Source organism: Psychrobacter sp. YP14 (assembly GCF_003209315.1).
GTDB lineage: Bacteria > Pseudomonadota > Gammaproteobacteria > Pseudomonadales > Moraxellaceae > Psychrobacter > Psychrobacter raelei.
The window spans coordinates 2,595,215-2,652,885 of record NZ_CP029789.1; the positions used below are offsets into that span (position 1 = coordinate 2,595,215).

Here is a 57,671-nt window from a genome sequence, read left to right on the forward strand (position 1 = left end):
GACTCATTTACGAGGTTTGAGACGGCCCGCTTATTAAGCAATGGTCACTTTAGCAAAAGCCTTTTTACCCGCTTGAATAACTACCGATTGACCAGAGGTTAGGCTAAAGCCTGCGTTTACTTCCTCACCATCTACCTTCACTGCATTGCGCTTTAGCATGTCTTTGGCAGCAGCGCTGTTTTTGGCCAAGTCTGCTTGGTTTAAGATTTGAGTGATAAATAACGCCTCTTGACCAGCCTCTAGCTCTAAAGTTACCTCTGGTAAATCAACAGGTAACTCACCATCGGCTAAGACGTTACCGGCTGATTTGTGGGCATTTGCTGCCGCTTCGGCACCGTGGAAACGCTCGATGAGCTCTTCAGCTAGGATGCGCTTAATCTCTTGCGGATTACGGCCGGCTGCCATCTCAGCCATTAAGGCGTCCACTTCGCTCATGGGCTTAAAGCTTAAAAACTCAAAGTAGCGATGGATAAGCGAGTCTGGCATAGATAAGATTTTTTGGTACATGGTACCCGGTGCGTCTTCGATACCGACGTAATTGCCAAGTGATTTTGACATTTTATTAACGCCATCTAACCCCTCTAAGATAGGCACAGTAATGCACACTTGCGCTTCATGGCCATAACGGCCTTGTAAGGTGCGCCCCATTAATAGGTTAAAGGTCTGATCAGTCCCCCCCATCTCAACGTCCGCTTCAAGCGCAATTGAGTCATATCCTTGTACTAATGGATATAAGAATTCATGGATAGCAATCGGAGTTTGTGAGGCATAGCGCTTAGCAAAGTCATCACGTTCAAGCATACGCGATACGGTTAACTGGCTTGCCAACTGAATCATATCGCCGGCGCTCATGTCATTGAACCACTGTGAGTTAAATACTACGTTGGTTTTCTCTTTATCTAAGATTTTAAAAACCTGTTCAGCATAAGTCTTAGCATTGGCCATCACCTGCTCATCGGTAAGCGGTGGACGGGTAGTATTCTTACCAGAAGGGTCACCAATTTTAGCAGTATAGTCCCCAATCAAAAAATAGATCTCATGGCCTAAATCTTGAAAATGCTTTAATTTATTGATTAGTACTGTATGCCCTAAGTGTAAATCTGGGGCGGTGGGGTCAAAGCCGGCTTTAATTTTTAAGGGACGGCCCAGCTTTAGTTTGGCCACCAAATCTTCTTCTGAAAAAATCTCATGAGTGCCGCGCTTAATGATAGCCAGCTGCTCGTCTAGACTTAAAGCATTGGATGGACTTGATGATTGTTCTGATGTCGCTTGGCTCATAATTGCCTCAATAGTTGGGTAATGAATAGGAAATGACAGTCTAATCAGGACTATGTTAATGAGTATAAAAAATGAATGCTAGGATTTTAATGAAGAATTTAGCAAAAAGCTATGTTAGTCGCCGTTTTGGGCTTAGATTTGGCAAAAGCTTGTCTGTTTTGATTTCTATTTTTGGCGCTATTAAAAAAAATTTTATTAGGGTCAAAAACCTCGGATGTAAAAAAAAACAATTTTTTTTCGATAATTTGTCTAGATGATTTTATATTTTGTCTTTTATAAGCTATGATAATTTATAGCCCAAGTTAAACGAATCTACTCAATCCATGCGCTTATTATATTAACCTTTAATGATTGTTTAGGTGGTTTTAGGCCGTCTTTACCCAACGGGTTTGGCGTTGTAGTTTTTGTGCTATTTGCAGGATTTTTACTAGACAGCTGTTAATTGACTAACCTGTATGTCCTTGCTTCTAACTGTGTTTTGCGTTTAAGGAATCATAATGAATATAGATTTTGATCATTTAGAAAAAATAATTGCGCTCGCTGAACGCTCAAATATTCAATCATTAGAAGTGGTGGATGGATCTCAGCGCATACATGTTGTTTGTCAGGCGGCAAGCTTAGCCAATACCGCTGAGTTAGCGCATAGCCCTACCACTCATCATGTCACAAATACCCAAGCACAGACTCAAAATATCCCCGCAGCCTCATCAACTGCTACGCCCTCTTGTGATCAAGACACTGCAAAATCTGCTGACTTGGCCACCAAGACAACCGTTATCGCGCCGATGATGGGCACGTTTTACCTACGCCCTGAGCCTAATGCTGAGGTGTTTGTTCACGTTGGTGATAGCATCAAAGCTGGTGATACCCTATGTGTGATTGAAGCGATGAAAATTATGCATGAAGTCAAAGCGGAGACTGACTGTGTCATCGAGAAGATATTAATCAAAGAAGGTGATGTGGTCGAATTTGATCAGCCTTTATTTGAAACTCGCACGCTGTAAAGCAAATTCGTACCCTCTGCTTTATTTATCATTTTATGACACGCATTATTACCCTGTGTAACCTTTAACCTGCCTCTGCAAGGAAGCCGATATGTTCAAAAAAATTCTGATAGCCAATAGGGGTGAGATTGCCCTACGTATTGTCCGTGCCTGTCAACAAATGGGCATTAAATCAGTGGTGGTATATTCTCAATCAGATAAAGATACGCTTGCTGTAAGATTAGCAGATGAAAGTGTTTGTATAGGTCCTGCACCTGCTCCTAAAAGTTATTTAAACCAAGAAGCCATCATTTCAGCAGCACTCATGAGCGGTGCTGAAGCCATTCACCCCGGCTATGGATTTTTAGCCGAAAACGCCGCTTTTGCTGAAGCGGTAACTGACGCAGGATTGGTTTTTATTGGCCCTACTGCACAAAACATTCGTCAAATGGGCGACAAAGTAGAAGCCAAAAAACAAATGCTACTAGCGGGTGTTCCTTGTGTCCCTGGCTCTGAGGGCGCCTTGCCAGAAACTGAAAATGAGGTATTGGCACTCGCCGAGAAGGTCGGCTATCCGGTGATTATTAAAGCGGCCAGCGGTGGTGGTGGCCGTGGTATGCGTGTGGTCGACAAACAAAGTGAGCTGCTTAAAGCCATTGCAATGACCAAGAGTGAAGCGGAAGCCAACTTTGGTGATTCTGTGGTATATCTTGAACGTTATTTACAAAAACCACGTCATATCGAGGTGCAAGTCTTGGCCGATACCCAAGGCCACGCGATTCACTTAGGTGAGCGTGATTGCTCAATGCAGCGCCGCCATCAAAAAGTGATTGAAGAAGCCCCTGCTCCAGGTATCAGTGAATCACAGCGTCAACAAATTGGTGAGGCCTGCGTTAATGCCTGCAAGAGAATGGGCTATGTTGGTGCGGGTACGTTTGAATTTTTATATGAAAATGGCGAGTTTTTTTTCATCGAGATGAATACCCGCATTCAAGTGGAACATACCATCACCGAGTTGGTGAGTGGTATTGATATTGTCCAAGCTCAAATTACCGTAGCTGCAGGTCTACCTTTATCGTATCAACAGACTGACGTTAAGCTTTCTGGCCATGCGTTTGAATGCCGAATTAATGCCGAAAATCCTTACACCTTTTTACCCACACCCGGCAAAATCAGCTATTGCCACTTCCCTGCAGGTATGGGCGTACGTGTCGACAGTCATGTTGAGTCAGGCTCAGTGATTCCCCCCTCTTATGACAGTCTGGTGGCCAAAATATGTGTTTATGCAGCAGACAGAGCCACGGCAGTGAATTATATGCAAGCAGCACTCAAGGAAGCTAGCATAGAAGGCATTGATACCAATTTAGCTTTACATAAGCGCTTGTTTGAGGATAAAGGCTTTCAAGAAGGTGAGGTTAGTATCCATTATTTAGAACAGTGGATTGAGCAAAATATTTAATTGACTCTATATTATCAACCCTTAAAGGACTTAAGGCATGCCAAACTTGATCAGTAATGCTGAACTCAACAGCCCTGACCAGCCCACTTGGCAATTATGTAGTGAGACCAATTTAACGCTACATTTTGCTAAGCCTATCACCCTACAAAAGCAGCAGCTTTGCTGGGCTTTGGCTGATCGTATTCGCAAGCTGCTGACGGTGACCGAAGTCGTCATTGGTATGAATACTTTGAGCGTTTTTACCCAGCCATTAACTTTTATTGAGCTAAATGAGCTAAAACAACACCTAACACAGCTGATAAAACAAACAGAGGGTCAAAGCATTCAAGGCAAGCATATTCAGATACCCGTGCAATATGGCGGCGAATATGGCCCTGACCTAAAGCCGATGGCTCAGGCGTTAGGCTTGTCTGTAGAAGAGGTGGTAAAGCTACACAGCGAGGCAATTTATACCGTTTACTTTATTGGATTTCAGCCAGGATTTCCTTACTTGGGCGGCTTATCAGAAAAGCTTTATTTCCCAAGGCGAGAGACACCGCGTACTCAGGTTCCAGCAGGCTCGGTCGGTATTGGCGGTGAACAAACGGGGGTATACCCATTCTCCTCCCCAGGCGGTTGGCAATTGCTGGGGCGTACTCAGATGCCGCTGTTTGATTTGACACAAAACCCGCCGACCGCACTGAGTGCAGGAGATACTCTGCAGTTCACGGTGCTTGATATTCATTACTCGTAAACAAGGGACACGGTGCTTGATATTCATTACTCGTAAACAAGGGATAGGCCACTGATTATGAAGATTTTAGCCTCAAATGCCTTAGCCAGTTTTCAAGATTTGGGGCGCTTTGGCTTTCGTAGCCTAGGCGTGGGCACAAATGGAGCCATGGATCCTTGGGCATTAAAAGCTGCCAATGCTTTATTACAAAACCCATTAGATACGGCTGCCATTGAAATTACTTTAGGCAGCTTTAGCGTGCAATTCGAGCAAAATACTTGCTTTTGCTTGACTGGGGGATTGTATGAGGCCTATCTCGATGAGCAGCGGGTGTACGCTTATTGGCGCATTACGGCTCAGGCTGGACAAACCTTAAAGCTTGTGCGCCCCCTGCAAGGCATGTATACCTATTTTGCAGTGCAAGGCGGCTTTGATATTGAGGCTGTTCTGGGCTCAAAAAGCACCAATACTAAGGCCGAATTTGGTGGCTTAAACGGGCGGTTTTTGCAGCCACAAGATAGCGTTAAAGTCGCCAAACTAGACTCAGCACATAGGCATACCAGCGAGATTGGCGTGGCCGCTCCTCGTATGCCAGCTTCCCATCTTGATAGCAGCGCGCCCCAAATCCGCGTTATTGCCAACAGTGAATACGACCACTTTACTGAGGCTGCCAAACACAACTTTGAGAATCAGCTGTGGCAAGTCGATACCAGCAGCAACCGTATGGGCTATCGCTGTATTGGTGAAAATATACTTGAGTTTGCTCAAAAGTCAGAGATGAGCTCGCATGGCGTGGCCGCAGGCATGATTCAGGTGCCCCCTCAAGGCCAACCCATTGTATTAATGGCCGATGCCCAAACGACAGGTGGCTACCCTAAGATTGCCACCATTATTGAGGCGGATATTGGACTGATGGCACAGACCCGTTTTGGCCAAAAATGCCAATTTAAAATGGTCTCTATACAAGAGGCAATACAAGCCCGTCAAGACAGACACCGTTATATTGAACGTATTAGGAAATATGCTTATGACCACTAATTTACCTGTTAATAATCTGCAAACTATTGATTTGAATGCAGATGTGGCTGAAGGCTGTGGCCAAGATATTGCTTTAATGAATATTATTAGCTCTGCTAATGTCAGCTGTGGTTTACATGCCGGCTCGTATCAGCACATGCTTGAAACCTTAAAACTGGCCAAACAGCATAATGTACGAGTCGGGGCACATCCTGGCTTTGATGACAGAGATAACTTTGGGCGCACCGCACAGCAGCTACCAGAAGAAGAGTGCCGTGCCCTGATTCATTATCAGCTGGGTGCAGCAAAAGCCATGTGCGATTTGGTTGGCGTTAAGCTAAGTTATGTCAAGCCGCATGGCGCTTTATATAATCAGGCGGCTAAGGATGAGAAGTTGGCTAAAATTATTGTCAATGCGGTCAAAAACTTTGATCCAAGCCTAGCAATTATGGGGCTATCGGGTAGTTACCTAATCAGCGTCGCTAAGGCTCAAGGCTTAACCTCAATCTCCGAAGTCTTTGCTGATCGTAACTACGAAAGCGATGGCTCTTTGGTTGCCCGAAGCAAAGACAATGCACTGATTACCGATGCGACCCAAGCAGCCCAGCACGCTCTACAAATGATTACCCAAGGCATCGTGACCAGTGTAGATGGAGTTCAAGTACCTGTGGAAGCCCAAAGTATTTGCCTCCATGGTGACAGTGAGCATGCTGTGCAGTTCGCAGCTGAGATTAAGCAAAAGCTTGAGCAACAAGGCATTCTCATTTGTATCTGATGATCTTAATTTGAGTGTGTAAACACCCCTTTAACCTTAAAATATTTTAAGACTACTCCTGACAGCTCACCGACAACAAGGATGTTTATGACAGCATTAAAAAAGAAAAACACCGCAATATTAGGAGCCGCTTTCTTAATGGCGACCTCCGCTGTAGGGCCGGGATTCTTGACCCAGACCGCTACCTTTACCGAAAGCTTAATGGCAAGTTTTGGCTTTGTGATCTTAATATCCATCATTATGGATATTGGGGTTCAGCTTAACGTTTGGCGTGTTATCGCTGTCTCCAAGATGCGCGCACAACAAGTGGCTAACTTAGTATTTCCAGGGGTTGGCTATTTACTTACTTTCTTGGTCGTGCTTGGCGGGCTGGCTTTTAACATCGGTAACATCGGTGGTGCAGGTTTGGGTATGCAGTCTGTATTCAACATCTCCCCCATCACTGGTGCCCTTATTAGTGGGGTAATTGCGGTAGCCATTTTCCTAAGCCGTGAAGCGGGACCTATGATGGACCGATTTACTCAGCTGATGGGCTTTATTCTACTGATTTTGATTATCTATGTGATGTTCAAATCAAATCCTCCCTTTGCTGAAGCGGTGACTCGGACTGTTATGCCTAGCAAAATTGATGCGATGGCCATCGTAACTTTGGTGGGTGGTACGGTCGGTGGTTATATCACTTTCTCCGGTGCTCACCGTCTGTTGGAGGCGGGTGTCAGTGGTGAAGAGAACCTGCCGTCTGTCACTCGCAGTTCAGTATCAGGTATTTTAATAGCATCGATCGTACGTGTCTTTTTATTCCTAGCAGTATTGGGTGTGGTGTCTAAGGGTGTATCGCTCGATCCATCGAACCCGGCTATGTCACCTTTTGAGCATATTTTAGGCAATGCCGGTAAGATTATCTTTGGTATTGTGATTTGGGCCGCCTCCATTACTTCTGTCATTGGTGCAGCTTACACATCCGTCTCGTTTATGAGTAATTTTCATCCCTTTATCGAGCGCAACAGCCGCTACTTTATTATTGGCTTTATCCTCATCTCTACCTTTGTGTTCGCCACCGTGGGTAAACCTGCTCAGTTATTGGTCTTGGCAGGTACACTAAATGGTCTGATATTACCTATTGCTATGATTATTATCCTGATTGCCGCTTATCGCTCCAATATTGTGGGTAGCTATAAGCATCCGATTTGGATTGCCGCTTTTGGTTGGATCATTGCGCTTATCATGAGTGTATTAAGCGTCATTACTATTGCAAACTACATCACCGGTTAAACAAGATCGCTAAATTTTACCTAATGATATAAACCTAAAATAATGGTTTCGCACCTATTATGAAGAGAAAAAGGGAGCAACATGGACATTACGACCATTGAAGCTGTGGTAAAAAAAGTTGCCAACAGCTCAGTACAGCAAGTTACCATCAGTGAGGGCACTCAGTCCATTACTGTGGTGAATCGTAGCCCATCGCAGCTAAGCAGTACTGCAAGCTATGCCACAGCTGAAAATAGTGCTACAGTTGAAAATAGTGCCACAGCTAAAAATAGTACCGCCGCCGCAGATCAACAGGAGAGTGATTCTAACAAACCTGCTGCCAAACACATCACCTCAACCTATGTGGGTTATGTTCAATTGGGAAAAGATGCGGCTGCGGCACCATTAGTACAGCCAGGGGATAGCGTCCAAGTCGGTCAAACTGTGGCTTATATCGATGTTTTATCTAAACTGATGCCTGTGCTGAGTGAAGATAATGGCATTGTTGAGGCGGTTTTGGTCAATAATGCAGATAAGGTAGATTATGGTAAGCCGCTTATTAAACTTCAATAAAAAGCTTAACTAAGCGCCTTTTGCTATAATAGGGTAGTCCTGCCTTTTGGCAGCCTACCCTTTTTTATTGCAACTACTGTAGCAGGCCTATGACACATACTGACGCACCCTCTTTAGACCATTCTTTACCCCCCTCAGACAGCTCTTTAGAACATTTAGATCATCATGAAAGCCATCTAGAAGACTTAGAGTCTGCTTTATCAGACACCCTCTTTGAGAGCTTCGATAGCGGCTACTACATTGGCATGATGTCAGGCACCAGCCTAGATGGTATGGACGCTGTGATTTGTCAGTTTGATAGCGCAGAGGCTACAGATGCTGCAGCAGACAAAATTGTGGCCACCCATTCACAGCCCTTCCCAGAACACCTGCGTGAGACCTTATTGGCACTGTGCCAACCCAATGGTACCGCCCAGCTTGCCTATCCAGTAAAAAACATTATTTTGGATCAGCAGCCACACAGCGAGCTTGAGTGGTTTGGCTGGGCGAGCCAAGAGTATGCCGAATTTGCCAGTACCGTGGTCAATGAGCTGCTACAAAAGTCAGGCATTAGTCCTGAGGCCATCTTAGCCATCGGCTGTCATGGTCAGACTGTGCGTCACCGTCCCAACTTAGGGTTTAGCTTACAGTTGGTCGATCCCAATATCATCGCTGAGCGCACCGGAATTAGTGTGGTCACCGATTTTCGCCGCCGCGATATGGCGGTGGGTGGACAAGGCGCGCCGCTGGCACCCGCTTTTCATTTAGACCAGTTTGGTGCGCCGTTAGAGCCGTCACAACACAATAGTGGCCACCGTATCGTCGTCAATCTAGGCGGCATTGCTAACATTACGGTGCTGCCAGCCGGCTCAGCTGAGCAGCAAGCAGCTTCGGTGATCGGTTATGACACCGGCCCGGCCAACATCCTGCTTGATGCTTGGTACCAATACCATGCGCCAAGTCTTGATGAGAGCCTCAAAGACAATGAGCTGTACGATACAGATGCCAAGTGGGCGCAGTCAGGACAAGTGAATGATGAGCTGTTAAATCAGTTGCTGAGTCACCCCTATTTTACCCAGCCCACGCCCAAAAGCACTGGACGTGAAGATTTCAATCTCTCCTGGTTACAGCAGCAGCTTGAACAGTTACCCGAGCAGACTCACGCCCAACTGCATCCGCAAGACGTGCAGGCTACATTAACTGAGCTAAGTGCCCGTAGCTTAAGCGATGCCATTGCCGCAGAAGCGACTCGACTTGATATGACAGGTGGTGAGCTGATTGTGTGTGGTGGCGGTGCTTACAATGCTTATTTGCTTAAGCGTCTTGCTGCGTTATTGCCAAACTGGCAAATACTGACCAGCGCAGACTTTGGGATTGCGCCTACTTGGGTAGAAGCCATGGCGTTTGCTTGGCTTGCACGTCAGACCATCATGGGTGCCACCGGTAACCTGCCTGCGGTTACCGGTGCCAGTAAGACAGTGGTCTTGGGTCAGGTGTGTTTTGCCTAACCCAATCAGATTTTAAATTAGCTCAAAGACTGAACCCATTGCACAATTTGATTGCTCGGCAGGGCGCCTGACTGCCGGGCAATTTCTTTTCCGCCTTTAAAAGCCACCATAGTCGGTAAGCTGCGGATACCATAAGGTGCTGCGGTCTGCTCAAACTGATCGGTTTGTAGCTTAGCAAAGACAATATGCGGCAATTGAGCTGCGGCCTGCTCGAACTGTGGCGCCATCATATGACAAGGCTGACACCAACTGGCCCAGAAATCGACGATGGTTAGCACCTCGTTTTTTTGGATGATCTTGGGGGCACTTTGAGCGTTCAATATCACAGGCTTGCCTATTAGCAAGGCATTTTGGCATTTGCCGCATACTGGATTTTGATTGATACGGTTAGCAGGAATGCGATTGGTGGCTGAGCAGTGAGGACAAACCAAGTGTCGTGATTGTGCTGTGGTCATGATAAATTACCTCTTATGGTTTAACGCCTGTAATAACAGCAGTTTATGTTTGATTTATTGCCTTGGATATTGGTTTTATTTAGCACTATATATTTTATTTAGAATTATATAATGGGGGTTATTTATCAAACTTGCCAGCTTAGCGCAAAAAACTGATACAAAGTCACCACCTACTCTGGGGTGAGTTATCACTTTGAAAATAACCGTTACTCATTATCTCAAGCTATCTTGCGCCATCTGTTATATTATACAATTAAGTATATTAACTTATCTCGCCATCTGTAAGAGGCCACAGTGACTGACAAGCCGACCTCACTCATCCCGCACACAAAGCAAGACTGGCTTAAAAAGCTGATTCCCGCTTGGGTTTCAGACTATAGCCCCTCTCGCCTACCCGCTGACATTATCGCCGGTATTGTGGTTGGTATCTTGGTAATTCCCCAAAGCCTCGGCTACGCTGTATTAGCGGGATTGCCCCCTGTGTACGGGCTATATGCCTCAATCGTGCCAGTCCTGGTCTACGCCTGGGTCGGCTCAAGCAGTGTACAAGCACTCGGCGCCGTTGCCATTACTGCGATCATGACCGCCAGTAGCCTGCATGGTCTGGCAGTTGAGGGCAGTTTGCAATACATCATGCTTGCCAGCTTATTGGCACTGATGATGGGCGGTATATTATGGCTCGCCGGCAAGCTGAAGCTTGGCTGGATCATGCAGTTTATTAGCCGCGGGGTATCGGCAGGCTTCGTCAGTGGGGCGGCGGTGCTTATTTTTATTAGCCAGATAAAATACTTAACCAATATTGCAGTCAGCGGCAACACCTTGCCAGGCTATGCCATCTCCATGTTTAGCCAGTTAAACAGCTTACATCTGCCCACCTTGCTAATTGGTGCTACCGCTTTTGTTCTGTTTTTATTAAATCGCTATGCCAGTGCTTATGTCTGGGAATCTTGGCTACCGCAAGCTCAGGCAAAATGGGCTGGACGATTGTTTCCGCTGCTACTGGTGGTGGTAGCCATTGTCTTAAGTTACTTGGGTCAGTGGGCAAGCCGAGGTATTCGCACTATTGGTGAAATCCCAAGCGGCCTACCTAGCTTCTCTGTGCCTGAATTTGAGTCATTTTCACAAGTTGCCACCTTATTACCCACCGCAGGCTTGATGGCGCTTATTGTGTTTATCTCCAGCAGCTCAGTCGCCAGTACCTATGCCCGATTGCGCGGCGAGAAGTTCGATGCCAATACTGAGCTTAGAGGACTGGGTCTGGCCAATATTGCCGGCGGTTTTAGCCAAAGCTTTCCGGTAGCAGGCGGGTTTTCTCGCACAGCCATCAATGTCGATTCTGGTGCTAAGACCCCTTTGGCCAGTGTGGTCAGTGTGGTGGTCATGGTCATCGCGCTATTGTCTTTGAGCCAAATGATAGCGCCGCTGCCCTATGCGCTGCTCGGTGCAATGATTATGGCCTCGATTATTAGCCTCATTGACTTTGGCACCTTTAAAAGCGCTTGGAAAACTGATCGTCTGGATGCATTAAGCTTTTCAGCCACCTTTTTTGGGGTGCTGCTATTTGGGCTTAATGTGGGCTTGGTCATCGGCATTATTGTCTCTTTTGCTGGCTTGATCTGGCAGTCAAGCCAGCCTCATATCGCCGTAGTAGGCCGCCTACTAGGCACCGAGCATTTTCGTAACGTAAATCGCCATGATGTGATTACCTACGAGAATTTACTGATTATGCGGGTTGATGAAAGCTTGTTTTTTGGTAATAGTGAGTCAGTGCATAGCCAAATCCAGCAAGCGCTCAACCAGCACCCTAAAGCTTCTGAGTTGGTACTGATTATGTCCTCAGTCAACCACATTGACTTGACGGCACAAGAGATGCTTATCACCTTAAACCGTGAGCTGGTGGCCAACAATAAGCGTTTGCACTACAGTTTTATTAAGGGGCCGGTGATGGATGTTATAGAACAAACAGCGGTGATTACTGAGTTATCCGGACGTGTATTTTTGAGTACCGTTCAGGCCATTAACCTACTAACCGATGACAATCTTCACAACGACCAGCACCCTACTGTGCAGCAACAAGAATTTCATTAGGCGAATTAAGCACTACCTGGTGTTCAAAACCACGCTAAAATTAACACAAGCCCAAGCTTTGACTGCTCAAAGTCTGTGGCCTCCATTTACTTTTATTAGACACACAAAATTATGAGCGACTCGTTAACTATCTATAAGCAAATATACCCTACTCAGTGCGCAAAGCTGTCACAGATGGGCTATCGCTCACTGATTAATATTCGTCCAGACCTTGAGACTGAGCATCAGCCCTCAAGTGAAGCGCTAAGTGTCGCCGCTCAGCAAGAAGACTTAGCTTATGTCCACATTCCCTTCGATGAAGAGCGTCTTAGCCGTGCTACCGTCGTACGCTTTGCGGAGCAATATCACGCGCTACCAAAACCTATTATGCTGTTTTGTGGCTCTGGCCACCGCGCCAAGCTGCTTTACCAAAGTGCATTGATGCAAGGTTTGCTATAAGTTATATTGACGTCACCGGTTACGCATAGCACGTATTTATGATTATTTTATAACATCAAAAAACATAATTTTATTGTTAATAAGGATTTCTTATGTCACATCAAGTCAGCTTCTCAGGTCAGATCACCCCAGAACAAGTTCAACAAATCGCCGATCAAGGCTTTAAAACCATCATTAACAACCGCCCTGATGGAGAAGCTGTAGACCAGCCCACCAGCGCTGAGATTGAAGCCGCTGCCAAAGCCGCTGGAGTTGCGTATAAAGAAATCTCATTTGCAGGTAATGAGTTAAATATGCAACATGTTGAAGATTTCGCCGATTATTTCAATCAAGCCGAGCAGCCTATTTTGATGTTCTGCCGCACTGGCAATCGCTCAAATGGCTTATATGAAGCGGCCAAGCAAATGGATAAGCTAGACGACTAATCTGTCATGATTTAATTTTCGTGGTTTAAATCCCATGGCTTAACTTTCATGATTTAACTGTCGCAGCTTAATAAGCAGTAACCATTTAACCCACTTTTAATCAATCTTCGAGGTGTCGTCATGCTATCCAGATTTACGACGTTAGCAACAACCAAAGCAGCTTTAAGCGCTATTGTGTTTAGTGTTGCTACTGTAGGACTTACCCAAACTGCGGCAGCGATTACGACTAAAAATGTCGTCTATACTGTCGATAATGAGCCTTATGAGGGTTATTATGCGAAAGCAGATAAGCCGAATGCACCCTTTATATTGCTATTGCACGACTGGGATGGCTTGACAGAATATGAGCGCATGCGTGCCGATATGCTAGCAGAAGAGGGCTATAACGTCTTTGCTGCCGATGCCTTTGGTCAAGGGATACGCCCTACCTCTGTTGACGACAAAATGCACTTAACAGGCGGGCTTGATAACGACCGCAATAAGATGCGCCGTTTAATGGCGGGTGCCTTAAATGCTGCACAGGCAGAAGGCAACGATGTCTACAATGGCGTGACTATGGGCTACTGTTTTGGTGGTACCTTGGCGTTAGAGTTAGCACGTTCTGGGTTTGAGCAAAAAGGCTTTGTTATTTTTCATGGCGGGCTAGATACACCAGCAGGTCAAAATTATGACAACACCAAAGGGAATATTTTAGTGTTTCATGGCACATCAGATGATGTCGCTCCGTTTGACAGCTTTGTTAAACTCGCTGAGCGCCTAGACGACGCCAATGTGCCTAATGAGATGACCACTTATGGCAACGTGGGGCATGCCTTTACCGAATCAAGCTCTGACAGTTATAACGCCTACGCGGATAAAAATTCATGGAACCGCTATTTGGACTTCTTAGATACTCTATACGACAAATAAGCATCGAACCTAAGCATCGAACTATCGAAGATTTCCCTGATGAATTTATTTTAAATAAAGGGCTGTATAGAATTCTATACAGCCCTTTGTGTTTAATCAGTGCTAATATCTTAAATGAAGGCGATAGATGTTAGTGGTTGGGTCATCCGATTGACTGCTTTCTGACCTATCTCTATCGCTCATATCATTATTTAGTATTATTAACTTAGTAGTACTTATAGTTATTTAGTGTTAAGGCGCCTAAACGCCCCTTAATAAACACTTACTATCTAGCCAGCCAAGTTTACTGATACCAGTCAGCTTAGCAAGCCAATAGGAGCTCCAATGGACAATAATAAAGAAGTCGTTAAGTCTGACAATGCAACCGTTACCTTTGATAGCAATCGCTGCATTCACTCACGCAACTGTGTGTTAGGTCGCCCTGATGTTTTTGTGCCCAATGTAGACGGCGAATGGATTCATCCTGAAAACGCCTCACCAGATGAGCTGTTAGAGATTGCTCACAACTGCCCCTCTGGCGCCATCCAAGTGTATCATCCTGATGGCACACCGATGGAAACCGCACCCAAGGTGAATACCATTCGAGTCACTGAAAATGGGCCGTCCTACATTCATGCCAAACACAGTGTGCAAGGTGAAGACAATGGCACACGTATGGTGTTATGCCGCTGTGGTCACTCTAAACAAAAGCCCTATTGTGATGGCAGTCATAAAGAGGTGAACTTTGAGGCTACTGGCGAACCTGCCTCAGTTGAAATCAAATTGCCAGAGGTCAAAGATGCCAGTGGCGGCGAGCTACGCATTGAGCCAATGAAAAATGGTCCAAACTTCATCTATGGTAATGTTGAAGTGGTAACAGGTACAGGTCATACCATCACTCGTGATACTGAGGTGCATCTGTGCCGCTGCGGACACTCAGCACATAAGCCGTTTTGTGACAGCACTCATGTCAAAGTTGGCTTTGAAGCGGATGGCTTTGTGCCAGAGAAAAAATAGGATTTAACTCTTTAAAATAGCACTCTACCAAAGCTTGATTTTGTAGAGCTTTATCTGCTCATAACTAACCCTCCCTTTTTAAAAGGAAGGGTTAGATTGGTTATAACGCTATTCCAAAGCTTTTCTTCACAATGATTAAAAGTAGGGATGGTGTTCTAATCATTTTTAATGAGAGAGTCATCAAATAAGTTATGATGACATTGGCAACCGAACAATAAACAGCCAATATACATAGCACGCAAGTCATTAAGAATGTTGTCTTGTGGCTTGGGCTGTCTGTCGTTTGCCAATAGTGTCTCTAATTTTTCAACCTCTGCTTTTTGATAGCTAATCTCTTCCTCAGACTCTTTTAGCTTTGCGGCTATATCCTCACTATTAGGGCTTGTTTGTAACACTTTGAGGTCATTCTGATATTCTAATAGTATCTCCTGCTCCTGATACAGTTTCTGCTCAATTTTTTGCTGCCAATTCTGCTTATCACTGTTGTAAATCGCATACCAAATCCAGCCCCAGGATACATCCACATTCTCGGTCTGAACCAGATTATTTGCCCTATCATACTCTCCTATCTGGGCGTACAAATCGGCCAAATCTAATGTGTCAGACGCTTCATTATTGTTGGCATCTTTTAGTAAATTCAATGCCTGCTGCTTGTTGCCCATTAGGATATGCAAGCGGATTTTATTTAATAACACCGAATACAAATGATCATTAAGAATCGGTTCCACATATTGGCTATTGCCGCCATTTATTAATGCCTTGATATGATTTTCACTTTTATCGAAGTAAGCAAAAGCTTGCAAATAGTCACCTAATTTTGCATATGCATAAGCGATATTGTTATAAAAAATAAATTCACTGCCATCTGACTGAGACTGATTGAGCCTATCTAACTTCTCTAAAGCAGTGTGTGAGACAGCTATAATCGCTTGATAATCCTCAGCCTGATAATGATAAACAGGCTGAACATCTTCAAAAGTGACCTCATTAGATATCAGCATCTGAGCGTAAGCCGCATAGGGATAATAAGCGTGTGGGGCCAGTTGTAGAACCTGTTGTTGCAACGGCAGACTATCATCCACACCATATTCAAAAAAAGACCAAAAGGCGAGATTGTGAGTGTTCTCGATAGAGGGATTTATCTGATAAGCTTTTTTTAAATACTCAAGGTCTTTGTCACCCTCTGGATGTTGCATATAGTAAAGCGCAAGAGATGCCATCAGTTGGTCATTATCAGGCTGCTGCTGAAGCTGAGTCAGCAAGTTATTAAGTTCATCATTCATTTTATACCGCCCATCCTCTGGCCCATTTCACGTTACCGGTTGTTTTATTTTATCGATTAAAAGCAATAAATTTAGTATTAGACCATACAGCATTCCAAGCAAATAAACCTAATAACCATTTAACAGTGACTATTGAAAACAAAAAAGCCACCCTACACCGTAGGATGGCTTTCTAAGTCGCTCAATATTGGATCATATTAGTAGATGCTAATGATTTAATATTGGCTAATAAATCATGCAGCTTACTGCATCATTAGGTATTCAAACGCTGATAGTGCCGCCTTTGAACCCTCGCCCATCGCAATGTTGATTTGCTTAAAGGGAACGGTGGTCACGTCACCAGCAGCAAAGATACCTTTGCGGTCTGTCTTACAAGCTTCATCAATCTCAATCTCACCAAAGCGGTTAACATCCACAAAGCCTTTAACAAATTCTGAATTTGGCACCAAACCGATTTGGACGAATACCGCTGATAAATCAAGCTCTTTGGTTTCGCCTGTGGCACGGTCTTCATACAATATTGAGCTTACTTTGCCGTCAGTGGCTTTAATTTCTTTGGTCGCCGCTGAGGTAATAAAGTCAATATTGTCTTTTGATTTTGCTTTGTTAATCAGTACTTGGTCGGCTTTTAAGTCATCAGCAAACTCAACCACAGTCACATGCTCAACGATACCTGCCAAGTCAAGCGCTGCTTCAACACCTGAGTTACCACCGCCCACAACAGCAATCTTTTTGCCTTTAAAGAACGGGCCGTCACAGTGCGCACAGTAGGCAACGCCGCTACCGACATATTCATCTTCACCCGGTACGTTCAGCTTACGCCACTGCGCACCAGTTGCTAAGATGATACTGCGGGTTTCAAACTGCTCACCGGTATTTAGCTCGATGGTGTAGTTCTCATCTTCGGTTTCGCCCAGCTCTTTGACACTCACATGCTCTTTGATGTTGATGTTATATTCGTTCAGGTGTTTTTCAAAGTTAGCAGACAGCTCAGTACCTGTGGTTAATGGCACAGAGATTAAGTTCTCGATGCTTTGGGTATCTTTCACCTGACCACCGATACGGTCGGCAACGATGGTCACTTTTAGACCCTTACGTGCTGTATAAATTGCTGCGGCAACACCGGCTGGGCCACCACCAATAACGGTCACATCTTGACGCTCTAACTGTTCAGCATCATCTTCACTAGGTGCGGCCAATAAATCCGGATACTGTTCTTGTAGCTTATCAATGATACGTGCCGTATCTACTTTACCATTTAAGAAGGGTTTGCCGTTTAAAAATACCGCTGGCACGCCTTGAATGTTATTGGCTTCTACTTGCTCTTGGAACAGCCCACCATCAATCATCTCATTGCTGATGCCGTCATTTAATAAGGCAAACTGGTTTAATGCTTGTACAACCTCTGGACAGTTGTGGCATGACAATGAAACGTAAGTTTGGAACTGTAAGGGCTGAGCGATACGCTTCACCATTTTTTGGATGCTGTCATCAAGCTTCAGCGTGTGACCACCGGCTTGTAAGATGGCTAAAATTAGTGAAGTAAACTCATGCCCGCCTGGGATACCGCTAAATACGATACCTGTCTCATTATGGCCACTGTCTTTTTCAGAGATAATCTTGAAGCTAATTGGGCTAGGTAAGCTGTCATCGGTCGCAGCGTCATCAAAGTTAATTTTGTCGGTGGTACCGGCAATCTGCTTTAAAAAGTCTATCAATTCGGCTTTTTTGGGATGGTCACCTTGACCGATCACGAAGCGAATGGGATGAGTCATATTTTCACTGTAACTTTTTACTGCATCTAATAAACCTTGGTCTAACATGGTAAGCTCCTTATCTAATTTTTATTTGCTGTCTTATTACCAAAAAGGGTGAAACACGACATTAATGAGCCAGCCCATTGACTGATTGTCGTGTTATCTCATACCCCTATTATCGAAGCTTGCGCCCCAAACGGCAAGCGGATAAACCTCAACACTGCAATTTATAAAACTAAACGATTAAGATTAAACGTTTTGTATTCCAAAACAATACATTGGCTTATCATGCGCCTTTGGTCAGGCCACTACCTTAATAATGGATGAGATAAGGAGTATTGTAATTTTGGCAAAATAACCGCTTTTAGGCATAGTGTTTAGCAACAATTTTGGGTACAATTTAGTTAAAGCCAACAATAAATATAAACTCTCCCACTAAATAGGGTGCTACTTTTAACATTAAGATAAGCGCTTTATTTAGTTTATAAAACCAAGAAAATAAGGACTACGCTATGTTCCATGAACACCGTGATTTAATCTCTGAACTTAAAAACACAGACTCTCATTTCCAAAAAATGTTCAAAGAACACAACGAATTAGATACTGAAATTGGTAAGCTTGAAAATGACGTAGTTAAGTCAGTTAGCCGTGAAGAAGAAATCGAGGAAATGAAGCGCCGTAAATTGGCTCTTAAAGATGAAATCGGTCGTTATTTAGACGAAAAAAGCAAAGCTGAATAAGCCACCATGCTCTTCGTAGTTTTCATCAACGAAACATCAAAGCCCTACTGATTACAGTGGGGCTTTGACTTTTTAGGGCCTAATTGTGGTGGGGGTCGGCTAACTTGTGTCAAATGACGCTCATTTCACAAAAAAACCAAGCTGGCCACATCAACATACAAGGCTAGATGGCTTAATCTTACAAGACAACTGCACTACAAATGCAATCTCTTTAGTGAGGGCAGGCAATCAAGCAGTCACAATCAATACGCTTTGTTTACGTTAGTTAACCCGTAGTATCATCGTTGCTCATACTTATTAACGCTTTTTTTATGTTAATATAGCTTCGATGGTACAAAAACCTTCATTTGACTATCTATAAGACTCAGTACAAACTAAGTACACACGCTAAAATAAGTACACATGCTAAAAAAAGCAAATAATAAGGGCCACCGGGTTAATAACCGATTCAATACCCCTACCCTGTACTGACTTATAATGAATCACTTATTATATAGTTAATCACATAGTACCTAATAAAAGCGCTATTAAACCAAACCGTGTTTATTAGCCTATATGGCTACTCAACTTAGCACGAAAAAATCGGTTGTGAGACCAAAACAGTCACCTTATTTATAAACACTGACTTGGTCAATTTAACTATCAAATCACTTGAACTATCAGACCACCCTTACATTTAAATTAAAACACAAATAACTCATACGGTATTATATGACCTGGAACGATCCTAACGCACAACAAGAAGCTCAAAACTACGAAAATCCTATCCCAAGCCGCTTGCTTATTTTGCAAACCTTGGCCGATCAAGGAGAGCTTACTCACAAACAATTGGCTCAATCTTTTGGGATTGACAATGAAGATCAATTTGACGCTTTAGGCAACCGCCTAAAGGCCATGGCCCGTGATGGCCAAGTCAACCGTGAAGGTAGACCTTATAAATACCGCGCTGTGACAAAGCAAGATGTGGTCACAGGTACCGTATCAGCGCATGCCAAAGGCTTCGGCTTTTTGGTACTTGATGACATGCCAGATTTGTTTTTGCATGAAAAACAGATGCGCTGGGTATTCAACGGCGATACCGTTAATGCTATCGGCACTACCACCGATAATCGTGGCCGCACTGAAGGACGTATTGTTGAGGTTATCGATCGCCAACAGACCCACTTTATCGGTACCTTAGAAAAAGATGATGAAGGCTATACCGTATCTTTGGCAAGCCCCAACAATCATCAACCGATTACCGTTACCGAAGACAATGTCAAGGCAGTGAATGCCAAGCCAGGTGTTGCGGTAAAAGTCGACATTATCGATTGGCCGACTCAACACGAATTTGCCACCGGTAAAATCGTTAACGTGATGGATGATGATAATGACCGTGAGGTAATTATTGAAACCACTTTGCTTAACTATGATATCCCAAGCGAATTTGGTGCAGGTGTTATCAAGCAAGCCAATAGTTATAAAGAGCCTAACAAGAAAGATTTGCAAGGCCGCATTGATATCCGCGACTTGCCAATGGTCACCATTGATGGTGAAGATTCACGCGACTTTGACGATGCGGTATATGCGGAGAAGCGTCCAGGCGGTAACTACCGTGTGGTAGTGGCCATCGCCGATGTGAGCCATTATGTCACCCCCAATTCAGCATTAGACCATGAAGCCTTCGAGCGGGGTACTTCTGTATATTTCCCACATCATGTGGTACCGATGCTACCAGAAGTATTGTCTAATGGCCTGTGTTCATTAAACCCAGGCGTTGACCGTCTATGCATGGTCGCCGATATTAAGTTATCACGCGCCGGCAATATCACCGGTTATGAGTTCTACCCTTCTGTGATGCACTCTCAAGCCCGTTTGACTTATAACCAAGTCAATGATTACTTTGACGGTAAGATGGAAAATGTCCCAGACTCTTTAACAGGCAATAAAGACGTTAAAAAATCTGTCGATACCATGCATCAGCTATACAAAGTATTGGTTAAAAAGCGCGAAGAGCGCAATGCGATGGAGTTTGAGACACCTGAGACTTATATTAAGTTTAATGAAGAAGGCGGCATTGATGCCATCGTGCCACGTACCCGTGGTGACTCGCACAAGCTGATTGAAGAGCTTATGTTATTGGCCAACACCTGTGCTGCTAACTTTGCCCTTAAAAATGAGCTGCCCGTGTTATACCGTAATCACGATAAGCCAGATTCTGAGAAATCTCGCACAGTGCATGAATACGCCAAAAACTTCGGTATCAGTTTCCCAGAGGAAAACCCCACTCAGGCGGACTACAAGCGGATTATCGAAGCCACCAAAGATCGTCCAGATGCGGTGAGTATTCACAGCATGCTGCTGCGCTCTATGATGCAGGCCAACTACTCACCCGACAACATCGGTCACTTCGGTCTTGCTTATGATGAATACTCACACTTTACCTCACCGATTCGCCGTTATCCTGACTTAATGCTGCACCGTGCTATTAAGGCCAAAGTCACTGGTAAAAAACAACCGCAAATGGACTTTACGCTAGAAGAAGCCGGTCAGCAGACTTCAGATACGGAGCGCCGTGCTGAAAAAGCCTCGCGCTTTGTTGAGAGCTGGTTAAAATGCCACTACATGAAAGATCATGTGGGTGAAGAGTTTGATGGTGTGGTCACCACAGTCACCAGCTTCGGTCTATTTATCAATTTGACTGAATTGTTTATTGATGGCTTAGTGCACATCTCAAACGTGGGTAAAGACTACTTCGTTTATGATGAAAAGCAGCAGCAACTTATCGGCCAAGACAAAGGTATGGTCTATGGTCTAGGCGACTTAGTACGTATTAAAGTGGCTGCGGTCAACATGGACTTATTGCAAATTGACTTTGAGCTTATTGCCAAGCTTAAAGCCAGCGCCATGAACCAAACCAAAAAAGACGGTAAAGCCAACGCTAAACAAAAGCCATCGGCTCAAAACAGCAGCGCTAAACATGGGGAAGACAAAAAACCGTCTCGTCGCCGTAGTAGCCGAGGCCGTGGTAAACCTAAGTCTTAGACCGGTCTATAAGCTTACAACGCTTGAGACAAAAAAGTTGAACCGTTAAGCATAAAAAGGCGCCATTCAGTGATCTGGGTGGCTTTTTTATTGGCTTATCATTTTAGCTGATAGTTAAAGCTTGAGGTTTATTGTCCCCTATAAGCTCAGCTCAGCACTGATGGGTAAATGATCCGATAGCTCAGACCAAGGCTTGCCCTTATGCACCCAAGCCCGCTTAACCTTGAGGTTACGTACATAGATACGATCAAGGCTTAGTACCGGCAGCTTAGCCGGATAAGTGGGCAACAGCTTTTTATGTTTTTGCATAAAAGCTTCTGTCATATTAAGCTCATGCGCCAATCTTTGACACGAGACTTTTTTCCAGTCGTTAAAGTCACCCGCTAAGATAAGGGGCCGGCTTTGATCAATGGTGTCATTGACGTACTCAGCAATGGCTCTATACTGCTTTTGACGATCATTCTCTAACAGATTTAAATGAGCGCACAGCACCACCACCGGCTCAGGCCAACCCAAAGGCAACACTTCACAGTGCAGCACGCCTCTTTGCTCAAGCTTATTTACAGTGATATTTACATTGTGCTTGGGGTCAAGTGGATGACGACTGAGCACTGCATTGCCATGGTGACCATTTTCATATTCGCAGTTTTTACCATAGCTATGTGCGCAGTTTAGATATTCACCAAACCACTCATGTTGCGATTGATTGGGGTATTCGTTGTATTTGACCATACGTTTAAGGTTTTGCCCCTGCACTTCTTGTAGACATAAGATATCAGGGTGTAAGTCTTTTAAAGCCATGCCTATTTGCTTGGTCACAACTTGGCGATTGAGCGGAGACATGCCTTTATGGATGTTATAGGTGGTAATGGTGATGCTATTGGAATTTATCATTATCAATATACTTAATAGTGTCAAAGTGAGTGAACTAAAATGGCTTTATTTTTATTATGAGCGCTTATGCTTAGCCTTGTCTGGATGATTATAATATGGATTGGGCTTAAGATTTGAGGTCGATTCGTTTTTTAATGCAGTATATTGTTAGCAATTATTTGGCAAGACTTAATAGCTCACTTATCTTATCGGCTTAATAAACCCGTCTTATGAACCTAATAAAAAAGACACTGATTATAAATCAGTGTCTTTTTATATCACTCACAGCAGCTTGGGTTTAGCGCTGTTTGGATGATACGATTTGAGGCTAATAGCGAGTTACCAAAGCAATCGACATCTGTTCATCCATAATGTCTTGCGGCATAAATACCACCTTACCCCCATTATGAATGACCTGTTCAATAATTTCACCCACCGCATCATCGGTTACCCCGTCAGCAGTAGGATCCTCTGCTAATTCTAACGTCTGCGCTTTTTCATCGATTGTTGCAGGCTGCATATAACCACGGCGCAAGTACAAGGTCTCACCCGCACCTTGGAAGGCTGCACGGTAAACTTCTTGTAAATCTGTGCGCAGCATCTCTACACCACGCGCTTTATCAATATCGCCTAACGCCGCTTCATGCAGTGAGCTGCGATATGCTTCAACGGCTTCTTGTACGCCATCTACTATATGCTGAGCACTGCCATTTTCTAAATCGGTTACGTTAGATACGGCGCCGATGATATTATCAGGGCGATCACAGACTTCTTTATAATAGCTGATGTTACGGTTGTCCCCTACTAAAATCAGTGGCATTCTATGCTCACCCCACAGCTCCTGAACACTCTTATCCACACGGTTAAAGTACTCTTTTAGGTAGCTGTTTTCGTTGTTCGCTGAACGATCAGAGCCACCATCGCCTGTTTTATAAAGGCTGTTGTTCTCAATAGGAAAGGGAATACTTTCCATGTGGTTTTGCGCTTTGTCATTCTGATCAAACTCTTTGATCACACGGCCGTTTGCCGCTTCAATCAGGCGGGCTTGGTCACGGCCGAGTACCACCACGTAATAATGTACAGCACTTGCCATATCACGAACCAAATCACGGGTCGCAAAACGTTCACCGATAATCACACGCTCTTTGGCATCAAAAGGCAGACGAATAACCTGGACATCTTCTGTACTGGCAAATATCGCTAAGGTATCTAGGTTATAGTTGTGGTCTAGATGATCAGTTTCGGCATGGATTTTGTCCATAATAGCCGCCGCTGTCCCTTTATCGTACTCATTAGTAATCCGCTCTTGCGCCACTTTAAGTTGATTCTTTAAAGAAATAGGGTCTTGCTCATTATCAGGATGCTGTCTGTGCGTGGTTACAAAGATACTTACCGCAGGGTTTGCTGTGCTTTCGCGTAAACTTTTCAAAGTCGCTTTCATAAAAATTTCCTTATTATTGTTGCTTTGGACTATTGTTGCTTTGGATTATTGTTGCTTTGCTTTCTTAAAATTATTGTTTATTTTGACTATATAATTCACCTTAACAACTAAACACCCTATCTGCCACATGATTTTGTAAAGCAATGTTGAGGGCACTTAATAGCTTGTGTGTGTTGTGTAATTAAGTGAGTCGCCCTTTTTGTCTATCAAGTATTCCTACAATCTCACTGCAGACAAAACTACAGACAAACCATAAAAACAACGGCGATAAACAAATTGCCCTAAACATCGCTTAATCGCACAATCAGCAGATAAGGGCGCAACTGGCCTCTTGTAATCTGTGCTGATAGGCTCAATAGTTATTACAAAGCGCGTATTTTGTCGCCTATTTTTACAGTATTAACCTAGGATTTCTTATACTTTAAGCTGTTAATTTGTTTACAGTTACTATTTAGCCGGCTGTTATTAGACTGTTATGTGGCTGGCCGGTAGTTAAGTTAACATCCCTTTTATTACTGTCCATTCGCTTGTTAGCTTTAGGAATTCATTTATGCACCCTACCTCTTATACCAAAGATATTGATCCAAATTTACATCTGGTCAACTTCTCTGAAGTTACCCCAGAGCGGCTCAAAAAGCAGGTAACTGATGCTTTAGCGAAAGGCACCGCTTTTTTGGATAAATTAGATACGCAGCACAGTGCACCGGCTGAAGCTCAGCAGGCTTTGGATGATATTATCGAGTTTGACCATATTGGCCTAGACTTAGACCGCAGTTGGGGTATTTTGTCTCATCTTAATAGCGTGATGAGTAATGAGGATATCCGTGATGTGCATCATGACTTGCTGCCTGCCCTCTCCGCCTTTGGTACCCGTGTGGGTCAAAACAAACCTCTATAGCCGCTATCAAACCATCAAAAATGACAGCGCATTCTTTGCAAGCTTAGAGCCTGCCCGCAAGCGTGCTATTGAGCTTGCTATTCAAAGCTTTGAGCTGTCTGGTATTGGCCTAGCTGCCGAAGAGCAGGCCCGTTATGCTGATATTCAAAGCCAGTTATCGACCTTATCTGCTAAGTTCTCAGACAATATTTTGGATGCCACACAGGCCTTTGCGCTACCTTTAAGCAATGAGCAGCTTGCCGGCATTACCGAAAGTGGTCTTGCCATGCTCAAAGCAGCAGCTGAGCAGTATATCGCCAAGCAAGACGCCGACCCGTCGATGCAAGATAAGCCTGAGTATGTGGCTACCCTAGATATCCCAGTGTATCTGGCTGTGATGACTCATGCTGAGGATCGTAAGCTGCACGAAATATTATACAAAGCGTATGTCACTCGTGCCTCACAGTTTGATAGCCACACAAACGCCAAACAAGAGACGCTGGATAACAGCGATATCATGGCGCAGATATTACAGTTGCGCACTCAAAAAGCACAGCTTTTGGGGTTTAACAACTATGCTGAAGTCTCCTTATCACGCAAGATGGCAGACAGTGCTGAGCAAGTAGAGCGCTTCTTACGTGACTTGGCCAGCAAAGCTATGCCTGCTGCCGAGGCTGATTTAGCACAGTTACAAGCAGAAGCTGCTAAGCTGTGCATCGAGCAGATTCAGCCTTGGGATACTGCCTACTTGGCCGAAAAAGTAAAACAGGCCAAATTCAACTTATCACAAGAAGAAATCCGTCCTTATTTCCCTCTGCCTAAAGTGATTGAAGGGCTATTTACCATTGTCAACAAGCTGTTTGGGATACGTGCCATAGAGCAGTCTGACAAAGTGGCACTGTGGCATAACGATGTGCGCTTTTATGAGCTGTTTGATAAAGATGACAGTTTAATTGGCGGTTTCTACTTCGATTTATATGCTCGCAGCGGCAAACGTGGCGGTGCTTGGATGAGCGGTTTTCAGGCCCGTTATGAGTATACTGGCAGTACACATGATGCTTATAGCCAACTGCCTGTGTGCTTTATGGTGGGTAATTTCACACCTCCAACTGCCGATAAGCCAAGTTTATTGACCCATGATGAAGTACTGACCTTGTTCCATGAGTTTGGACATGGCCTGCATCATTTATTAACCCAAGTGAGCGTTAGCGATGTGGCCGGCGTCAATGGCGTTGAATGGGATGCTGTGGAGTTGCCCAGTCAGTTCTTAGAGAACTGGGCTTGGCATTCAGAGGGTATCGCACTTATTAGTGCGCATGTTGACACTGGTGAGGCGCTACCAAAAGAGCAGCTTGAGGCACTATTGGCAGCCAAAAACTTCCAAAGCGGTATGCAGACCTTACGTCAAATTGAATTTGCTTTATTTGATTTGCTCATCCATGCCCAATCACCGGCACCCGATTATCAGAACATTTTAGCGACTTTAAATGGTGTGCGTGATGATATTGCCATCCTAGATACCCCAGATTACAACCGCTTTGCTAATGGCTTTAGTCATATCTTCGCTGGGGGCTATGCAGCAGGTTACTACTCTTATAAATGGGCAGAGCTATTGTCCGCGGATGCCTTTAGCCGCTTTGAGGAAGAGGGGATTTTTAATGCAGACACCGGTCAATCTTTCCGCGATAATATCTTAGCGGTAGGCGGCAGTTTGCCTGCCAAGACCAACTTTGAGGCCTTTAGAGGCCGTGAAGCCAGCATTGAGGCACTACTGCGTCATGGCGGCTTTATAGATGACGAGGTGGCCTAAGATGCGCTATCAATCTACTCGCCCTAAGCGTCAGTTCTTAGCCGGTGTCAGCTGTCCAAAATGTCAGACCATGGATGCTGTGGTACAGGTTCGGGTATTTGAACCTGAGCCTGATGAATACATCGAGTGTACACAGTGTGGCCATACTGAGCGGCGCCCTGATCCAGAAGCGATTATCGAAAAAAACGCCTTGGCCAATGACGCCATGAGTACCGGTACCTCAGGGACGGTTAAGTTCTTAGACTAGTCTAAGCATCTAAATTAGCTAAGCGCTTGGCCACAAAAAAGCCAGATACTAAATTTAGTATCTGGCTTTTGTCTTTTTTAAAATCATCAACTTATTTTAGGACGGGACATATCACCTAATGAGCGGTGCTGCTTATTAAAAGAACCACTGCCAAGCGGCTGATATCTCTGTATCTTGTGAGCCATCGTCTTCTCGATTGGCATAGTCGGTATGGGCACGACTGGCGCTCACATCCAGCTGCCATCGTCTATCAAACGAGGGATCTTGTGCATCATAGGCGGTCAATTTTAGACCAAGCGTGCCACTGACTGCATCACTGGTATCATCATCCAAACGATGGTCGCTGTATTTGACCACCCCATAGTCGACACCCACATAAGGCGACCACCGTATTCTCTGAGTGCCAAAGGTTTTCCAGTCTGCTTGACTCGGCTCATAGCTTAGAGTGTTACGTAGCGTGACCCCACTTTCTGCCGCATTGTAAGCATTATCAATACCGCGCACTCCAGAGTAAGTTGAACCAAGCGACTGCTGACTGACACCAAATAGCTGATCGTCACTGTACTGTGCTTGTAGCTCATGTGTCATTTGCCAATAGCCTTTACTTTGACCAGACTCAATAATGGGGTGTTGATGGGTGAAGTAACCTGACAACAGCCAGCGTAAATACTCATCCTCTAGGCCTTGCTCAGTCGCTGGATTATCATGATTACCAAATCCTTGCTCAGCACTTAAGTCGACCACCCACGCCCCCGTAGTGATTTTACTCGGATCAGTGCTTGAGCGCTTATCAAAAAGCTTGGTGTGGCTGATACCTAAGCGGCCGCTGCTTAATGTGGGGCTTTGAATATCTAACCGACTACCCAGCAGCTCACTGGTCACCTCTTGGTGAGCGACCTGACCATATAAAGTGGTAATACTGTCTTGGTCACGCTTGAACATATAATCGCCACGTATATTGGCCTGCCAGCTGTCCCCTTCTTGCTCAAGTACTGAGTTTGGCAGCTGAGTGGTTCGTTTGTACTCATCTGCTGCAAATAGTGCTGACCACTGCCAGCGGCCATTCGGAATTAGAGTATAAATACTGGCACTACGACGCTGATTGTCCTCATCATAGCCGTAGTTATCACGTAGGCTTTGCTCCATAGATATCGAGGTATAATCTGCCTGACCTAATACGTTGCGTAGGGTGCCATGGAGCTGAATTAAGTTATGACCATAGCTGTCATCTGGATCATAGCGCCACTGTATATCGGCACTAAACGGATCAACGTCGCCTTGTTGACTGACCTTAATACGCACATCTTGACCGACAGGATAAATATCGAGTAGCAATTGCCCATCAATCACACGCTCCCCATGACTGACCGCTTGATCCAGTGTCGCCATATTTGCCGCTTTGCCGATAATATCGCCAAATAAGCGTGCGGTCGGAAGCTTGGTTTGATTGTCTATCTCGGTAATTTTAGCGACCGATACTTGCCAAACAAAACGACCGGCTTTAGCAGGGGTCGGGACAATATTAATCTTAAAGTAACCAGCATCCAGATACGCTTCAGTAATCGCACGCACCAAATCGTTAGCATCAGATACTGACACACACTGCCCTGCCTGTGTGTTTGGTGACGACGCTGTAGTTTGCGAATTAGTCTGCAAGTTAGCCGTCATTTCCTTGTTATCTACAGACAGCTGTCTGGCTTGTTGACGCAGCTTAGCTTGCACGGATCGAGTTAACTGCGGCATGTCACTCAACGTGATTTGCTGAATAGGCAGGCAAGCCGCCGTGCTTGGATCAGCTTGACTGGGCTGAGTATTAGCCGATGCATCTGCACCTTGATCATTGCCGCTTTGCTGCGACTGACGCAGTGCCTCAATACGCTGCTGCTGTAATGACTCTTGCCAAGCTTGTTGTTGTTCAATGGTCTGCTTTGAAGGAGAGGCCAAAGTGTTATTAATCGCTGCGGCACTCCTCATATCTCCTGTGGCAGCCGCCGCTACGACAGGCAATACAGCACCACTGGTCATTAGAGCTAGCAGCGTACTGCGTAGATAACCGTGAGACTCATGTCTGGTTTTAAAAGAGGGTTTGTTGCTATTAATAGCGGACGTTATAAAAGGTGATAACATAATCATTCAACATCTATCATGGAGGATTAAAAAGCCCACACCTGTGACAGGTATGGGCTCGAATAACGTACAAAGCATCTATAAAAATAATAGCTGCTACAGCGAGGCGTTAAAGCTTAACATCTGCCTTGGTATTAGCGCCATCGTTATCATCCCAATTAAAATTAGCATCAACATGAACAGGTAAATCTAGCGGCTTGCCTTCAAAGGTATCTTGAACCAAGCTTGGGATGCTTTGAACAAAGCCTGGGATACTAAAGGTTTTTGCATCTACACTTGCACCAACATTATGCACAAAGTCATCATTATTGGTGGTTTTCATCTTTGCATCACCCAGCTTGCTATTAGCGGCTCTGACGGTGGCAGCTTTGACAGCAATATCATTGCTACCCACTGACGCATCAAGATTATCCGCAGTCACTGTGGCGTGGTGCGTCGTTTGCTGATGGTCAACTTCAAGTCCCGCTCTACCTGCAGCGCTAACGCCTAAGATAGTTCCGTTATTAAAGTCATCTTTTAGCAATCCTAGCACATCACCTTTAGCGGCATCTGCAATAAATTGAATAGGTGATCCATCCACTGCAAGATCAGTATCTACCTCTACTTTTCTCACCACATCTTGTGCTGAGCTGATAGTCAGATCATTACCAGATACGGTTTGTAGGCTGCCTGCATCGATATTACTCTGTAATGTCACATCCTTACCAGTATTTATAGCGATGCGGTCAGCGTTGACTTCACCAAGCTGATAATACTGGCTGTTGTCTGACTCAATGTTTAAGTGAGCACCGATATTATCGGTATTAAAGCTGCCCTCACCTGCATTGGCAGAGACATTACCACCGATACCAACATTGCCTACTTTATTACGAGACTCGGCGGCAATAACCGCAACGTTACCGTCTTTATTGTCATTGGTTAAGCTCACATTATCCGCATGGATTGTGGCGCCTTCGACAACCAGCGCATCATCTGCTTCATTTGCGGTCACGGTTAAGTCACTGGTATTAACGGTAGCGCCGTGCGCTTTATTACCAGTCTCATTAACCACACCTAAGTGACCACCAACACCGATGTCATCACTACTAAGGATAGTATCAGCAATATTTAGTGAAAACCCTGTATTACCGTCCATAGCGACACCAACCGCACGATGGTTGTCTTGAGCCGCTGCGATATTAGCACGGTTGCCTTTTATGATAACCTCATCGGCATTGATAGTTGCGCCATCAACTTGTGCTAACTGCTGAGCTGTTACGGCTACTTTTTGTGCATCTACATTTGCAGTTTTGGCTTGTGAGTCTTCTACGCTTAGGTAATTAAAGCCTGCTTGACCATTAAACGAAGGCGTACCAACGACTGCGCCCGCTGCGGCTGTGGCAGGAATAACCGTCAGACCCACTGAACCACCAAGTTTACCGCCGCCTACAGTGGTCCACTGCTTGTCATCATTTTGTCCAATACGCGCCTCTTCACCGGCGCTAAGCGTATAGTTATCTGCCGTGACATCTTGTGCCGCTGTCGCACGTGTGCCTGCATTAATCGCAACCTCTTTTGCGTTTAATTGGCCTTTAACCGCTTTTGCATCACCGGTTTGTAAGTAGTCATACTCACCGCTGCCAGTAACACCAATGGTCACATCGGCTAAGGTGCTGCTGCTGGCGCTAACGCCTACATCACCGCGGCCGCTGTGCGTGGTTGTGACCGTTGAATCATATGCAGAAGTACCATTATAGTCATCTGCTTTAATATTAATGCTGTTGGCTTTGATTTGGGTACCGGCATCAACCGCACTATTGGCCGCATCAACTGTCACGGTATTGTCAGCATTGATGGCTGTCGTATGGGCTGTTTTGACCTCAGTGGTTTGACCAATACCGTCTCCAGATAAGCTAACCGCACCGCCAATAATTGGGCTGATACCTGCGAAAGCCGTTAATGCGGCATCACCACCGGCCACAACATTACGATCAACCACACGGTCGTAAGACGCCTCATTGGTAATGTCTTGACCGCTTAAGCGTACGTCAGCCGCTGTAATCTGTGCCCCTTTATTGGCTAAGGTTTCAGTCGCCGTTAATGAGGCGCTCTCGCCTGCGTTAACACTAGAATTAACGGCCTGATACTCATTGTGCTCATCAATAATTTGATCGGTTCCAATACTTAGACCAACTTCAACACCCGTTACGCCGCCTCTAATATAAGCTTCAGGGCCGGTGCTCTTAGCCACTTTGCTATCAACTGCAGTCAGCGCTTCACTGGCACCGATTGTCACATTATCTGCACGGATAGTGGTGTTTTGTGCGGCGGTTAAATCACTGCCATTTAAGTTAATTTCTGCGGCATTAAGCTCAGCATTACCCGCTTGTAGCGTGTTACCACGGGCGCTACCTGTACCAGTCGTCGTTAGTGTGGTCACACCTTTGATAGAGCTTTTTGATTCAAATAAATCTGGCTTATCAAACGCCGCTAAACCTTGGCTTAAATCAACATTAAGGCTGGCTTCTGTACCGCTCTCAATATCATAGGTTTCAGTTTTGGTAATATCAGTCGCATTGGCAGCTTCTGTATTTAGCTCACTGTTTGCGGTCACATTTAGGCGGTCAGTTGCTGAAACATCACTGCCTGAAACCGTCACGCTGTCACCAGTTAAGCTCATATTTTTTGCTGTTAAGCTGCTAGCAACTGCAGATGTCGCAACACGATCTGTCGCTGACTTTTTATCGGTGATATTAAAGGCTGTACCGTGACGATCTTCGCTATAGTCTTGCTCTTTTGCAAAACCGTTAGCGACCTCTAGTGCCTCACCTGCATTGATATCCAGTGTATCGTCAGCAGTAACTGAACTGGCATTGACGCTGACATTTGTATCACTGGCTAAGCTTACGTTATTGGCTTTGATTTGACTGCCAGTAACCGCGGTTTGTTGTTTGTTATCAATGTGAGTTTCACCGCCACCGATACCGCCCCAATATTTGAAGTCTTCTTCATCTGTTTGGCGATTTGTGGTGGTGGTGCCTGCAATACTCAGCCCTTTATCAGCCGTTAATTGAGCGCTATCCGCCGTTAGCTGTACACCTTCTAAACCCAGCTCACCGTCACTGTTTAATGCCACGCTATCAGCATTAATAGCGGTTTGATGACCGGCTTGAGTCGCATCCGTTTGAGTGTGCGCACCTGATTTTAAGGCAGCCGTTTCACGCTTATAACGATTGATTTGGCTTTGTGAATTCTCGGTGGTTTCAGCAGATGCTTGCAAATCGCCACCAGTATTAACCGTTACAGTCTTCGCATTAATCGCTGTCCCTGCAATACTTGTATCTGCCGCAGAGCTGACATTAATTTGATCGGCAGCATCTAGGCTTGACTGATGGTACTGCTGGGTTTTGTTTAAGGTTTCATCTTCATTAAACCACAAGCCTTTGCTGTTACGGGTCGTTGTGCTGTCTGTATCGGTTGTGGTCACACCACTTAAATCAACTGTCTCACCGCTAACACTGATATTATCGCCTGTCACTTGGCTGCCTGATACGGTGATATCACCGCCTGCTAGTGCAACGTCTGTACCGGCGATGCTTGAGCCATTAAATGCCTGGGTCTCTTGATAGCCTGAATGGGTTAGTGTCACTCTATCTTCAAGCTCCTCTTTAGTGACTTCTTTGTCCGTACGGGCCGTTGTAACATCACCGCCAACAGACAAGTTATCACGACCTGTTAAATCAACTGAGCCACCTTTAATAGTGCTATCAACAACCGCTAAATTAGCAGCCGTGGCATCAAATTCTTGCCCAGCAGTAAACTGACCTTGCAAAGTTTGTGTCGCTTTCTCATCTGTATTATGCAGACGGATGCGGCCTGATTGCATACTGCCTAGGATTTGGCCGTCTAACACTACTTTGGGCTGAGAGCGCTCTAAGCCGCTTACTTCAAGCGTGTCATAATCTACTTTATTACGCCCTGAAATAACGTTAATGGCATCCGTTGCTGTGATATTGCCATTGATATCTACTTTTGGTGCCAATAAATCCAAACGCTGTGCACCATTCACATCACCGCTCACCGTTAAGGTCTTGCTTTGACGGTCACCCACATTAAAGCTCTCTAGACGCTCCTTTGCAATATTTGGCGTACCCACAACCAACGACGCACGGTTGGTATTAATAAAACCGCCGCCCTCAGAGGTAATGCCATTAGGGTTAGCAAGTACATAATCAGCAGCCATCCCAAATACTTCTTGTTGACCTAACAACAATGATGGGTTTTTGCTGACCACCTCATTTAAGATAACAGAGGCGGTCCCCGTTAAGTTGCTATTAGCATCAAGCTGACCTGCAAGCTGTGATTTACCAGCGGTCAGTGAGTTATTTAATACAGCGCCCGATTTACTCACATTAAAGTCTTTATACTGGTTATGAGAAAGACCTTTTGAGTTTGGGTTAGCAATATTGACAACATCGACATTACCTACTTGGCTCACACTGGTTTCGCCAACGGGTTTAATATTGTCTGCAAGTGCAGAAACACTCATAAAAGGTAATACCAGCGCCATGCTGACTGCGCTTGCAATCCGGCCTTGAGGGGATAATCTAAAAGCTTGTGTGTGATTCATAACCGTGCCCTTTTTAGTAATTATTGCCAAACCTATCTTCATTGTTGAAGCTCATCTACACCCTAAGATAGATTTGACAGAGATGAAGCTCTATCACATCAACTTAATAATAAAATCAAATCTATGATTCATCTAATCAGATAAATATGACATTATTATTACAATTAACGCTGTCGTTACAATTGCCACCACTTGTTACCTATAGTTAATAGTGAATCAGTTGTTAAACACACTTCATCATTTAAATTAGCAAAAAGAACAACCGTTTAGCTGCTATTTTTGTATCTAAATGTGATAATAAGACTGCATTTAAAATAATCATTAATTAATAAATTTAAATTAAGTTACATATATCAGGATGAATACTACTCATATGAACTCTTTTTGTTATCTATAAATACTCATCCTCTCTCGTCGCAGCGCTTTATTTATTAGATATAGTAATCATTAGAGCTATTTTTTAAATTAATTGTTAAATAAAAAATACTAAACAATATATTTAATATTGTTTAGTATGGCTTGCCATTGCTTGTTAACAAAAAAATTACAACGACCCTGTCCATAAAAAATAATGTTATTTATTAATAACCTGCCTAAAATATTAAAAGCTGTATGTATAAGTAGGTACCATATTTATCCTCTAAAAGCGCTATCTATATATAGTCCAGATAAAAACAACCCAGATAAAAAATAGGGCATAACCGAAATTCAGTTATGCCCTATTATTGCTTTATAGATGCCGACGTTTAGCGTTAGCCACTAATCTTCTTGTACTTCATACGCTTAGGACCAGCATCATCCCCTAGAGTCTTCTTGCGATATGCTTCGTACTCTGAGTAGTTACCGTCATACCATACAGGGCCTTCTGGCTCAAACGCCAAGATATGGGTTGCAATACGGTCAAGGAACCAGCGGTCATGCGAAACAACCAATACGGTACCTGGGAATACTTGAATCGCGTCTTCTAGGGCACGTAAGGTTTCTACGTCCAAGTCGTTCGATGGCTCATCCAGTAAGATAACGTTGGCGCCCTGCTTTAGCGTTTTTGCTAATTGCAGACGGTTACGCTCACCACCAGATAGGTTACCGACCAGCTTTTGCTGATCTTGACCTTTGAAGTTAAAGCGGCCAATGTACGCACGGCTTGGGGTTTCGTAGTCGCCAACTTTAATGATGTCTAAGCCGTCTGATACTTCTTCCCACACGGTTTTGTTATCATCAAGGTTATCACGCACCTGACCCACATAGGCGACGCTGACACTCTCACCGAGCTCAACCGAACCGGTATCTGGCTTATCAAGACCGGTCATCATGTTAAACAAAGTGGTCTTACCGGCACCGTTAGGGCCAATGATACCGACGATGGCCGCTGGTGGTACGTTAAAGCTTAGGTTTTCGTACAATAGACGATCACCGAAAGATTTTGAGATGTTATTTACCTCAATCACTTTGTTACCTAAACGAGGGCCTGGTGGAATATAAATCTCTGAGGTCTCGTTACGCTGCTGGAATTCTTTTGAGTTTAGCTCTTCAAAGCGCTGGATACGAGACTTAGATTTGGCCTGTTGACCTTTTTGGTTTTTACGCACCCACTCAAGCTCTTTTTTCAGCGCTTTAGCAAATGATTCTTCTTGTTTCTGCTGCTCTTCTAGACGTTTGTTCTTCTGCTCTAGCCACTCAGTGTAGTTACCTTCATAAGGGTAGCCATAACCACGGTCAAGCTCAAGAATCCACTCGGCCACGTTATCCAGGAAGTATCTATCGTGGGTAATGGCAACGATGGTACCACTAAAGTTCTTCAAGAACTGCTCTAGCCACGCCACAGACTCTGCGTCCAAGTGGTTAGTCGGTTCGTCAAGCAGTAACATGTCAGGGCGAGATAGCAACAGACGACACAGTGCCACACGGCGCTTTTCACCACCCGATAGTTTGCTTACATCGGCATCCCAAGGTGGCAGACGTAGTGCGTCGGCGGCTTTTTCAAGCTGAGTATTTAAGTTATGCGCATCCCAAGCCTGAATGATGTCTTCCATCTTACCTTGCTCTTCAGCCAGCTTATCGAAGTCGGCATCGGGGGCGGCATATTCTGCATAAATCTCATCCAGACGGGTCAGCGCATCTAACGCCTCACGCATACCATCTTCAACGTTACCGCGTACATCTTTGCTGTCATCTAGCTGTGGCTCTTGAGGCAGGTAACCAATCTTTGTACCGGGCTGCGCACGAGCTTCACCACTATAATCGGTGTCCACGCCAGCCATGATGCGTAGCAGTGTTGATTTACCCGCACCGTTAATGCCTAAAACGCCAATTTTTGCGCCAGGAAAGAAAGACAAGCTAATGTCTTTTAGAATTTCACGTTTTGGCGGAACAAGTTTTGATACCTTGTTCATGGTATAAATATATTGTGCCATTAAGACTCCATTATCAGGGTTAGGTCTGATTAAAAATCAAATAAAAAAGCAATTAGAAATCGAATATACGGTTAAGCAGCATTATCGCATATTGGCCTACAGTTATCATCTTATGTTGTGGTTTTCCTGCTATTGTATGGCTTTTTCATAGCTATTATCAGCGTATTGCCACAAACGGGGGCCTATTTACGTTATCACCCAAAAGCTATAACAATACACTGCATGAATTGTAGCGCTTTATGCTAAAGTAATCATTAAAAGTCAGCCCTTATCATTTGGACATTTTACTTACAGTTTGCGCTCTAAATACCCCCCAACACTTTAGTAATCTGTGAGTAATAAAACTTATAAATCGGTCTATTACTTATTTAAGGGCTTAACTGTTCTACCTTAACCATGAATTAAAAGCACTATCCACTTTACTATTTATTAGGGAGTAGTTTATGACACAATCTATCGATATCACTCATAACACCGCTGAAAACCGTTTTGAAACCACAATTGATGGTCATACAGGATTTATCAGCTATCAAGATCAAGGCGATGCCATTGTATATGACCACACTATCGTGCCATCAGAGCTTGGTGGTAAAGGCGTGGGGTCGGCGCTGGTGAAGCATGCCCTAGACTATGCCCGTACTGAGAACAAAAAAGTAGTGCCACAGTGCTCATTCGTAGCCTCCTATATTAACAAACATGAGGCGTACCAAGACCTGGTAAAATAGCCATAAAAACCCAGGTGGTTTATAAAAAAATATAAGCAATAATACACACTTAGGCATTACAATTCCCATAAAGCAAATATAATATACTAGAGGCTGTTTTGCCGTGCTCTGGTGTATTATTATAGGGGTATCTTTGACTTATTTAGGAGGGCTTTATGAGCCATCTCACTGACTCTCAAGTAGAGCTGCAATTGCAAGATTTAGAAGGCTGGGTTAAAGAAGGTAATGCTATCGTCAAGACCTTTATTTTCCATGATTTTGTCGAGGCGATGAGCTTTATGGTTCAAGCCGCTTTTCGCGCCCAAGAGCTCGAGCATCATCCTGAATGGACCAATATTTATAATGAGGTCCACGTGCGTTTGACTACCCATGACTTAAACGGTATTTCAAGCCATGATATTCGTCTGGCCAAGCGTATGGAGCAAATATTGCAGCAAAAAACCTTTTAATTTCACTGAGCAAAGCTCTTAGAGATTAAGGGTTTAACCCTCTGTTTGCATAGGTAGCGGTTGCGTAATCAACAGCTACCTATTTTTTATCACCCTCTTTTGATTGATAGGCTAATATTCTGTGGCAAATTTTAAAACCCACCTTACTGGCGGCTTTGCAGTCAGTGGGGTTTTGGGCTTGATTACTTATAAAGCAGGCTTGGTAGATGCTCAGCAGTTCTTAATGTGTGTGTTGGCAGGCACGGTGGGCGGCCTGCTGCCTGATATCGACTCTGACAACTCCACGCCAATTAAAATGGGCTTTGACTTTGTGTCACTGGCGACTGCCTTTGCGTTGGTGATTCACTGGCGCAGTGAGCTGTCGCTGGTTTCAATGATACTGTTATGGCTGGCAGGCTATGGCTTTGTGCGCTATGGGGTTTTTTCTATTTTCACCCGTTTGACGGTGCATCGCGGTATTATCCACTCGGTTCCTTATATGCTGGTATTGGCACTGGGGCTGACGTGTCTGAACTTTTATATCTTTGATATACCCGCCATTATTAGCTGGTTTTATGGATCCTTTTTATTGTTAGGCTCACTGGTACATTTGTGCTTAGATGAAGCGTATAGCGTTGACTTATTAAACCGTCGTCTGAAGCGCTCATCGGGTACAGCCATGAAGTTTTATCAAGACTCTCAGCGCTATTATTATCTGGGGCTATATACTATTTTATTGATGTTTATTTTCATCTCCCCGCCTTTTGAGCCGTTTTTTGGAAAACTTACCGATCCCATCACTTGGTGGGTATTAAAAGATGAGATATTACCTCAGGTACTTATGCGTAATATTTAGTCTGCCTTAGCCACTAAAGCTGGCTGCGGTATCTGTTGACGGATTTGCTTTGAGTAGCTGTCTGCGCTTTGATTGTTCTCAACGCTAAAGTGTGCCACCTTGGGATTGATATGCGCCGCTTTATACCATTGCTCAATACGCCAATTCTCTGTCTGCCTAGGCAATAGGTGTTGGTCATAAAGGTAATTTGGCACATAGCCGGACATCAAGATGCGATAATCCCAAGGAAAGTCCCTACCATCAATGGCACGTGCCATATCAAATATGACCGTGGTACAGTTACGAATGAGAGTGTTATACCAGATGGGCTGCTGCTGTAGCTGCTTGACCTGCTGCAAATAGGCCTTAAACAGCGCTTGCATCTGCGCTTTGCTCATCCCCTCAATAGGCAACAGATATACTTGCTCACCGCGTACATTGGTACGGGTATAAATAATATCGCGCTCTTCTGCGGCCACTACTGCCATTTCAAATTGTTTTACAAATCCGCCAAACGCTGAGAATGACTCACTTTCTTCTTTACGTATTTCAATAGAGAAGCTCAGTGGCCGCTCATCTTCAAAGCGAAAACTTAGCAAAGTGTGCGCTATTTGCTCACCCATCCAGTACGAGTTGACAATATCTACCCCGCTCAGCTTGTCTAAATCTACCGTACGCTCGCTCCAGCGCTCGGTGGCGACTACTTCCTTTGTGTCATCGCTGGCCACTTTATAATAATAAGGCGCCTCAGGCTGCGGTAGAGGCTGAGTGCCTGTGCTTCGTACCCAGTCAAAGTTACGTACATTATGCAAGGTAATCAGATTGGGGTTTTGGGGATCTTGGGTGAACTGTAGCACTTGACTCACCTCTGGCATCCAGTGTCTATCCTGCTTAGGTGGCAACCAGACAAACCACATCAAAAGCATCAGCCACAGCGTCCACAGTAGAGCCAGCTGTTTTTGCCAGTGCAGCGCTTGCTGCCAATACGACTTTAAAGTTAACCCAACGCCCACACCAAGCACCAGCAGTATAATCACTCGCAGACCCCCTAGGGGCACCAAATGTATCCACAGCACCAAGCCTGCCCATAATGCAGCCAGTAGTACCGCTAGAGTTACGCCTGCTTTTATGAGCGGTGAAATACGTGCCTGCGGGGGCTTAACCACAAGCTGTTTGGTCAGATTAGCAGTATGAGAGGGGTTGATTTTGGTCATAAGTGGGAGGCGTCCAAAGGCTAGGTTTGCCGTAAGTTTATTTTAGTGTCCGTAACTTAGCAAATAAGCTCACAGGGATAATACAAAATAGACGAGAAAATAGTAGCCTTGGGCGTTGAATATAAATGCACCTTGGGATAAAGTGAGAGCAACTAAATAACCATACGAGGTGATACTCCCCCCATGTCTGATGACAATTCTGGCACAACCAGCTGGTCCATGCGCGGCTTAAAGCGCTGGCTTCATACTGCCCCCGAAACCCGGGACGAGCTGATAAAATTGGTCCAAAACTCACGCCAGTTTTTAGAAGCCGATACCGTAGATATGCTGGAAGGGGTGCTTGACCTACCCGCCACGCAAGTTCGTGAGATTATGACCCCGCGTCCTCAAGTCGAGGGAGTTCGTGAGCATGATACTCTAGGCGATATTATGGACATGATCATGGAGACCAGTCATTCACGCTATCCGGTGTTTGACAGTCAAGATGATGATGCCGTCATTGGTATCTTATTGGCCAAAGACCTAATTCCTTTGCTGGTCAACATGATTCGTCAAGATGAAGATGCAGATACTTCTTTTCGCCTAAAGTCATTGATCCGTCAACCTTTATATATCAGCGAAACCGCACGCTCTGACACGCTGTTGCGCTCACTACAGCGTACTCAAGTGCACATGGCTGTTGTGGTCGATGAGTTTGGTAACATGGTGGGCGTGGTCACGATGGAGGACTTGCTCGAAGAAATCGTCGGTGACATTGTTGATGAGCACGATGACTTTGAAGAAGACAGTGACATCAATAACATCATTCCTCACCCCGAAAAACCCAATACTTGGATTGTTCAGGCCTCAACCCTCATTGAAGACTGCAATGAAGAGCTAAATGCTAATTTTGATGACACCGACGTTGATACCATGGGCGGGCTAGTCATGCAGGAGCTGGGCTATGTGGGCGACTTAGAAGGTGAAAGCGTGACTACTCAAGGCTGGCACATCTCCATCATTGATGTGGAAGGACGCTTTATCAAACTGCTTGAATTAACCCCCGTGGCTGAAGACTTATACAATGAGGACTAGAGCTGGCTTGCCTTTTAATGGCCAAAAGACCGGCTTAACCTGTGTAGCGGTCATGGCCTCTACGCTGCTGTTGAGCGCTTGTCATACCTCATCTGTCGCTTCTGGCAAATCTGGCCAACATGTAGCGACGTCTACTGCCTCTGCCCCAACCATCGCTTTGGTATTAGGTGGCGGCGGCGCTAAGGGATTTGCTCATGTAGGTGTGATTAAAGCTTTGGAGGCCAATAACATTCACCCAAACTTGGTGGTAGGCACCAGCGTCGGTAGCTTTGTGGGCAGTCTTTATGCCAGTGGTAAATCTGCTGCCGAACTTGAGCGCATTGCCCGCACTACTGCAGACAGCGAGCTGACCGACTTTACCTTAGCTTATCAAGGTATCATCGAGGGCAACAAGCTGCGTGATTTTGTCAATCTACAGGTCAATAATCAGCCCATTGAAGCCTTTCCCATTCGCTTTGGCGCAGTGGCGGCTGAAAAGCACAGCTTAGCTAAGACCGTATTTACCCAAGGTGAAGCTGGACTTGCTGTACAGGCCTCAAGTAGTGTCCCTAATGTATTTATTGCTCCCCGTATTCCTGATCCTAAGACGTCAGGCATCGTGGGTAAAAAATATATCGACGGCGGGGTGGTCAGTATCGTACCCGTGGATAGCGCCAAAGCACTGGGTGCAGATATTGTAATTGCGGTGGATCTACAAATAAATAAAAATAAAAACACCTCTCCATCGGGTATCAAAGATGCCAACCGCAGTCTGTGGTCATTAATTGAACAAGGCTATAATAGCTATCTTAATAGCAGTGCTAAAGACTCAGCCACTCAAGCTTACCGTCAACACTATGCGGCGATTAATGAGGCAGAAATAGGCCGTGCTGATGTGGTCATTCGCCCTGATGTAGCGACTATCAGTGCCATTACCACCTTAGATCGCGAAAAAGCCATTGCTGCTGGCGCTGCTGCCACCGAGCAAAACTTGCCAGCCATCCGCGCAGCGATTGCTAAGGCTCACGTGCAATATCGGCTCAATAATTGACACGCAATCTTTGCCATTGAATAAGCCCAAATTGAAAAACCCACTATCATATTGATAGTGGGCTTTTTTTATACAATAAACTGTGTTTATTTTACGATGGCGCGATATTTAACCACCGCAGTTTCATTAATACCCAAGCCTTCTATGGTCCAGCGTAAGTTCTTATAGTACTCAAGTGGCACATCTTGCATTTGGCCATTAATACTACCACGCAGTGGCATATGACTAAAGTTGGTGCCGTCGATACTGGCAGAGGCTGTATCGGGTGATACTTGACCGACGAGCTTCACCTCTTCTGGAATAGTCATGGTCACATCCATTTTACGCATACGGTCTTTACCGGTGTTGGTAAAATAGCTGTGGTACTCAATCACATTGCCTTTTTGTAGGCGAGTATTGGCATCAATAGGCTTCAAAGTAGGCTGACCTTGAGCATCCACACTAACTAAGGCGGCCACAGTCTTAGACACAACTTGATTCGCCTGGGTAGCTTGCATGGCGGCGGCATTGGCTTGATTGCTTGGGCTGCTCATTTCAGGCTCTGGTGTGGGTAACATAGCTTGAGCGCTTACGCTACCTGCCAATAGCATTGAGCCAATGGCCATACTGCCGGCAAGCTTTGTGACCAATTTAGAGGAAGTTGATGCATAAAATTTCATAAAATACGTATCCTTTTGAAGTGGGGTGATAAACAAGGGTTAAATAAAGTCAGCCATTAGGTAGTAAGCGCCGCAGTGTCTTTGCTGTTGTTATTATCTTTATGATTTAAAAATACTGCAAACTTACAGTATAAGGACATAAATCGATAGTATGCGACAAATTCACGTAATTATCTGTATTAAGTCAGTTGCCTCAGTCTTACACCTAAAATAAAGATAGCCCAAGTTGGCATTTTTTGCTATCGTAAAAGCGTTTATTTCATTCCCTTATGCCTTAAGCCTATTGTGATATTTTCATATGATTGATACTGCTATGCCAAAAATAACGCCAGACTATGTTCATTGGTTTCGAAACTCAGCTCCTTATATCAATACCCATAGAGGCAAAACGTTCGTCATTATGTTTGGCGGCGAAGCTGTAAACCATCCTAATTTTAGCAATCTTATTCATGACTTTGCGTTACTGCACAGTCTAGGTATTAACTTAGTCTTAGTGCATGGTGCACGGCCCCAGATTGAGAAGAACTTAGATAAATTGGGTATAGACTCTCCACTACATAAAGACATTCGAGTCACGCCGCGCGAAGCCATGCCCGCCATTTTAGAAGCTGTGGGTGCGATTCGCTTACAGATCGAAGCTCAGCTTTCGATGGGCCTTGCCAACTCCCCCATGTATGGCTCACGCATCGATGCTGTCTCAGGCAACTTCGTTACTGCCAGACCTTATGGTGTCCGTGATGGCGTTGATTATCAAATGACCGGCGAAGTGCGCTCCATTGATGTTGAAGCCATCAAAAACAATCTTATTCACAATCATATCGTCATCCTAGGCTCAATGGGCTACTCGGCCACCGGCGAAGTATTTAACTTACTTGGAGAAGATGTGGCGCTTAAAGCGGCCGTTGCACTCAATGCCGATAAGCTGATTTTCTTAGGTAATGAGACGGGAATTAATGAAGAGGGTCGTTTGCTACACGCTATGATCCCTAATGAAGTGGACCGCTTCTTACGTGATCGTGACTTGGACCGTGAGATTTATTACTTCTTATACTGCGCCGCTCAAGCTTGTCGTGCCGGTATCCACCGTACACACATCATCTCGTATGCTGAAGATGGGGCACTGCTAGAGGAGCTGTTTACTCGTGATGGCTCAGGCACACTCATTAGCCATGACCCTTATGAAGAGATTCGCCGTGCCACCATTGATGATGTGGTAGGCTTAATTGAGCTGCTCTCCCCTCTTGAGGAACAAGGCATTTTAGTCCAGCGTTCACGTGAGCGCTTAGAGCAGGAGATTGAGCTGTATAGTGTGATCGAGCGCGATGGTATGATCTTGGGCTGCGCAGCCTTGCATCCCTTAGATGACGAGTCAGCAGAAGTGGCGTCCATTGCCATTCACCCAGATTATCGTAATGGCAGTCGTGGTGCAGATTTGCTCGCCTTTTTAGAGCAGCAAGCTCGCAGTCATGGTCTGCACAACCTATTTGCGTTGACCACCCGTACCGCACACTGGTTTGTGGAGCAAGGTTTTATCGAAGTGAGCGCAGATCAATTGCCTGAGCCACGCCGCACCGCCTATCACAATGGTCGTAATTCAAAAGTATTCCAAAAAAGACTGTAGCACTATTTTGCTACGACTGTAGACCATAAAAAATACCTGCTAATTAGCAGGTATTTTTTTGATGATTTTTGAAATTGTCAAATCTGCCAATTATTAATTATTGTGCAGGCTGCTCAGGCATTTTTGGATTTACCTCAATCATCTGCACTTTAAAGATTAAAGTGCTGTTAGGATCGATGCCTGAGTTACCGGTTTCACCATAAGCCAGATCAGCTGGGATATACAATTCATACTCACCGCCTTCTTTCATCAGCTCTAGACCTTCTGTGAAGCCAGGAATCATGCCTTCAACAGGGAATACTACCGGCTCACCGCGGTCATACGAGCTGTCAAATACTGTGCCATCTAGCAATTTGCCTTCATAGTTAATTTTAACCATATCGCTGGCAGTTACTGATTTTCCAGTACCTGGCTTGATAACTTTATACTGCAATCCTGATTTGGTGGTTTGAACGCCTTCTTTTTTAGCATTTTCGGCTAAGAACTTGTCACCAGCGGCTTTATTAGTGACGGCGTCTTTTTTCATCTTTTCCATCATTTCAGTTTGTTTCTTTTCTTCGTACTTAGCCATGACCTCCTGCATTTGCTCTTTGGTCAAAGCTGCTTTTTTATCGCCATAAGCATCACGAAAGCCCATTTCGAAGGTATCGAGATTTAAGTCATTCAACGACTCTTTATAACTCTCTGCTGTGGCATAGCCAATGCTGTAGCCTACTTTTTCAAGCTCAGAGCTTTTTTCAGTTACGGTAGTGCTTGAGCTGCTTTGGTCAGCTTTGTTGCCATTATTAGCACAGCCAAAAGCTAAGGTGCTCACTAAAGCTACTGCTAAAAACTTAGGAACCATTACTTTTTTCATAAATAAACTCTATTGTTAATTAAAATTATTGTCTGCTAAATCTGGTTATTATTTATACGCTGTCAGCATCTACACAGGCCAAGGTGTCTTTAAGGGTTTAAACCAATAAGCCCCTCTAATTTTCATTGACTCACAAAGTTATGAGTCATTCGACATTTAGTGCTTCGCATAATAAAGTGCTTCGCATAATAATAGGCGTAATAATATCAAAAATGGCAATTAATCACCATATAACTAAGTTAACATGCTAAAGTATTGTATAGTAAATGTTAATAAATGCTAAATATGTCACACCTTCTCACATATATCTAAACTAATATTAAAAATAGCTATTTATTATTACTGGTTATTCCGATAAAGTGACATCGTAAGCTGTCACTTTTTTATAGTGAACGTAACTACTGACAGCTTCTTATCTAAGATATAGGTTAGTTTTTTTTAGAAATAAATTTAACTAAAGTAGTTAACCTAATTTTTGCAGCCTTAAGATTGTCAAAAATAAAATAAGTTATCTTATTGATTTTCTTATAAGTAGCAGATAAAAATACTATTAAACTAACCTTTTTAGATAGACAAACTTAAAAATACAAAAGTATATTAGGGTCATCTTTAGATCCACTTATTGAATTACATTACAGGAGAAACAGCATGGACAACATGTTTGTTTGGTTTAATAGCAATCTAGGCGGACCAATCGGCTCGATTATCGCAGCCATTTTGGTATTCGTTATTGGTTGGTTAATTGCTATGGCACTGGCTGGTGTTGTACGCAACTTACTGGCCCGTGTTAATTTAAACCAACGTATGAACACCTCAACAGGTAAAGCTTACGACCTTGAAAACATAATTTCTAAGGTCGTTTTTTGGTTTATCTTCTTAATGGCAATCTCAGGCGCATTAAGTATGTTGAGCCTAAATGCCATTTCAGCCCCATTTGCTAATATGATTGACAACGTACTGTCATTTATTCCCACCTTACTAGGCGCTGTGATTATTGGCGTGATTGGTTGGGTCGTGGCGACAGTGGCACGTACCGCTATCAACACCGCTTTATCTAAGACCACTCTTGATGAAAGACTAAGTGCACAAGCGGGCGTTCAACCTATGAGCAGCACCATTGCTGATATGGTTTACTGGGTTATCTTGCTGTTTGTACTCGTTATTGTATTAGGCCAGCTACAATTAGATGGCTTATTTGCCCCATTAACCAACATGCTAAATAAAGCAGTAAGTTACATCCCGAACCTATTTATGGCAGGTGTGGTGTTCTTTGTGGGTTATATCGTGGCAAAAATTGTCCGTGGTATCGTAACTAATATGGTTACCAGCTTAAACCTACAAGGTTTTGCTGAGAAAGCCGGTATTAGTAATAATCGTGAAAATAGCTTACCTAATATCGCCGGTTCATTGGCGTTCTTATTGGTCATTATTCCAACCACGATCATAGCTTTAGATGCCCTAAACATCGAAGTTATCTCGCGTCCAGCGACTAATATGCTGAACAAAATTATGAGCGCGCTGCCGAATGTCTTTACTGCAGCAGCCATTTTAATCATCACCTACTACATCATGAAAATGGTCGCGAATGTGGTTAAAGGCTTGCTTGAAAACACCACAGTTAATGCCCTGCCTGCCAAGGTTGGTCTAGACAGTGCTATGGGTAAAACCCAAGTTTCAGACCTTGTTGGCCATGCTATCATCTTCTTTGCTATGTTATTTGCAGGTATCTTAGCTGCAGACTTACTAGGCTTTGGGCAAATCAGTGGCATCATCACTATGTTCATTGCTTTTGGTGCTGACATTATCTTAGGCGCTGTTATTTTGTTCATCGGTTTCTGGTTAGCCAACATCATCGCTGGTGTGGTTGAGCGTTCTGATAAAGGATCACAATTTTTAGCCAATATCGTTCGTGTTCTTATCATGGGCCTTGTGCTTGCGATGGGTCTAAAAGCGATGGGGATTGCCGATTCTATTGTTAACCTTGCCTTTGGTCTTACTTTGGGTGCTGTGGCTGTTGCCTTTGCCCTATCGTTCGGTCTTGGTGGTCAAGAGGCTGCTGCTCGCTTCTTACGTAAGCTACAAGACAAGGCAGAAACTGAAGCTGAAAAAGCGAAAGTTGAAAAAGCCATTGCTGATACTGCTAAACAGACAGATAAAGAGCCTTCAATCACTACTGTTTCAGGTGATGAGCCTTCAATTCCTAATGTGGATGTGGATAACAAATAACAGCTAACGACTAGCTGTCATTGTCTCTAATCTCAAAAAAGCAGCCTTTTATAGGCTGCTTTTTCTATGCCCCGAATAAGTGTAATTTTTACACTTTGCCAGCCTTATTATTGAAGGTTGCTATAAAGGCTAAATCTTGTCAAAATCATAAACACGAAAAACTTTTAAATAAAATAAGGCCAACTCTTATGAAGCGTTTTAATGATAAAGCCGTTATCGTGACTGGAGCTGATTCAAGCCTGGGCCGAGTCACTGCTATGAAACTGGCCAGAGAAGGCGCTAATGTGATCTTAGTAGGCAGTAACAGCAAGGTATTACAATATATAGCAGCAGACTTGCCAGAAGACCATACTTGGATCAATTCAGGCAATCACTTAGCCATTACCTATCGTCTAGACCAGGCCACACCGTCAGATGAGCTGGTTACTCACGTTTTACAAAAGTATCAAAAAATCGATGTTTTAATTAATATAAATACCTCGCTGCCTTTGGAGGGCAGCTTAGTGCAAGCGTTAGCCCAATCTAAAGGCAGTGTAGTTAATGTTGGCTTACTGTCGGACAATAGCAGTGAGTGGAGTCTTCACGATTATCAGCAACAAAACCATCAGCTAGCTGAAAACACTAAGCAGCTGGCATTAACGCACAGTACGAACGGTATACGTGTCAATGCGGTAAATGTAGGGCTAACAGCTGACGATCGTAATAGTCATGACAGCCGTCAGCTGTTTTTACAGCACAGTCCTTTAGGCGACCTTGTCAGCTTAGAGGACGCCTCTGAGGCCATTACTTTTTTAGCCAGTGAAGAGGCCCGTATGATTACTGGTGTCACCTTACCAGTCGATGGGGGATTAAGCTTAACCTATTAGATTATGCGTGATAAGTGAAGATAAGCAGTTGCTAGCTGTACAGCCTTGACTTCCTCCCCTCGCTAAACCGAGGGGATCCCTACAACTAGACGGTCAAGCCCGACCGCAAGGATGTTCTTAGCAGCATTGATATCTCTATCATGCCATGTGCCACACTCAGCACACCTCCATCCTCTTATTCCAAGACCTGCTCTACCGCTCAAGCTACTATCACTTATTTTAAGACAGCACGAACAGGTTTGGGTAGTGTAACTCTCATTTACTATCTCAAGCTGACAACCTGCATACTTGCATTTATATTCCAGTTGTCTTTTGAGTTCAAACCATCCTGCATCGTATGTCGATTTAGCTAGGTTGGTCATCGAATTAGTGAATGAGCGTGATTTAATATCACCAACCAAAATTAAGGCATTATCCTTGACTAATTGGGTGGTGAATTTGTGTATGGCATCTAATCTTGAGTTTTTGATCTTGGCATGGATTGCTTTGACTCGCTGTGTGTTTTTCGCTCTTTGAGCTATTGCAAGCTTTTTAGCCCACTTTTGCGTTTGTTTGGTTGTCAGCTTGTCACCGTTTGAGGTGGTAGCAGACTGCTTTAAGCCTAAGTCAATACCAACGCTGCCTTTGCCACTTGCTTGTCTAGGAAAGTCTTTGACGGTAATACAGGCATACCAACGATGACGGCTGTCTTGCACTATCTCAAGCGTATTGATTTGATACAAAGACAAATTGTAGCTATCGAATACGTCTATGATAAGCTTTTGACCTTTACAGAGCGATAGCTGTATGGTTGATTTAAGTGTTTTCTTCCCCGTTTGTCTGGTATGTAGATACTTGATGGCAGATTTTTTAAAAGGTATCCAGCCAAGTGATTTACGTTTGGCATCGGGTCGGTTGGTTCGCCAATTTAGTTTGGCTTTTTTAAACTGTTTACGAGATTTGGCCTGAGTTTCGTTGATGGCTTGCAAAGTTTGCGAGTGTAAGCCTAAATACTCACCACTGCCTTTGGTGTATTGGCTTAAATCATAGGCCCAAAAGTACTTACCTGTGCGTCTTAAATGCTCAAAGCTTAACGCATTAACATAGTTCCACGCATAGTTAACACTCCCAGCTAGTTTGTTTAGCTGGTTTGCATGTTTGTCTTTGATGCGTAGCTTGAGGGTTTTCATAGGGTCAGTATGGCGAGGTTAATTTTAACTTGCAATACTTTAAGTACTAATCACGACAGTGTGTGTCGCCTTATATCCACCCCCTGAAGTGGGTGGTTTTACGGCGACCGGTGATAAAAAAACCGCTTTAATTGAACTGAACCCCAAATCTTGGACGGTTTAGTTCATAATAAACGGTTTTTTATCATTAAAATTTACTGCTATTTGTTAATATCCTGCAGGGGTTTTGACATCTTCTCAGGGTGTTTGGGCACTACTCCTTTGTATTGCTCTACGATTTTGAGCACATCTTTTTCATAATCACCCGTGGTATAGACCGGCGTTAAGAAGCGAACCTCTTTGCTCTTATAGTCCATAGCGACTGGCACGATAGGAACCTGAGCACCATCGGCAATATAATAAAACCCAGTTTTCCAGCTATCGGTATAGTCTCGAGTACCTTCAGGTGATAATCCTAAGTACATCGATTTACTGGATTTTAACTTATGGATACTGGCGTGTAGCACCGTACCCTTTTTGCTGCGATCAATAGGAATAATACCCGCCCATTTAAAGAAGCTCGCCAATACTGGATACTTAAATAAACTGTCTTTTCCCATGATATTAATGTCTAAGTCTAACCCCAGCACCAAAGGTATGGCGTATAGTCCATCAAAATTTGAGGTGTGCGGTAAAGCCAAAAAGACCGCCTTTGGTACATTAGGAATCTCACCGACTGCCCGCCAACCCATAAGTTTAAACAGAGCACGGGCAATAGGTGGTGCAACGCTTCCGCCACGCCTAGGTACCTTATCTCCTAGGTCTTTATGCGTCAGTCGCTTGAATTTAGCCACTGCTGTGTTTTTTGAAGTGTCAGTGTTAGACATTAAACTGCATCCCTACATTTCTAGATTTATTTATTATCGCGGTTGGTTTCGTTCACTAAGTGCTGATATGCTTACACCATAATCTCAGCAAGATCTCCCTTGCTCTCTAACCACGTTTTACGATCACCGGCTCGTTTTTTGGCCAATAGCATATCCATCACACTATTGGTTAGCTGCATGTCATCCATATCTAATTGTACCAATCTTCGCGTATCTGGGTTCATGGTAGTCTCACGCAGCTGCTCGGCGCTCATTTCGCCCAGACCTTTAAACCGGGTGATTTGTGGTTTTTTATTGCCAGGTACATTACTTAAGATATGCTCAAGCTCACTTTCATCCAGCGCATAATGCACCTCTTTACCGATATCAATTCTATATAAGGGCGGCATAGCCACAAACAAATGCCCTGCATCGACCAAAGCTGGGAAGTGCTTCACAAACAGCGCACAAATAAGTGTGGCAATGTGTAGTCCATCTGAATCAGCATCGGCCAAGATACATACCTTATCGTAACGCAGCTCTGATAAATCATCTGATGCCGGGTCCACACCAATAGCAATGGCGATATCATGGATCTCACGACTTGAAAGTACTGTATCAGGTGAGACCTCCCAAGTATTTAAGATCTTACCTCTTAATGGCAAAATCGCTTGAAAATGTCGATCACGTGCTTGCTTAGCACTCCCCCCAGCTGAGTCACCCTCAACTAAAAACAGCTCAGCACCATCTCGCACTCCACCACGGCAGTCAGCTAATTTACCAGGTAGCGCTGGGCCTTGCGTGATTTTTTTGCGCGCCACTTTTTTGGCCGATTTTAAACGTCTGCCTGCTTTAGAAATAGCGAGCTCAGCAATTTGCGCTCCTAAATCAGCATGTTGGTTTAACCATAAGCTAAAAGCATCTTTGGCCTGAGCCTGCACCGCACCTGCTGCTTCTCGACTAGATAAACGCTCTTTTGTCTGCCCTGAGAACTGTGGCTCTGAGAACTTCAGCGATAAGATGTAGTTAACCCCATCCCACACATCCTCACCGGTCAGTTTAACATTACGCGGCAGTAAGTTATGAATTTCACAAAACTCACGTAAGGCTTCTAAAATACCGGTACGCAGACCATTAACATGCGTGCCGCCTTGGGCAGTCGGAATCAAGTTAACATAACTTTCTTGAATTGGTGTGCCACCTTCGGGCAGCCATGACAAAGCAAAGGTTACCCCTGAGCGCTCCCCTTCTTTTGCTTCATAAGAAAAATAAAACGGCTCTGGTGGTAGTGTTTCTAGGCCATCAAGCTGTTCGTTTAGGTATTCAACGACCCCATCAGCAAACTGCCAGACCACTTTATCATTATTAATCTCATCGAAGAATTCAATAGTCAGACCAGCTGCTAATACCGCTTTGGCCTTTAGGTTATGCTTAAGTTGCTTTACGCTAAATTTGGGAGTGTCAAAAAAGGATTCATCCACCCAAAAACGAACTTTCGTCCCTTTTTTGCGCTTATTAGAGCTCACAGACTCAACCAACTCAGTGACCGGCGCCCCATTTTCAAAGGCAATATCATATTGGCTACCATCACGCCAAACGGTCACCTCTACACGTTTAGATAAGGCATTCACTACTGAGATGCCTACCCCATGCAATCCCCCGGAAACTTGGTAGTTGCTGGTATTAAACTTACCCCCAGCATGCAAGCGAGTTAAGATGATTTCAATACCTGTTTGCTTGAATTCAGGATGAATATCAGTGGGCATACCGCGTCCATCATCTTCCACAGATAACGAACCATCATTGTGCAGTTGTACTTTGATAATCTTAGCATGGCCCGCTAAGGCTTCATCCACTGAGTTATCGATCACCTCTTGCGCAAGGTGATTGGGCCGTGTGGTATCGGTATACATACCAGGGCGACGACGGACCGGCTCAAGCCCTTCTAAGACTTCGAGCGATTGGGCGGTATAGTTACTCACAGTGATATCCTTTGCTTGATTCAGCCTTTAATTATTACCTATATTATACCCAATATCGTGCACCTAATGGGTGATGTATAGAGATTAGCGACTGTGTTAACGACAGCAGGTGACGCAAAGAAAACAAGTCAGTAAGGTAAGTTACGCAAGAGACTGCAGATGACTCATAATCATAGGTAACTGTTGCTCAAAATCTGTCATGCGATGATCGCCTCCAGACTGTAAATCAACCGTCACTCCTTGGGCTTGATAAAAATCGGCCGCAACTTGAGGATTTAGGAGTTCATCGCCTTGCTTAATCACGACGAATAATTTCTCAGGATGAGTTATCTGCTGTAGCTTGTGCGCGTTAAACCAATCTAAATCTTTTAAAGTCATCGCCCAGCCACCAGTGGTTCGGTAAATCACCGTATCAGCACCATCATCACACGCAATACCATCTACCACGTGGTCATCAACGAAGCGCTGTAAGCTAATATGCGGCTGAGTACTGGGGTTTAACAATACCGCTGGGCAAGCTGTCTTATTACTGACTAGAGTGGCAAAATAGCCACCTAACGAGCTACCCATTACTACTACCTTATCATCCGCTTCCTTAGCTTGTTGTAGCAGCTCACATAGTCGAGCAAACACCTTATCAGGAGATTCATTCAAGTCAGGTCTAATAACCTGAATATCGGCATGATGATTGTTGCAGTATTTTTGGAGCAACATCCCCTTAACTGAATTAGACCGGCTGTCTAAACCATGTATATAAATGATCTTCATAGATGTTTATCCTTTTACTTTTTATGTTTTAATGAAGATTATCACGAAAGAAACCACTAGGGGAATCATGCTAAAATTGATAAAACACTAAAAGGTTATTCTATATTGGCTCCGCTTATAGCTCATGGTCTCTTCAACCTCAAAGTTACGTCTTAAGCTTCACAATATCATATCTTCGGCAGGGGCGAGGTGATACTCATGTTCGACCAAATAGAGCTCTTTGCTATTGAAAATCCCTGTATTGGCGTCTGTCAAAGCAATAAAAAAGGTTATTGCTTTGGGTGTCTGCGCAGCCGGACAGAGCGTCAATTGTGGCTCCAGATGACGGATGAACAAAAGCGTGAGGTGCTAAGGCTTATTATAGGGCGCAAAAAAAGAATAGAGCAAATGCGCCTACGCCAGCGTGAACAAATGGAACTAGACTTTGGTTCAGCAGAAGAGCTGCATTATTTATTTGATAATTAGCTACGGCAAACTATTACAATAAATGGCTTATAGTTTTGACTTCCTCCCCTCCCTAAAGTGAGGGGATTCCTACAGCTAGACGGTCAAGCCCGACCGCAAGGATGTTCTTAGCAGCATTGATATCTCTATCATGCCATGTGCCACACTCAGCACACCTCCATCCTCTTATTCCAAGACCTGCTCTACCGCTCAAGCTACTATCACTTATTTTAAGACAGCACGAACAGGTTTGGGTAGTGTAACTCTCATTTACTATCTCAAGCTGACAACCTGCATACTTGCATTTATATTCCAGTTGTCTTTTGAGTTCAAACCATCCTGCATCGTATGTCGATTTAGCTAGGTTGGTCATCGAATTAGTGAATGAGCGTGATTTAATATCACCAACCAAAATTAAGGCATTATCCTTGACTAATTGGGTGGTGAATTTGTGTATGGCATCTAATCTTGAGTTTTTGATCTTGGCATGGATTGCTTTGACTCGCTGTTTGTTTTTCGCTCTTTGAGCTATTGCAAGCTTTTTAGCCCACTTTTGCGTTTGTTTGGTTGTCAGCTTGTCACCGTTTGAGGTGGTAGCAGACTGCTTTAAGCCTAAGTCAATACCAACGCTGCCTTTGCCACTTGCTTGTCTAGGAAAATCTTTGACGGTAATACAGGCATACCAACGATGACGGCTGTCTTGCACTATCTCAAGCGTATTGATTTGATACAAAGACAAATTGTAGCTATCGAATACGTCTATGATAAGCTTTTGACCTTTACAGAGCGATAGCTGTATGGTTGATTTAAGTGCCTTTTTGCCCGTTTGTCTGCTACGTAGATACTTGATAGCAGACTTTTTAAAGGGTATCCAGCCTAGGCTTTTGCGTTTGGCATCAGGACGATTGGTTCGCCAATTTAGTTTGGCTTTTTTAAATTGTTTACGAGATTTGGCATGAGTTTCGTTGATGGCTTGCAAAGTTTGCGAGTGCAAGCCTAAATACTCACCACTGCCTTTGGTGTATTGGCTTAAATCATAGGCCCAAAAGTACTTACCTGTGCGTCTTAAATGCTCAAAGCTTAACGCATTAATATAGTTCCACGCATAGTTAACACTCCCAGCTAGTTTGTTTAGCTGGTTTACGTGTTTGTCTTTGATGCGTAGCTTGAGTGTTTTCATAGGGTTAGTATGGCGAGGTTAATTTTAACTTGCAATACTTTAAGTACTGGTCACGACAGTATGTGTCGCCTTATATCCACCCCCTGAAGTGGGTGGTTTTACGGCGACCGGTGATAAAACCCCCTGCAAAGGAAAAAGCCCCCATTCGGATGAATGGGGGCTTTTAGGTATAGGGAGCTGACGATGACCTACTCTCACATGGGCGAACCACACTACCATTGGCGCGACGATGTTTCACTTCTGAGTTCGAGAAGGGATCAGGTGGTTCCATCGTGCTATTGTCGTCAGCAAAGGGGGTATAGATATGAGTTGGTTAAGGGTAAGCTTAACTTTGATTTGACTATTATATCAAGAACCTGAATCAAGTCACTGTTTATAAGTGATTATTTATAAATGATTATCAGGGTGATATCGAAATAATTATAGCTTATACAAAACCACTTGGGTGTTGTATGGTCAAGCCAAACGAGCAATTAGTACAGGTTAGCTACACGCATCACTGCGCTTCCACACCCTGCCTATCAACGTCCTAGTCTTGAACGGCTCTTAAGGGAAATCTAATCTTGAGGTTGGCTTCCCGCTTAGATGCTTTCAGCGGTTATCCAATCCGAACGTAGCTACCGGGCAATGCCATTGGCATGACAACCCGAACACCAGCGGTTCGTCCACTCTGGTCCTCTCGTACTAGGAGCAGATCCTCTCAAATTTCCAACGCCCACGGTAGATAGGGACCGAACTGTCTCACGACGTTCTAAACCCAGCTCGCGTACCTCTTTAAATGGCGAACAGCCATACCCTTAGGACCTGCTTCAGCCCTAGGATGAGATGAGCCGACATCGAGGTGCCAAACACCGCCGTCGATATGAACTCTTGGGCGGTATCAGCCTGTTATCCCCAGAGTACCTTTTATCCGTTGAGCGATGGCCCTTCCATACAGAACCACCGGATCACTAAGACCTACTTTCGTACCTGCTCGACTTGTGGGTCTCGCAGTTAAGCGCGCTTTTGCCTTTATACTCTATGAACGATTTCCGACCGTTCTGAGCGCACCTTCGTACTCCTCCGTTACTCTTTAGGAGGAGACCGCCCCAGTCAAACTACCCACCATACATTGTCCTCGGTATTGTTATACCTGAGTTAGAACCCCAACATGACCAGGGTGGTATTTCAAGGATGGCTCCACAGATACTGGCGTATCTGCTTCAAAGCCTCCCACCTATCCTGCACAAGTCAGGTCAAAGTTCAATGTAAAGCTGTAGTAAAGGTTCACGGGGTCTTTCCGTCTAGCCGCGGGTACACAGCATCTTCACTGCGATTTCGATTTCACTGAGTCTCTGCTGGAGACAGCGCTGCCATCATTATGCCATTCGTGCAGGTCGGAACTTACCCGACAAGGAATTTCGCTACCTTAGGACCGTTATAGTTACGGCCGCCGTTTACTGGGGCTTCGATCAAGACCTTCGCATACGCTAAGCCCATCAATTAACCTTCCAGCACCGGGCAGGCATCACACCCTATACGTCCACTTTCGTGTTTGCAGAGTGCTGTGTTTTTAATAAACAGTTGCAGCAGCCTGGTATCTGCGACTGTCAATAGCTTACACCGCAAGGGTTTCACCATCGACAGCGTACCTTCTCCCGAAGTTACGGTACCATTTTGCCTAGTTCCTTCAGCAGAGTTCTCTCAAGCGCCTTGGTATTCTCTACCTGATCACCTGTGTCGGTTTAGGGTACGATTCGTTTATGACTATAGTTTAGAAGCTTTTCCTGGAAGCATGGTATTTGCCACTTCGCTGTACAAGTACAGCTTGCTATCAGATCTCAGTATTAACAGCCCGGATTTGCCTAAGCCGTCTACCTACATCCTTCCACCTGGACAACCATCGCCAGGCTGGCATAACCTTCTCCGTCCCTCCATCACATCATAAACAAGTATCGGAATATTAACCGATTTCCCATCGACTACGCCTTTCGGCCTCGCCTTAGGGGTCGACTCACCCAGCCCCGATTAACGTTGGACTGGAACCCTTGATCTTCCGGCGTGCGAGCTTTTCACTCGCATTATCGTTACTCACGTCAGCATTCGCTCTTGTGATACCTCCAGCATACCTTACGATACACCTTCACAGGCTTACACAACGCTCCCCTACCACTTGAAACAATTTTCAAATCCGCAGCTTCGGCTCCTAGTTTGAGCCCCGTTACATCTTCCGCGCGGGCCGACTCGACTAGTGAGCTATTACGCTTTCTTTAAAGGATGGCTGCTTCTAAGCCAACCTCCTAGCTGTCTATGCCTTCCCACTTCGTTTCCCACTTAACTAGGAATTTGGGGCCTTAGCTGGCGGTCTGGGTTGTTTCCCTCTCCACGACGGACGTTAGCACCCGCCGTGTGTCTCCCGGATATTACTCATCGGTATTCGGAGTTTGCATCGGTTTGGTAAGTCGGTATGACCCCCTAGCCGAAACAGTGCTCTACCCCCAATGGTATTCGTCCGAGGCGCTACCTAAATAGCTTTCGGGGAGAACCAGCTATCACCGAGTTTGATTAGCCTTTCACCCCTATCCACAAGTCATCCCCTGGCTTTTCAACGACAGTGGGTTCGGTCCTCCGGTGCCTGTTACGGCACTTTCAACCTGCTCATGGATAGATCACTCGGTTTCGGGTCTATACCCTGCAACTAGACGCCCTATTAAGACTCGGTTTCCCTACGGCTCCCCTAACGGTTAACCTTGCTACAGAATATAAGTCGCTGACCCATTATACAAAAGGTACGCGGTCACACCTCAAGGGTGCTCCCACTGCTTGTACGCACACGGTTTCAGGTTCTATTTCACTCCCCTCACAGGGGTTCTTTTCGCCTTTCCCTCACGGTACTGGTTCACTATCGGTCAGTCAGGAGTATTTAGCCTTGGAGGATGGTCCCCCCATCTTCATACAGGATTTCTCGTGTCCCGCACTACTTAATATGCTTCATTATATGTTTCGAATACGGGGCTATCACCCACTATGGCCAGTTTTCCCACACTGTTCTTCTACATATAAATCCGTCGGCTCCTCCCCGTTCGCTCGCCGCTACTAGGGGAATCTCTATTGATGTCTTTTCCTAAGGGTACTGAGATGTTTCACTTCCCCTCGTTCGCTTCCTAATAAATTAGGATACCTAGCTTACGCTAAGTGGGTTTCCCCATTCAGAAATCTCCGGATCACAGGATATTGCCGCCTCCCCGAAGCTTATCGCAGGCTGTCACGTCTTTCATCGCCTCTGACTGCCAAGGCATCCACCATGTGCGCTTAATTACTTGACCATACAACCCCAAAGGGTCTTTAGTCTGTAATTATAACGATATCACCTTGATAATTTACGCTTGATTCAGTTCTCTTTACTTTGTAACCAACCCCTTGGGATAACAACTGATGTCATTAAAAGGTTGGTTACTGGTTAGACAATGGCTCAGTGAATGATTCATCGTCTAACCATATTACAACTCATATCTATGTTTTTAAATAGTAATAACGTCTTCATCAGATCGTCATATTTTCTCTGTATAAAACAGAAGTAAGTAATCGTTTTATCAATTGCTTAATTCTGGCTTATATCTTTTCACTCTTAAATCTGTATCCAATATGGTGGAGCCAAGGAGAGTCGAACTCCTGACCTCCTGCGTGCAAGGCAGGCGCTCTACCAACTGAGCTATGGCCCC

42 protein-coding genes, 1 tRNA gene, 2 rRNA genes and 1 pseudogene are annotated in these 57,671 nt (G+C 44.5%); 26 read left to right on the plus strand and 20 right to left on the minus strand.

The window, feature by feature from the left end; genetic code table 11:
- Nucleotides 1-33: 33 nt before the first annotated feature.
- On the minus strand, nt 34-1,278 hold the full coding sequence (tyrS, locus tag DLE54_RS10665) for a tyrosine--tRNA ligase (RefSeq protein ID WP_011961433.1): 1,245 nt from the start codon (nt 1,276-1,278) through the stop codon (nt 34-36).
- Between the two features lie 497 nt (nt 1,279-1,775).
- Between tyrS and accB the strand changes: the two genes are divergently transcribed.
- From accB to DLE54_RS10705, 8 genes are all read left to right on the plus strand, one after another.
- Nucleotides 1,776-2,282, plus strand: a complete 507-nt coding sequence (gene accB, locus DLE54_RS10670; protein WP_110817128.1) for an acetyl-CoA carboxylase biotin carboxyl carrier protein — start codon at nt 1,776-1,778, stop codon at nt 2,280-2,282.
- A gap of 91 nt (nt 2,283-2,373) precedes the next feature.
- Entirely contained in the window at nt 2,374-3,720 is a 1,347-nt protein-coding gene (accC, locus tag DLE54_RS10675; RefSeq protein WP_110817129.1) for an acetyl-CoA carboxylase biotin carboxylase subunit, read from the plus strand.
- 37 nt (nt 3,721-3,757) lie between these two features.
- Complete coding sequence (pxpB, locus tag DLE54_RS10680) at nt 3,758-4,453, plus strand: 5-oxoprolinase subunit PxpB (RefSeq protein WP_011961436.1); 696 nt, start codon at nt 3,758-3,760, stop codon at nt 4,451-4,453.
- A gap of 57 nt (nt 4,454-4,510) precedes the next feature.
- On the plus strand, nt 4,511-5,470 hold the full coding sequence (locus tag DLE54_RS10685; protein ID WP_110817130.1) for a biotin-dependent carboxyltransferase family protein: 960 nt from the start codon (nt 4,511-4,513) through the stop codon (nt 5,468-5,470).
- Nucleotides 5,460-6,224 (plus strand): 5-oxoprolinase subunit PxpA, encoded by a 765-nt coding sequence (pxpA, locus tag DLE54_RS10690; RefSeq protein WP_197708891.1) that lies wholly within the window; start codon nt 5,460-5,462, stop codon nt 6,222-6,224. The genes DLE54_RS10685 and pxpA overlap by 11 nt, the downstream gene beginning before the upstream one ends.
- 87 nt (nt 6,225-6,311) lie before the next feature.
- Nucleotides 6,312-7,496, plus strand: coding sequence for an NRAMP family divalent metal transporter (locus tag DLE54_RS10695; protein ID WP_011961439.1), 1,185 nt, complete (start codon nt 6,312-6,314; stop codon nt 7,494-7,496).
- Nucleotides 7,497-7,577: 81 nt separating this feature from the next.
- Complete coding sequence (locus DLE54_RS10700; RefSeq protein ID WP_110817131.1) at nt 7,578-8,048, plus strand: acetyl-CoA carboxylase biotin carboxyl carrier protein; 471 nt, start codon at nt 7,578-7,580, stop codon at nt 8,046-8,048.
- Between the two features lie 89 nt (nt 8,049-8,137).
- Entirely contained in the window at nt 8,138-9,535 is a 1,398-nt protein-coding gene (locus DLE54_RS10705; protein ID WP_110817132.1) for an anhydro-N-acetylmuramic acid kinase, read from the plus strand.
- 17 nt (nt 9,536-9,552) lie between these two features.
- Here DLE54_RS10705 and trxA read toward each other — a convergent pair whose 3' ends face one another.
- Entirely contained in the window at nt 9,553-9,990 is a 438-nt protein-coding gene (gene trxA, locus DLE54_RS10710) for a thioredoxin (RefSeq protein WP_110817133.1), read from the minus strand.
- A 294-nt stretch (nt 9,991-10,284) separates the two neighbouring features.
- On the opposite strand from trxA, the gene DLE54_RS10715 reads away from it, so the two are divergent.
- The 5 genes from DLE54_RS10715 to DLE54_RS10735 all read left to right on the plus strand — a co-directional run bounded on the left by DLE54_RS10715 (nt 10,285) and on the right by DLE54_RS10735 (nt 14,846).
- On the plus strand, nt 10,285-12,078 hold the full coding sequence (locus DLE54_RS10715; protein ID WP_110817134.1) for a SulP family inorganic anion transporter: 1,794 nt from the start codon (nt 10,285-10,287) through the stop codon (nt 12,076-12,078).
- Between the two features lie 111 nt (nt 12,079-12,189).
- A complete protein-coding gene (locus DLE54_RS10720) occupies nt 12,190-12,516 on the plus strand; it encodes a beta-lactamase hydrolase domain-containing protein (protein WP_011961445.1) in 327 nt (108 codons plus the stop codon).
- Between the two features lie 92 nt (nt 12,517-12,608).
- The gene (locus DLE54_RS10725; RefSeq protein WP_011961446.1) at nt 12,609-12,941 is read left to right on the plus strand and encodes a TIGR01244 family sulfur transferase; all 333 of its coding nucleotides are present in this window, start codon (nt 12,609-12,611) and stop codon (nt 12,939-12,941) included.
- 120 nt (nt 12,942-13,061) lie between these two features.
- Nucleotides 13,062-13,850, plus strand: a complete 789-nt coding sequence (locus DLE54_RS10730; protein ID WP_110817135.1) for a dienelactone hydrolase family protein — start codon at nt 13,062-13,064, stop codon at nt 13,848-13,850.
- A 324-nt stretch (nt 13,851-14,174) separates the two neighbouring features.
- A complete protein-coding gene (locus DLE54_RS10735) occupies nt 14,175-14,846 on the plus strand; it encodes a CDGSH iron-sulfur domain-containing protein (protein ID WP_110817136.1) in 672 nt (223 codons plus the stop codon).
- Between the two features lie 155 nt (nt 14,847-15,001).
- Here the strand turns inward: DLE54_RS10735 and DLE54_RS10740 are convergent, their stop codons facing one another.
- The gene (locus DLE54_RS10740; protein ID WP_110817137.1) at nt 15,002-16,129 is read right to left on the minus strand and encodes a tetratricopeptide repeat protein; all 1,128 of its coding nucleotides are present in this window, start codon (nt 16,127-16,129) and stop codon (nt 15,002-15,004) included.
- A 242-nt stretch (nt 16,130-16,371) separates the two neighbouring features.
- Nucleotides 16,372-17,952, minus strand: coding sequence for an alkyl hydroperoxide reductase subunit F (gene ahpF, locus DLE54_RS10745; RefSeq protein ID WP_110817138.1), 1,581 nt, complete (start codon nt 17,950-17,952; stop codon nt 16,372-16,374).
- 446 nt (nt 17,953-18,398) lie between these two features.
- On the opposite strand from ahpF, the gene DLE54_RS10750 reads away from it, so the two are divergent.
- Together DLE54_RS10750 and rnr are read left to right on the plus strand one after the other, a co-directional pair.
- Complete coding sequence (locus DLE54_RS10750) at nt 18,399-18,626, plus strand: YdcH family protein (RefSeq protein ID WP_011961448.1); 228 nt, start codon at nt 18,399-18,401, stop codon at nt 18,624-18,626.
- Between the two features lie 711 nt (nt 18,627-19,337).
- Entirely contained in the window at nt 19,338-21,650 is a 2,313-nt protein-coding gene (gene rnr / locus DLE54_RS10755) for a ribonuclease R (RefSeq protein ID WP_110817139.1), read from the plus strand.
- Between the two features lie 138 nt (nt 21,651-21,788).
- On the opposite strand, the gene DLE54_RS10760 is transcribed toward rnr, so the two are convergent.
- Nucleotides 21,789-22,544: an endonuclease/exonuclease/phosphatase family protein gene (locus DLE54_RS10760; RefSeq protein ID WP_011961450.1), complete on the minus strand. Its 756-nt coding sequence runs from the start codon at nt 22,542-22,544 to the stop codon at nt 21,789-21,791.
- A 307-nt stretch (nt 22,545-22,851) separates the two neighbouring features.
- Nucleotides 22,852-23,964, minus strand: coding sequence for a hypothetical protein (locus DLE54_RS10765; protein ID WP_110817140.1), 1,113 nt, complete (start codon nt 23,962-23,964; stop codon nt 22,852-22,854).
- A 550-nt stretch (nt 23,965-24,514) separates the two neighbouring features.
- Here DLE54_RS10765 and DLE54_RS10770 point away from each other — a divergent pair.
- Both DLE54_RS10770 and DLE54_RS10775 read left to right on the plus strand, forming a co-directional pair.
- Nucleotides 24,515-26,651: pseudogene (locus tag DLE54_RS10770) on the plus strand (M3 family metallopeptidase).
- A gap of 1 nt (nt 26,652) precedes the next feature.
- A complete protein-coding gene (locus DLE54_RS10775) occupies nt 26,653-26,898 on the plus strand; it encodes a YheV family putative metal-binding protein (protein ID WP_011961453.1) in 246 nt (81 codons plus the stop codon).
- 135 nt (nt 26,899-27,033) lie between these two features.
- Here DLE54_RS10775 and DLE54_RS10780 read toward each other — a convergent pair whose 3' ends face one another.
- From DLE54_RS10780 to ettA, 3 genes are all read right to left on the minus strand, one after another.
- Nucleotides 27,034-29,031, minus strand: a complete 1,998-nt coding sequence (locus DLE54_RS10780) for a ShlB/FhaC/HecB family hemolysin secretion/activation protein (RefSeq protein ID WP_110817141.1) — start codon at nt 29,029-29,031, stop codon at nt 27,034-27,036.
- A 103-nt stretch (nt 29,032-29,134) separates the two neighbouring features.
- The gene (locus DLE54_RS10785) at nt 29,135-33,634 is read right to left on the minus strand and encodes a hemagglutinin repeat-containing protein (RefSeq protein ID WP_162617745.1); all 4,500 of its coding nucleotides are present in this window, start codon (nt 33,632-33,634) and stop codon (nt 29,135-29,137) included.
- Between the two features lie 752 nt (nt 33,635-34,386).
- Nucleotides 34,387-36,048, minus strand: coding sequence for an energy-dependent translational throttle protein EttA (ettA, locus tag DLE54_RS10790; protein WP_011961454.1), 1,662 nt, complete (start codon nt 36,046-36,048; stop codon nt 34,387-34,389).
- Between the two features lie 443 nt (nt 36,049-36,491).
- Between ettA and DLE54_RS10795 the strand changes: the two genes are divergently transcribed.
- The 3 genes from DLE54_RS10795 to DLE54_RS10805 all read left to right on the plus strand — a co-directional run bounded on the left by DLE54_RS10795 (nt 36,492) and on the right by DLE54_RS10805 (nt 38,057).
- On the plus strand, nt 36,492-36,773 hold the full coding sequence (locus tag DLE54_RS10795; RefSeq protein WP_110817143.1) for a GNAT family N-acetyltransferase: 282 nt from the start codon (nt 36,492-36,494) through the stop codon (nt 36,771-36,773).
- A 155-nt stretch (nt 36,774-36,928) separates the two neighbouring features.
- Nucleotides 36,929-37,222 (plus strand): 4a-hydroxytetrahydrobiopterin dehydratase, encoded by a 294-nt coding sequence (locus tag DLE54_RS10800; RefSeq protein ID WP_011961456.1) that lies wholly within the window; start codon nt 36,929-36,931, stop codon nt 37,220-37,222.
- Between the two features lie 121 nt (nt 37,223-37,343).
- Nucleotides 37,344-38,057, plus strand: coding sequence for a metal-dependent hydrolase (locus DLE54_RS10805; protein WP_110817144.1), 714 nt, complete (start codon nt 37,344-37,346; stop codon nt 38,055-38,057).
- On the opposite strand, the gene DLE54_RS10810 is transcribed toward DLE54_RS10805, so the two are convergent.
- The gene (locus tag DLE54_RS10810) at nt 38,054-39,250 is read right to left on the minus strand and encodes a DUF4105 domain-containing protein (protein WP_110817145.1); all 1,197 of its coding nucleotides are present in this window, start codon (nt 39,248-39,250) and stop codon (nt 38,054-38,056) included. The genes DLE54_RS10805 and DLE54_RS10810 overlap by 4 nt on opposite strands.
- Nucleotides 39,251-39,433: 183 nt before the next feature.
- Between DLE54_RS10810 and DLE54_RS10815 the strand changes: the two genes are divergently transcribed.
- Both DLE54_RS10815 and DLE54_RS10820 read left to right on the plus strand, forming a co-directional pair.
- Nucleotides 39,434-40,324, plus strand: coding sequence for a CBS domain-containing protein (locus DLE54_RS10815; protein ID WP_110817146.1), 891 nt, complete (start codon nt 39,434-39,436; stop codon nt 40,322-40,324).
- Nucleotides 40,314-41,354 carry a patatin-like phospholipase family protein gene (locus tag DLE54_RS10820; RefSeq protein ID WP_110817147.1) on the plus strand — a complete coding sequence of 347 codons (1,041 nt, stop codon included), beginning with the start codon at nt 40,314-40,316 and terminating at the stop codon, nt 41,352-41,354. The genes DLE54_RS10815 and DLE54_RS10820 overlap by 11 nt, the downstream gene beginning before the upstream one ends.
- Before the next feature lie 86 nt (nt 41,355-41,440).
- Here the strand turns inward: DLE54_RS10820 and DLE54_RS10825 are convergent, their stop codons facing one another.
- The gene (locus DLE54_RS10825; protein WP_011961461.1) at nt 41,441-42,013 is read right to left on the minus strand and encodes a hypothetical protein; all 573 of its coding nucleotides are present in this window, start codon (nt 42,011-42,013) and stop codon (nt 41,441-41,443) included.
- Nucleotides 42,014-42,311: 298 nt separating this feature from the next.
- Between DLE54_RS10825 and argA the strand changes: the two genes are divergently transcribed.
- On the plus strand, nt 42,312-43,634 hold the full coding sequence (argA, locus tag DLE54_RS10830) for an amino-acid N-acetyltransferase (protein WP_011961462.1): 1,323 nt from the start codon (nt 42,312-42,314) through the stop codon (nt 43,632-43,634).
- A 97-nt stretch (nt 43,635-43,731) separates the two neighbouring features.
- Here argA and DLE54_RS10835 read toward each other — a convergent pair whose 3' ends face one another.
- Nucleotides 43,732-44,490, minus strand: coding sequence for an FKBP-type peptidyl-prolyl cis-trans isomerase (locus DLE54_RS10835; RefSeq protein WP_110817148.1), 759 nt, complete (start codon nt 44,488-44,490; stop codon nt 43,732-43,734).
- Nucleotides 44,491-45,138: 648 nt separating this feature from the next.
- Between DLE54_RS10835 and DLE54_RS10840 the strand changes: the two genes are divergently transcribed.
- Nucleotides 45,139-46,716 (plus strand): mechanosensitive ion channel, encoded by a 1,578-nt coding sequence (locus DLE54_RS10840; protein ID WP_011961464.1) that lies wholly within the window; start codon nt 45,139-45,141, stop codon nt 46,714-46,716.
- Nucleotides 46,717-46,904: 188 nt separating this feature from the next.
- A complete protein-coding gene (locus DLE54_RS10845) occupies nt 46,905-47,582 on the plus strand; it encodes an SDR family NAD(P)-dependent oxidoreductase (protein ID WP_011961465.1) in 678 nt (225 codons plus the stop codon).
- A 62-nt stretch (nt 47,583-47,644) separates the two neighbouring features.
- Here DLE54_RS10845 and DLE54_RS10850 read toward each other — a convergent pair whose 3' ends face one another.
- From DLE54_RS10850 to DLE54_RS10865, 4 genes are all read right to left on the minus strand, one after another.
- A complete protein-coding gene (locus DLE54_RS10850) occupies nt 47,645-48,751 on the minus strand; it encodes an RNA-guided endonuclease InsQ/TnpB family protein (RefSeq protein WP_110817149.1) in 1,107 nt (368 codons plus the stop codon).
- A gap of 200 nt (nt 48,752-48,951) precedes the next feature.
- A complete protein-coding gene (locus DLE54_RS10855; RefSeq protein WP_110817150.1) occupies nt 48,952-49,617 on the minus strand; it encodes a 1-acyl-sn-glycerol-3-phosphate acyltransferase in 666 nt (221 codons plus the stop codon).
- Nucleotides 49,618-49,688: 71 nt separating this feature from the next.
- The gene (gene parE / locus DLE54_RS10860) at nt 49,689-51,578 is read right to left on the minus strand and encodes a DNA topoisomerase IV subunit B (RefSeq protein WP_110817151.1); all 1,890 of its coding nucleotides are present in this window, start codon (nt 51,576-51,578) and stop codon (nt 49,689-49,691) included.
- Nucleotides 51,579-51,719: 141 nt separating this feature from the next.
- The gene (locus DLE54_RS10865) at nt 51,720-52,346 is read right to left on the minus strand and encodes a YqiA/YcfP family alpha/beta fold hydrolase (protein ID WP_110817152.1); all 627 of its coding nucleotides are present in this window, start codon (nt 52,344-52,346) and stop codon (nt 51,720-51,722) included.
- Between the two features lie 198 nt (nt 52,347-52,544).
- Between DLE54_RS10865 and DLE54_RS10870 the strand changes: the two genes are divergently transcribed.
- Complete coding sequence (locus DLE54_RS10870; protein WP_041773368.1) at nt 52,545-52,811, plus strand: DUF1289 domain-containing protein; 267 nt, start codon at nt 52,545-52,547, stop codon at nt 52,809-52,811.
- Nucleotides 52,812-52,863: 52 nt separating this feature from the next.
- Here DLE54_RS10870 and DLE54_RS10880 read toward each other — a convergent pair whose 3' ends face one another.
- The 4 genes from DLE54_RS10880 to DLE54_RS10895 all read right to left on the minus strand — a co-directional run bounded on the left by DLE54_RS10880 (nt 52,864) and on the right by DLE54_RS10895 (nt 57,671).
- Complete coding sequence (locus DLE54_RS10880; RefSeq protein ID WP_110817153.1) at nt 52,864-53,970, minus strand: RNA-guided endonuclease InsQ/TnpB family protein; 1,107 nt, start codon at nt 53,968-53,970, stop codon at nt 52,864-52,866.
- Between the two features lie 175 nt (nt 53,971-54,145).
- Nucleotides 54,146-54,259 (minus strand): 5S ribosomal RNA (rrf, locus tag DLE54_RS10885).
- Nucleotides 54,260-54,422: 163 nt separating this feature from the next.
- Nucleotides 54,423-57,275 (minus strand): 23S ribosomal RNA (locus DLE54_RS10890).
- A gap of 320 nt (nt 57,276-57,595) precedes the next feature.
- A tRNA-Ala gene (locus DLE54_RS10895) sits at nt 57,596-57,671 on the minus strand.

What these genes read in the sequence shown, in the direction of transcription:
- rnr (WP_110817139.1), top strand. Translation starts at nt 19,338, where the DNA reads ATGACCTGGAACGATCCTAACGCACAACAAGAAGCTCAAAACTACGAA.
- DLE54_RS10865 (WP_110817152.1), bottom strand. Translation starts at nt 52,346, where the DNA reads ATGAAGATCATTTATATACATGGTTTAGACAGCCGGTCTAATTCAGTT.
- ettA (WP_011961454.1), bottom strand. Translation starts at nt 36,048, where the DNA reads ATGGCACAATATATTTATACCATGAACAAGGTATCAAAACTTGTTCCG.
- DLE54_RS10695 (WP_011961439.1), top strand. Translation starts at nt 6,312, where the DNA reads ATGACAGCATTAAAAAAGAAAAACACCGCAATATTAGGAGCCGCTTTC.
- DLE54_RS10845 (WP_011961465.1), top strand. Translation starts at nt 46,905, where the DNA reads ATGAAGCGTTTTAATGATAAAGCCGTTATCGTGACTGGAGCTGATTCA.
- DLE54_RS10740 (WP_110817137.1), bottom strand. Translation starts at nt 16,129, where the DNA reads ATGAATGATGAACTTAATAACTTGCTGACTCAGCTTCAGCAGCAGCCT.
- DLE54_RS10855 (WP_110817150.1), bottom strand. Translation starts at nt 49,617, where the DNA reads ATGTCTAACACTGACACTTCAAAAAACACAGCAGTGGCTAAATTCAAG.
- accC (WP_110817129.1), top strand. Translation starts at nt 2,374, where the DNA reads ATGTTCAAAAAAATTCTGATAGCCAATAGGGGTGAGATTGCCCTACGT.
- trxA (WP_110817133.1), bottom strand. Translation starts at nt 9,990, where the DNA reads ATGACCACAGCACAATCACGACACTTGGTTTGTCCTCACTGCTCAGCC.
- DLE54_RS10775 (WP_011961453.1), top strand. Translation starts at nt 26,653, where the DNA reads ATGCGCTATCAATCTACTCGCCCTAAGCGTCAGTTCTTAGCCGGTGTC.
- DLE54_RS10750 (WP_011961448.1), top strand. Translation starts at nt 18,399, where the DNA reads ATGTTCCATGAACACCGTGATTTAATCTCTGAACTTAAAAACACAGAC.
- DLE54_RS10880 (WP_110817153.1), bottom strand. Translation starts at nt 53,970, where the DNA reads ATGAAAACACTCAAGCTACGCATCAAAGACAAACACGTAAACCAGCTA.
- DLE54_RS10850 (WP_110817149.1), bottom strand. Translation starts at nt 48,751, where the DNA reads ATGAAAACCCTCAAGCTACGCATCAAAGACAAACATGCAAACCAGCTA.
- DLE54_RS10735 (WP_110817136.1), top strand. Translation starts at nt 14,175, where the DNA reads ATGGACAATAATAAAGAAGTCGTTAAGTCTGACAATGCAACCGTTACC.
- DLE54_RS10840 (WP_011961464.1), top strand. Translation starts at nt 45,139, where the DNA reads ATGGACAACATGTTTGTTTGGTTTAATAGCAATCTAGGCGGACCAATC.
- DLE54_RS10815 (WP_110817146.1), top strand. Translation starts at nt 39,434, where the DNA reads ATGTCTGATGACAATTCTGGCACAACCAGCTGGTCCATGCGCGGCTTA.
- DLE54_RS10780 (WP_110817141.1), bottom strand. Translation starts at nt 29,031, where the DNA reads ATGATTATGTTATCACCTTTTATAACGTCCGCTATTAATAGCAACAAA.
- DLE54_RS10810 (WP_110817145.1), bottom strand. Translation starts at nt 39,250, where the DNA reads ATGACCAAAATCAACCCCTCTCATACTGCTAATCTGACCAAACAGCTT.
- DLE54_RS10685 (WP_110817130.1), top strand. Translation starts at nt 4,511, where the DNA reads ATGAAGATTTTAGCCTCAAATGCCTTAGCCAGTTTTCAAGATTTGGGG.
- DLE54_RS10700 (WP_110817131.1), top strand. Translation starts at nt 7,578, where the DNA reads ATGGACATTACGACCATTGAAGCTGTGGTAAAAAAAGTTGCCAACAGC.
- DLE54_RS10820 (WP_110817147.1), top strand. Translation starts at nt 40,314, where the DNA reads ATGAGGACTAGAGCTGGCTTGCCTTTTAATGGCCAAAAGACCGGCTTA.
- DLE54_RS10795 (WP_110817143.1), top strand. Translation starts at nt 36,492, where the DNA reads ATGACACAATCTATCGATATCACTCATAACACCGCTGAAAACCGTTTT.
- DLE54_RS10760 (WP_011961450.1), bottom strand. Translation starts at nt 22,544, where the DNA reads ATGATAAATTCCAATAGCATCACCATTACCACCTATAACATCCATAAA.
- ahpF (WP_110817138.1), bottom strand. Translation starts at nt 17,952, where the DNA reads ATGTTAGACCAAGGTTTATTAGATGCAGTAAAAAGTTACAGTGAAAAT.
- DLE54_RS10765 (WP_110817140.1), bottom strand. Translation starts at nt 23,964, where the DNA reads ATGAAAGCGACTTTGAAAAGTTTACGCGAAAGCACAGCAAACCCTGCG.
- DLE54_RS10720 (WP_011961445.1), top strand. Translation starts at nt 12,190, where the DNA reads ATGAGCGACTCGTTAACTATCTATAAGCAAATATACCCTACTCAGTGC.
- DLE54_RS10730 (WP_110817135.1), top strand. Translation starts at nt 13,062, where the DNA reads ATGCTATCCAGATTTACGACGTTAGCAACAACCAAAGCAGCTTTAAGC.
- tyrS (WP_011961433.1), bottom strand. Translation starts at nt 1,278, where the DNA reads ATGAGCCAAGCGACATCAGAACAATCATCAAGTCCATCCAATGCTTTA.
- pxpA (WP_197708891.1), top strand. Translation starts at nt 5,460, where the DNA reads ATGACCACTAATTTACCTGTTAATAATCTGCAAACTATTGATTTGAAT.
- DLE54_RS10870 (WP_041773368.1), top strand. Translation starts at nt 52,545, where the DNA reads ATGTTCGACCAAATAGAGCTCTTTGCTATTGAAAATCCCTGTATTGGC.
- DLE54_RS10835 (WP_110817148.1), bottom strand. Translation starts at nt 44,490, where the DNA reads ATGAAAAAAGTAATGGTTCCTAAGTTTTTAGCAGTAGCTTTAGTGAGC.
- DLE54_RS10825 (WP_011961461.1), bottom strand. Translation starts at nt 42,013, where the DNA reads ATGAAATTTTATGCATCAACTTCCTCTAAATTGGTCACAAAGCTTGCC.
- DLE54_RS10705 (WP_110817132.1), top strand. Translation starts at nt 8,138, where the DNA reads ATGACACATACTGACGCACCCTCTTTAGACCATTCTTTACCCCCCTCA.
- DLE54_RS10725 (WP_011961446.1), top strand. Translation starts at nt 12,609, where the DNA reads ATGTCACATCAAGTCAGCTTCTCAGGTCAGATCACCCCAGAACAAGTT.
- argA (WP_011961462.1), top strand. Translation starts at nt 42,312, where the DNA reads ATGATTGATACTGCTATGCCAAAAATAACGCCAGACTATGTTCATTGG.
- accB (WP_110817128.1), top strand. Translation starts at nt 1,776, where the DNA reads ATGAATATAGATTTTGATCATTTAGAAAAAATAATTGCGCTCGCTGAA.
- pxpB (WP_011961436.1), top strand. Translation starts at nt 3,758, where the DNA reads ATGCCAAACTTGATCAGTAATGCTGAACTCAACAGCCCTGACCAGCCC.
- DLE54_RS10800 (WP_011961456.1), top strand. Translation starts at nt 36,929, where the DNA reads ATGAGCCATCTCACTGACTCTCAAGTAGAGCTGCAATTGCAAGATTTA.
- DLE54_RS10785 (WP_162617745.1), bottom strand. Translation starts at nt 33,634, where the DNA reads ATGAATCACACACAAGCTTTTAGATTATCCCCTCAAGGCCGGATTGCA.